Raw genomic sequence first — 57,671 nt, 5'->3', positions numbered from 1 at the left:
ATTCGGGTGCAAAAGTAATTAGTTTAAGTTTAGGAGCTCCAAATGGTGGTACTGCATTACAACAAGCAGTTCAATATGCATGGAATAAAGGCTCTGTTATAGTTGCAGCTGCTGGAAATGCTGGAAATACAAAAGCTAATTACCCTGCTTATTACAGCGAAGTAATTGCAGTTGCTTCTACAGATCAATCAGATAGAAAATCTTCATTTTCTACTTATGGTAGCTGGGTAGATGTTGCAGCACCAGGTTCAAATATATATTCCACATATAAAGGGAGCACGTATCAATCATTAAGTGGTACATCTATGGCAACACCTCATGTTGCAGGAGTCGCTGCTCTTTTAGCAAATCAAGGATATAGCAATACACAAATCCGCCAAATTATTGAGTCTACTACTGATAAAATTAGTGGTACAGGTACGTACTGGAAAAACGGTAGAGTCAATGCATATAAGGCTGTACAATACGCTAAGCAATTACAAGAAAATAAAGCTTCTTAATAAATAAAGTAAAATTTTAATTGGTCGATCTACCATTAATGCAGGGTAAAATAGAAGGAGAGACTTTTACAATTAAAGCCTCTCCTTCTTACAAACTATATTACTCTCCCTGCTTTTTAACCATATGTAAATACAGTACAAAATCCATCATTGTCGACGAATGACCAAGTTGACGGATCATCGCTGTTATATTTCCTCTATGATATGTACCATGATTTACGACATGTTGTACTAACTCTAAAATTGAAGTTTCTAATGCCCCTGCATATGGGTTCTCAATAACAAATACAGCATTCACATCTTGTATTGTAATTAAAAAGTCTTTATATTGATTTGCCATGTTTTCAAACATTTTTTCTAATTCATGTAACGATTTAGTTTCAATTTGTTTTCGTAAATCTTCTCGGTCTTGTATTGCTTCATTCATACTTTTACCATGCAATATGTGTAACCACACTTGATCTGTAATATAAATATGCACAAAAGTATCCTTAATGGATGGGAATACACTCTGTATCTGCTCATTAAAAATTGTCTCATAGTTTGGTAACTCTTTTAATCGATTGAATAATCTAGTATTAGCCCAAGCATGGTAATCAAACTGTTTTAATATATAATCTTTCAATTTATATTACCTCCCTATTGTATGAAACGAATAATTTGTTTCTTCGTTTCCGATTCTCTATCAACCTTTGCAATCCCTTTTTCTTTCATTTCATGTTTATTTATCGTTTTATATTTTACACACGTATGAAATTCCGTTTGAAATGGAAAGGGTGTAATCCGAATTGTTTCCTCGTCCACCCATTCAGCTTGAATAAGTTTATCATCCTTACTATTAAACATTTCTGTTCCTTCAAAACCATCTTTAAATAAATCAATTTCATCTTTCTTTTTTACACCAGGCTTATTCATACATACGTATAAAGAAAGTTCATCACAAAACTTTAATAATCTATAATGTTTATCAAACATCGCAAACTGTTCCTTTGTTAACGTTTTCAAAATTCTTTTTTGTCGTTCTAATTCATGTTTATAAAATGACATCATCTCTTCATCTTCCTCGTTTAGTGGAAATGATAAAAAATGTTTACTGCAAAGCAATGCCCCGTATGGATTAGAATTTTCAATTTCATTCAAACCAATCGTATAAAAAACAAAACGTAATGGGCTTGGACAATCCATAAATGTATATGGAATATTTTTAGCATCATTTAAAATTGGTACTTTATCTAGCTCTATCCATCCTCTGTCATGCTCATATATTGCATCAATTGTTTCTTTTAAATATGTTTTACCTTCAAAAAAGTCTTCTTTTATATGCTTTGCAATCTCTCCAGCTAAAAAACCATGATCATGTTGACGAATTAATATACTTTCCTTCTCATTTTTTTCACGAAAAATCATTCGTATACTCCCCCTCATCCTCATACTAAAGCTTTTTATATACATCGATTCTTAATTAATCCCTAAATAATAGAAGGGATTCAGTCTCTTGCAACGAAATTAACATAATTATATAGTATTCTTTCTAATCATAGTGATAGCTTTATCTTTACTATCTATTATACTAAAACATTCATTCCAAAAATTTTTTTATGAGGTGAAAACATGAACAAAACAGAATTAATTAAAAACGTAGCACAATCAGCTGATATTTCTCAAAAGGACGCTTCTGCAGCTGTACAATCCGTATTTGACACAATTGCTAATGCATTACAATCTGGCGATAAAGTTCAATTAATCGGATTTGGAACTTTTGAAGTGCGCGAAAGATCTGCTCGTACAGGACGTAATCCGCAAACTGGCGAAGAAATTCAAATCGCAGCTGGTAAAGTTCCTGCATTTAAAGCAGGTAAAGAATTAAAAGAAGCTGTTAAATAAACAAGAAACCAGCCATTTTATAGGCTGGTTTCTTGTTTTTATTTAAGCAATTTCTTTATATTCTCTGCATGATACACTTCACAAATATAAAATACACATTTGCAGTTACTTACAATTTGATACTTTCTAGTTGGATACACATTCGCTGTAACAGAACAGCCATCAAACAATTCGATAATATTTCCAGATGGCTGATATCCTTCATATAATACGTTTCTTCTTACTTCCATCTTTTCTATAAGCTTTTCAACAGGAATATTTCCACTCTCTAATTCACTCTTTATTGCGTCCGGTAAAAACGAAGTGTCTGCAAAAATTAGATTTTCAGATAACACCTTTCCTTTATAACTAACATTAGATACACGGTAAAGAAATGTTCCATCTTTATCAAAGAAATTCTTTGCTTCTTTCGGAATGTACTGTCTACCAAGTGCCTCTTGTTCAAGAACATCAAACTGAACTGTATCATTTAAAAGCTTTTCTAAAGCATGAATGGATGATGTATCTCCAGAAAATAAAATATTTTTAATTGCTTGTACATTATAAGTGAATTCATTCTTTCTATTTTCTGCCACTAACATGAGGAACACCTCTTCTATAATTTTTTTATTTAAGATTTAAAATTGCTACCGCGTCTAATTGCGTAATTTCAGTCACTTCCTTACTGAATACTGCAACAGAAGCCATATAATCTAAACTAGGCCTTACATCTTCCATCATTGTATTATCTGCCAACTCTTGCTTATCTTTAAAAACTAACAATTTTGGAGAATTATTTGGAGCTGATACTGTAATATGTACTGGTGGAATCAATAGTCCTTCGCCTGTCGCTTTCAGCACCGCTTCTTTTCGAGTCCAATATGTTAAAAAACCTTCTATTTTCTGTTCATTTGGTAGTTTCATAACTTGCGCTATTTCAATGTCTGTTAATACACCTTCTGCCATTTTCATAACATCTACATTTGGATTAATTTGTTCTACATCTATGCCAACAGGTGCAGATTTTGTAAATGCAACGACAACCCACTCACCTGAATGCGAAACAGATAATTGCGGCATACCTTTTGGTAATTGTGGTCTACCATGTTGCAATTTACATACTGAGCACATTCGATCAATTGGTACTTGGACTGGTGACATAGAAAGTATCTTGCCGAGAACTAATCTACTAATTACGCAACCTATTATAAAACGAGCTCGATCTGCCGAATGATGATACGAATTTGCTTTCTCTCGCTCTATATCATTTAGTAAATTGTAATGCCATGATTGTAAATCCGAAATTCTTGCCCACCATATTTGACAATCATTCTCATTCAAAGTTGGAACAGAATCTACAACTTTACTTTCTATCATGTAAACTCTCCTTTATTCAACGAATATCAATTTTCATAAAAAAGCATCCGTATATTGTTATTCATTGACGAGTGCTTTCTCTTTTTTTGATACAGATAATGTTTTTTCTTTCTTATTTGACATTACCTCTTTATCGGAAATACGTAAAGAAAATAGTAGTGCTATGAGCAAAAATATTGCTGATCCAATTAATGCTGCTTGATATGGTAAAAAATCGGATTGAACGTTATTACTTCCAAAACCAGCTAGTATACTAGCTAAAATAGCTACTCCTATCGCTGAACCTAATCGATTTTGCACATTGAATATAGTAGTCGCTCTCCCCATGGAAGGCGGCGTGATATTGTTAAAGGCAGAAAATTGAACCGCACCGACAGATTGACCTAAGAAAATACCGATACCAAACAATAATGCCCGGATTTGCCACGGATTCGTATCGTGATTTACAAAACTTAATAAAACCAAGATAACCGCGGTACAAATTAATCCAATAGAAATTACCTTTCGAGCTCCTAATTTCTTATATGACCATGGCACAATTTGTGAAGAAATCATTAATCCAATCGCCTCTGGAAATGTCGTAAGTCCTGATTCCAGCGCGGAAACTCCTATCACATTTTGATACATAAGTGGAAAAACAAATAACATTCCTAGTAAACCAGCTGATGAAAATAATGATATAAGGCTCATCTTTCTAAAGACTGGTTCTTTTAATAAGCGTAATTCTAACATCGGTTGCTTTACTTTCAGTTCTGCGATTATAAACAATGTAATGAATACAACCCCAGCTATCCCAGTACTCATAATTTCTGGAGAAATCCACCCTTTTGATGGTCCTTGGCTGAGTGCATATATGAGCATCACAAATCCTGGTGCTGATAAAATAAAGCCGAGAGAATCAAAGCGACCAGCTGATTTTTCAACATGCTCTGCTAAAAATAGAAGTCCAAAGAGCAATGCAACGATTCCAAACGGTAGATTAATATAAAATGCCCAACGCCAAGACATTTGATCTACAAAGAAACCACCGATGATAGGACCAATTACTGGTGCTACAGCAATTGGGAGTACAATGAACCGAGAAATCTTCGGTCTTTCCTCTGGTGAAAATGTTCGAAATAACATCGCCATTCCGACCGGTGTTAAAAGCCCTCCACCAGCACCTTGAATGATACGGAAAATATTCAATGAAGTAATATCGTTAGCCATTCCGCATAAAGCAGAGGCAATTGTAAATACGAAAAGAGCAATTAAAAATACTCTTTTCGTACCAAATCGATCTCCTAACCAACCAGAAATCGGAAGGAAAACAGCTAAACTAACTAAATACCCAACATTAGCCGTCCCCATTGCAGATGGAGGTACTTGTAGTTCTTTACTTATCGTTTGTAGTGCTACATTTACAATCGTTGCGTCCATCGCAGCCATAAACATCGCAGTTATATAAACGATACTTACGACTACTTTTGGATTTAGTTTTGCTTTCATTATCGTTTTCCTGCTAATGTTTTTTCACGAACTTGATTACTTTTTGGATTCAAATCTTTCCAGTTATATTCAACATATTTTAAGCAGCTCTGCCTACTAGCTTCTTCATATACGACACTCCAGCCAATAGGTACATCGAGAAAAGCAGGCCAGAGAGAATACTGGCCCTCCTCATTTATTAATACTTTATATGTGTAATTATCATTTTCAAATGGATTCGTCATACTCTACTTACCCCTTTCTTATTCTGCAAATATTTCGCTAATACTTGGCCAATTTCCGTAAGTGGACCTGGCTGACATAAATCTTTATGTCTACAGTCAATATCATGCTGCACAATTTGCCCATCTAAATAATTTAGCCACGTATTTGGAGAAATAGGATCAAACCAGGCTGGTATAACAGTAGATCTAAAGAATAAGATATCTCCGTTATAAACTTTCGGTACATATTTCCCTAACAATCCTACTGAATTTACATATGTTTCTTTCAAGTTCAATATAGTCGCTTCTTCAAGACTTGCTAATGCACTTCCATCTTTACGAAGGATTTTAACTGCACTTTCCATTGTAAGTGGTTTACCATCCATGTTATCTGGGTCATATCCGCCTAAAGCAAGTAATGCTATTAACGCTTCCTCTTCAGTAGGCGCTTCCGTATTCGGTAAGAAGTGTCCAGGATAAGAATCAAGCATAACGAGTAATTCTACTTCTTCCCCTTCATTTTGTAGTTGTGCCGCCATTGCATGCACAACATTTCCTCCAAGCGACCAACCTAATAAACGATATGGTCCATGAGGCTGTACTTCACGAACATGTTTCAAGTAATCCGCCGCCATCTCCTCTAAGCTTTTTGGAAGTTCTTCATTTTCAGCGATACCACGTGCTTGTACACCATAGATTGGATAATCTGTTCCTAAAGATTTCATAAGTCCTGCATAGCACCAACTTAATCCACCTGCTGGATGTACACAAAATAGTGGTAATTGCTCTCCGCTTGCTCGTAATGGAAGTAACACATCAAGTGCACTTTGACCATTCCCCATTTCAAGCCTTTCAGCAAGCCCCGCAACAGTAGGTGCTGCAAATAAAGTTCCAATATTCAGTTCAACGCCAAGTGCCTCTTTCATGCGACTCATAAGCTGCACTGCAAGAAGTGAATGACCACCAAGATCAAAGAATCCATCATCAATTCCAATTTGAGACACACTTAAAACTTCTGTAAACAAGTCACATAACATTTCTTCTTGCGGTGTTCTCGGTCCGCGGCTAGATGATGATGCAATAAATTCTGGAGCTGGCAATGCCTTTCTATCTAATTTACCGTTTGGAGTTAAAGGTAACTCGTTTACTACTACAAAAGCGTATGGAACCATATAATCTGGCAAACTACCTCCAGCATGCTGACGCATTTCATTCGTATCAATCGTTTCATTATTTGATGCGACGATATAAGCAACTAATCGTTTATCCCCAGGTTGATCCTCCCGGACAATAACGGCTACTTGTTCAACTTTATCGTGTTTCATTATGACCGCTTCTATTTCCCCTAATTCAATTCGGAATCCACGAATTTTAATTTGATGATCTGCACGTCCTATATAATCTAACGTCCCATCTTGACGCCAGCGCGCTAAGTCTCCTGTGCGATACATTCTTGTACCAGGTTTACCAAATGGATCTGCGATAAAACGTTCAGCCGTTAATGCTGCTCTTCCTAAATATCCACGAGCTAGTCCAGCACCTGCAACATACATTTCCCCAACTACTCCTGGTGGCACTGGTTGTAAATAGGTATCTAATACGTATACTTTAAGATCTGGTATACTGCACCCGATTAAACTATTTGCTCGTAAAGAAACGATACTCTCATCTAACTCAATATAACTAACATGTACCGTCGTCTCCGTTATACCGTACATATTAATAAGTTTCGGTGCGTTATGAGGATGACGACTATACCAATCTTCTAATCGACTTAGTTCAAGTGCTTCTCCACCAAAAACAACATATCGTAACGATAGTTTTTGACCAACCTCTTCATTTTCACGATCTGCTTGCATCAATTGATAGAACGCTGATGGAGTTTGGTTTAAAACAGTAACCTTTTCTTTAACAAGAAGCTGTAAAAATTCTTTCGGTGAGCGACTTACAGTGTGTGGCACTACAACTAAACGCCCTCCGTATAATAAAGGTCCCCAAATTTCCCAAACCGAGAAATCAAAAGCGTATGAATGGAACATCGTCCAAACATCGTTTCCGTCAAACTGGAACCAATGATCAGTTGCTCCTAAAAGTCTTACTACATTTTGATGAGGTATCATAACGCCTTTCGGTCTACCCGTTGAGCCTGACGTATAAATAACGTAAGCAATATGTGATGGAGATAATGGCTTAATTCGTTCCACTTCATCAATATTTTCTTCACTATATTTCTCAACTTCTGCTATTACTTTTACATCATCAACTAAAACTTTTAGTGCCTCATCACATTCAATTTCCACTTCTGAATTCGTTAAAACACATGATGGTTTTGCATCGTGTAGCATAAATGAAATACGATCTGACGGATAATCTGGATCTAACGGAAGGTATCCGGCACCTGCTTTAAGAACAGCAAGTAAGCTTACAACCATATTTAAAGATCTCGGCATCGCTAAAGCAACGAGTTGATCCGGCCCGATACCTTTTGCTATTAACGAACGAGCTATTTTATTCGCTTTTCTATTTAACTCTTCATACGTTAGCTTTTCATCTTCAAAGACGACAGCAATAGAATTTGGATTTATATGAGCCTGCTTTTCAAATAATTGTGGCAATGTCATTTCAGGCACAATTTGAAAACCACCATTCCACTTTTCTAAAACTGTATTTCGCTCTGCTAAAGTTAATATTTCTAATCTACCAATTGATTGATCCGGATGTTTCGCTGCATCATCTAATAATAGAATGAATCGTTCTATTAGTTTTTGAACCGTTTCACGTTTATATAAATCGGTACTAAACTCTAACAATCCGTGTAAGCCGTTTGGAGTACCATCCACTCCATTACTCTCGCTAATTTCAAATGTTAAATCAAACTTTGCAGAACCAACACTTTGAATTTCAAGACTCGCCTCTAAATCTGGTACATGAAACGTCGCTTCAGGCGTATTTTGGAAAGCTAACATAACTTGAAACAGTGGATGACTATTTCGGGTACGTACTGGGTTTAACACTTCAACGAGTCGTTCAAATGGAACATCTTGATTTTCATAAGCTGCCAGATTTATCTGCTTTACTCTATTTAATAATTCTTTAAAACTTGGATCTCCTGACGTATTTGTACGTAACACTAATGTATTTACAAATAAACCAACTATATTTGATAGCGCATCGTCATTTCTTCCGGCAATCGGGCTTCCAATTGGTATATCAGTTCCAGCACCTAATCTTGTAAATAGCGCGCTTAGTCCTGCTTGCAACACCATAAACAAACTAACCCCATTTTTACGACCAAGCTCTACTAACCTACTATGCATACCTTCATCTATATGAAAATGAATTATTTCCCCGCGATAACTCGTTTCCACCGGACGCTGGTAATCTGTAGGCAACTCCATTTGATCTGGTAAACCTTTCAGTTCCTCTTTCCAAAAATCTAATTGTGTTGAAATAAGACTTTCTGGTGTCGTTTCATCACCTAGTAGTTGCTGTTGCCAAATTGCATAATCTGCGTATTGAACTGAAAGTGTCTCCAGTTGAACTTTGTCACCTTGACATCTTGCTTTATAAGCCGCTGTAAAGTCTCTCGTTAACGGTTGTAATGACCATCCATCTCCTACAATATGATGTAAAAGAATTAGTAAAACATGTTCGCTGTCACTTACTTTAAAAAGTTGTAAACGAACTGCTGGCTCAACATCAAGATTAAAGCTATGTCTTACCGCCTCTGAAAGCACACTTTCTAATTCATCTTTACATGTATTAGTTATAACCATTTCTAGATTTAAGTTTTCCATATCTAAAATTTTCTGATAGGAACTACCCAATACGTTAGGGAAAATTGTTCTAAGTGTTTCATGTTTCTCAACTACATCATAAAAAGCACCTTGTAATGCTTCCTCATTCAATAGTCCATTCATACGAATGACTAGCGGAATATTATAAGTAGGACTTGGACCTTCTAAACAATTTAAGAACCATAACCTGCGCTGTGCAAATGAAAGTGGAACTTCATTTGGCCTACTTGCTTTCTGAATAGCTGGTCTTGCACTTTTTGCATGGTTTAATTGTTTCGCCAGTTCGGCAACAGTTGGTGATTCAAATAGTTTCCCGATTCCTAATTCCACACTTAACGTTTCACGAATTCTTGCCATTAAACGAGAAGCGAGAAGTGAATGTCCACCCATTTCAAAGAAATTATCATCAATGCTAATTCGAGAAACACCAAGTACTTCTGCAAATAAATCACATAATATTTCTTCTTTCGGATTTCTAGCAACTCTCTCATTGTTCATTCCATTAAAATCAGGAGCAGGTAATTTCTTTCTGTCAACCTTACCATTTGGCGTTAATGGTAATTCTTCTAGCACAACAAATGCCGATGGTATCATATAATTCGCTAAACTTTCTGAAACATAAGAACGAATTTCTGAAAGATTAATCGGTTCCTTTTCTTCTGCAACGATATACGCAATGATGCGTTTATCATTTGGACGATCTTCTCGTACCATCACTACCGCTTGTTGAATATTTTCATGTCGTAGTAATATCGTTTCAATTTCAGCTAATTCAATTCGGAAACCACGAATTTTAATTTGATGATCTGCGCGACTCATGTACTCTAGCACACCGTCGTTACGCCATTTCACAAGATCACCTGTGCGGTACATAAGCTTCCCTGGTTCTCCATATGGATTTGCAACAAATCGTTCAGCCGTTAACGCAGGCTTTCCTAAATATCCGCTTGCGATTCCTTCTCCTGCAATATATAATTCACCGATAACTCCAGGTGGAACAGGTTGTAATCCTGCATCCAATACATACACTTCTGTATTGCAAATTGGCTTTCCAATAGGTGGTATACCCTTTTCACTTTCATCAATGTTCATGAAAGTAGACCAAATCGTCGTTTCAGTTGGTCCATATAAATTAGTTATTGAGCAACCTAATTCTTTTAATTTATTTGCTAAATGCGCTGGAAGAGCTTCACCACCAACAAGTATGTTTAGCCCTTGTAGCTTTTCTGGATAATCAGTTACTAACGCCTGCCAAAGCGTCGGTGTAGCCTGCATAATGGTCACTCTTTTTTCTTGTAAAAGTGTCGTTAAGGCTGATGGCTCTTGTATGTCTTCTTTTTGCGCAATCGTTAAACTTGCGCCACTAATAAGAGGTAAATAAATTTCTAGAGCAGAAATATCAAACGCAAAAGTTGTAACTGCTAATAAATGATCATTTTCATTTAATGAAAACTTTTGTTGCATAGCCATTAAAAAGTTACTTAAACCTCTCATAGGAACAATTACACCTTTTGGGTTTCCTGTTGAGCCTGAAGTATATATTGTATAGGCTGGGTTTAAAAGTGATACATCATTCTTACATGCTATATTCATACGAGAATATGTATGTAACGCTAGTTTCGTTTCTTCTTCATCTAATACAATTTTTTTCATATCATTTTCTATAACTAACTTAGATGAAACAGATGAATGTGTTATGATACAAACTAGTTTTGCATCATTTACTATATAATTAACTCTTTCTGCTGGGTATTCTGGATCTATTGGTAAATATGCTGCACCAGCCTTTAAGACCGCTAGCATACTAACCACCATTTCTATTGATCTAGGGAATACTAAAGCTACAAACTGATTTGGTCGTATTCCTTCTTCTACTAAATAATGTGCTAGTTCATTCGCTCGTTCATTTAGCTCTTTATACGTAAGGTTTACACCGTCACAAGTAATCGCTAGTTTATTTGGATTTTTTTGCACTTGTTTTTCAAATGATATAGGTAGACTGATTAACTCATCATCTTCCTTCGTTTCATTCCATTCCAATAAAACTTTATGGTTTTCTTCAGGCAGAGTAATGTTTATTTTTCCAATAGACTCGTTTTTCTCATAATTATTTATTACTAATTCAAATAGATTCATAAATCTTTCTTTATGCAATGCTAGTTCCGCACCATTATATACTTCGGGATTCGCATCAAAATGAATCATTAGCTCATTTTGATCAAAACGTTTATATACATTTATCGATAAATCATCTACAGGTCCTGCTGATAAATTATGTGTAATACCTCGATTTCCAGCAAAGTTAAGTCCGTAATCAAAAGGCATAACATTCACTAACGGCCCAAACAACCTTTGATTTTCACCTAGTAGCTTTAAGTCTCTCCTTAATTCCTCATGACGGTATTTATGATGACGACGTACGTCACGAATTTCTTTAGAAACTTGCTGCAATAATTCCGCAAGAGTTATATTTGGAGTTATAGTGAGACGAAGTGGAACTAAATTCATTACCATGCTTGGTGTATGAATAGATACAGAACCAAGACGCCCCATCATTGGTAAACCTAAAACAATATCATTTGCACCTATTAATTTATGCATGTAAATACTTGTTACGGCTACAACAAATTCGGGCCAACTCGTTAACGAAATATTAATATCTTCTAGTAAAGTTTTCGTACTAGCATTTGATAAATAAGCAGTTTCCCGTAAAAATCCATTTGATGTTCTCGGTGCTCGTTCTGCCAAACTTACAACTTCTGGTTCATCCGCAAATTTTTCTAACCAAAAAGTACGACCCTCCTGAAATTGTTTAGACTCACGATACTCATTATCTTCTTGTACAATTTTTGCAAGAGAGCCAAATGGCTTTTCATTCTTATTTGTTTCTTCTATAAGTGATGTATACTCATTGGCTACCTTTTGACTAAGAAGTGAAAATCCATAGCCATCCATCACAATGTGATGGATGCGCTGATACCAAAAGAAACGATTATTTTCAACTTGAATAAGTGCTTCAGTAAATAAAGTATCTTTTTTCAAATCGACTGGCATAGATAAATCATTTTTCATCCATACTTTAGCAGCTTCTTCAGGATTTTCTTCTTTACGAACGTCAATAAAATGCATATGAAACTGTGATTCTTCAATAACTTGCCATGGGCCAATTTCATCCTCTTCGAAGCGAACATGAAGTGCTTCTGCTTCCATTACGACTTTACGTACAGCTAATTCAAAAATGTCTTGATGAATATTCCCGTTTATTTCTACATATTCCCCAGTATTATATATCGGATTAAGCGGATCTAATTGTTGCGCAAACCACATACCAGACTGCGCAGATGATAACGAATGACGAATCTTTTGACTGTTAGGCATTCTTTACTACCCCTTTATTATGTAGTCTATTTGTTACAGCACCTGTGCTGTTTGTGAAGATAGTAAGCTGTACCAACCTGCAACAGTTGGACGTTCTGCTAAATCTGCAAACGTGATTTCTTTCCCTTCACGACGCCACTTCTCTACTAAACTCATAATTCTGACCGAATCAAGCCCTCTATTTAATAAGTCCTCATCAATATCAATACTCTCTACTGGCTCACGAAGTAGTTGTGCAACTAGTTCATGTACTTCCTGTATAGTGATTCCTTCACTCTCATCACCTTTTACACTTTGTAAATCTTTTAACAGTAGGTTTGTTGATGTCGTTACTGCGCATCTATTAGATGCATACTCCAATGCTTGTTTATGATGCTCTAGTGAAAAATCAGCAACTGCATCTGCTACAAAGAACGGCTCTATACCATCCATAAATGCTTCACAAGCTGTTAAAAGGCATCCAATATGCGCATAAATACCGCAAATAATGAGTTGATCTCTTCCTTGTTCATTTAAAATTTCTAATAGATTTGTCTTTTTAAATGCACTATATCTCCATTTTGTTAGGAATATATCATCTTCATCAGGAGTAAGTTCATCAACAATTTTCTTTTTATCTGGTCCAGCAGGAATACCGTCACCCCAAAAGTCTTGTAATAAACCTCTTTGTTCTAACGTTTGCCCACCAGGTTGTGCTGTATAAACAACTGGTATACCAAGTTCCTTACATTTTTCTCTTATCATTTTAATATTTGAAATGAGTTCTACTTTTGGTGATTCTTTATCGCTATATGCATCAAGAAAATATTCTTGCATGTCATGAATTAAAAGTACTGCACGTTTCGGGTCTGGTGTCCAATTCACTTTATTTTTTGGTAGTTCTGATTCAATTGGCATTTTATATACTGAAATAGATGGGATAGCCATCTAATCACTTCCTTCCGGTTTTTATTATTGTTTTACTGTAATAAGTTTTTCAGCAATGACTTTACGTAGTTCTTTTTTGCTGACTTTTCCGACTCCTGTTTGCGGGAATGATTCAATAAATTCAATTCGATCTGGAATTTTATAAGCCGCTATACCACGTTCTCTTAAAAACATTTTTAATTCACTTACAGTTGGAACTTGTCCGCGAGCTATAACAAAAGCACAGGTGCGTTCACCTAAATAATCGTCAGGCATAGATACAATTGCTACATCATGTACTGCATCATGTGCTAATAGATGATTTTCAACCTCTTCCGCAGCAACTTTCTCACCACCACGATTAATTTGATCTTTATCTCTTCCTTCTACAATGATGTAACCTTGTTCATTTACTTTTACAAGATCACCTGTGCGATAAAATCCATCCTTTGTAAATGATCGTGCATTATGCTCTTCCGCTTTATAATAACCACGAATTGTATATGGACCTCGTGTTAATAAACTACCTACTTCACCCGGTTTTACATCGTTATCATTTTCATCAACAACCCTTACTTCATCGGATGTAGACATCGGTCTACCTTGTGTATGAATAATGATTTCTTCCGGATCATTTAATCTTGTGTAATTTACTAGCCCTTCTGCCATACCAAACACTTGCTGTAACGTACATCCAAATGTAGGGCGAATACGCTTCGCAACTTCGGCACTAAATTTCGCACCACCTACTTGAATCACTTGCAAGCTCGATAAATCGTTATTACGGGAAGATGCAGCATCAAGCCAAATCATTGCTAATGGTGGAACGAGCGCTGTAATCGTCACTTTTTCTTTTTCTATAAGAGCAAATGCCTCGTCTGGACTCCCTCCAGTTGCCAACACTACCTTTCCACCCGCATAGAAAGTTCCAAATGTTCCTGGAGAACTCATCGGGTAATTGTGTGCTACTGGAAGAACGGCCATATAGACACTTTCTGCATTTAAATTACAAATTTCAGCACTAACACGTAAACTATAAATATAGTCATCATGTGTTCTAGGAATTAATTTAGAAAGTCCTGTTGTCCCTCCTGATAATTGAAGAAACGCAACATCACTTGGCTGAACTTCTGGTAATGAGACGGGATCCATATACAGATCATTTATGTTCACAAACTCTTCTTCTTCTCCCACTACAATTACATGTTGTAAAGTTGGCACTTTCTCTTTCACTTCTCTTGCTAGTTTTCGATAATCAAAACCGAGAGCCTTATCTGAAATAACGTAAGCGCTCGCCTCGCCAAACTCACAAAAATAACTAATTTCACTGCTTCGATGTGAAGGCAGTGCAAAGACAGGAAGCGCTCCAATTCGAAATAGTGCAAAACATATTTCGAAAAACTCTATAATATTAGGTAACTGGATTACAACTCGGTCTTCTTTCTTTATTCCTAAATTCAGTAAACCTGAAGCTAAGCGATCTACCTTTTTATCAAGTTCACTATACGTTATATGCGTATTACCGCTTACAACTGCAATCTGATCTCCATATTTTTCAGCACGCTCTCTTAACACTCCACCAAATGTTTCACCAAGCCAACACCCTTCTTCTCGGTAACGATCGACGAATTCTTTTGGCCATTCCGTATAACCTGTTAACATTCTTTCTTCCCCCTATTTTTCATTCAACGAATTATCTCTTAACCCTAAAGCCTTCAGCATTGTTTGGAACTTAGCTGATGTTTCTGCTAGCTCATCTTCTGGTTTTGACTCAGCAACAACTCCAGCTCCTGCATATAAACGAAGTGTATTCTCTTGCACTTCCGCACAACGAATTGTAACAATCCATTCGCCATCTCCATTTAGATCGCTCCACCCTAACATTCCTGTAAAGAATTCACGTTCAAATGGCTCAATTTTTTGAATAGCCTCTCTTGCTGCTTCCATTGGAGTTCCACAAACTGCTGGCGTAGGATGGAGAGCAATTGCTAATTGTAAAGAAGAAGTATTTGGATCCTTAAGTTCACCTTTCACTTCTGTAGACAAATGCCACATCGCTTCACTATGAATAACTGATGGCTTTTCTGGAACATGTAATGTATGACAATACGGACGAAGTGCAGCGGCAACCGCTTCAACTACTACCGCATGTTCATGTAAATCTTTTGGCGAAGAAAGTAATTCCTCTGCTCTTCTTTTATCTTCTACTGGGTCCTCACTACGTGGCCTTGAACCAGCTAACGGGTTAGAAATAACTTGCATACCATTACGTGAAACAAGTAATTCAGGGCTTGCTCCAATTAGCGTCTTACTGTTCTCTTTTTCATCTTTCGGTAAATTCACAGCAAATGTATAACCATGCTTATTATTTTCTGCTAATTCTCGAAGAAGTTTTTGCTTATCAATCTTTTCGGAAGATTTAACATCTAACGATCTGGATAGAACGATTTTCTTTAAATCACCGTCCTGTATTTTTTCAATTCCTTTCTTCACACCATTCATATAAACTTCAGGATCTGGTACTGGCGTCATTTCAAATGTTACGTTCTCATTTGTTTCAAGCTGATTTGTTGTATCCAATTGTAAACGCTCAGAAATTCTGCTATATTCTGGTACGATGAGTTGGACTTCTTTTCTACGATCAAATGGCAAAGCACCCACAACGATAGGATTTGGATTTCCAGCTTGTTTCGCATTACTTAATGTCGCTTGCACAAGCTCTGGGAAACTTTCAATTTCACGATGCTTTACTGTAGTAAACTCTCCTTCTGTTAATATCGTTCGAGTTGGTGAAGCGAAAAAGAATGAAGATTCAGTCTTATAATCTTCTAATAATTTTTCTGACAGTTCCTTTACGGCTGTAAGTTCATTCATAGTATGAAAACCTCCTGAATTTTTTATTAAACTCCTAATGTAGCACCGCCATCGACACATAAATTGTGCATTGTAATATGACTCGCTTTATCAGAAGCTAAAAACAATACTGCTTCAGCAATTTCTGAAGGTTGTGCAATTTTTTGTAATGGTATACCGAGTCTATATGTATTTTGAGAACCAGCAATTATATTTTTAGCTCCATTCTCATCAGCCCATAGTAACCTTTGCATTTCAGTTTCAGTAGAACCAGGAGAAACTAAGTTGCAGCGAATATTGTATGATGCAAGCTCTAATCCTAAACATTTCATGAACATTGTCGTTGCAGCTTTTGATGCAGCATACGCAGCCATTTCCATTCTCGGAGTATTTGCTGCATTTGAGCCAACTGTAACAATTGCCCCTGATTTTCTTACCATCATACGTTTACTTACCGATCGAGATATATAGAAAACTCCTGTAGTATTTACAGAGAATGTTTTATGCCAATCTTCATCACTTAAAGAGTGAATCGCTCCCATTCGTAAAACTCCTGCGACATTTACTAATATATCTATAGGCGCTATGTCATTTTCAATTCGGTTTACTACCTCTTCAACAGCATTGCTATCACTTACATCTAAATGAAATGTCTTCATACGTGTTTCATATGATGCATCCTGATTTAATAACACATTTAGCCCTTCTTCATTTTGATCAACCGCAATAACTGTAGCTCCTCTTTCTAAAAACATTTTTGCTACAACACTACCTATACCTTGCGCTGCACCTGTTACGAAAACGGTTTTCCCATCAAATTCCCCTACGTTCATTTCCTCTATCCTTTCATATAAAAATTAATCTAATGAAACAAATTAAACGATAACGATTTTCATTATCATTGGTAATGTAAAAAATAATACACTTACTAAACTAATTGGTCAAGTGTACTTTTCATCGAAATGAAATTAATTGATAATATTTTTCATTTACTGTTCTTACATCGAAATGATAATGTTTCTCAATAATCTTGTCAATCTTTTTTTATTTTTCAGACATTTTTTTTATGTTTCTATGCAAGACTACATCTATAAGCATTAAAAAGTACTTTAAATAAAGTGCAACTTTATTCATTGGGGGTTTTACGGGCTGTAATAAAGGATACAAAATAGATCCATAATTCCTTATCATCTTTTTGAAATTCAAAAAGATAACTTGTAGATTTTTTCGCCTACAATGCTTTACCAAAAATTCATTTTTTTCTCAACATTTTTCTGAAAATATTTTATTTTACATCTTTCATTTCTCAATAAATATCCTATGTATAATCTAAGATTAATTTAGATTTTCCTATATTATGCATCCTTTAATGAAATTCCAATATAATCCAAATCGATATTTTACTCGCACTTTTATTCGTATCATTACGTCGATTACAAGGACTTGGCAGAGAAAAATAATTTAAAGAAGTTCATAAAGAAAAAAGCACCCTATTTCATAGAGTGCTTTTTTCTTATCGTAGTGCCATAGAAGGTTTAAATCGTTACGCTACACTGCGATATTCTTCTTCTTTTTCTTTTTTCTTATTAGGTGCTTGAATTAAAATTGCGATAATAAATGACACGACACATAATACGCCGATCACCATGAAAGTTGGTTTAAATCCACCTAGAATTGCACCGATAAAGGAACCTGCAAGCGCTCCAAACCCGAATCCTTGATACACAATTCCGTAGTTTTTACTATGATTTTTCATGCCGAAGAAATCACCAACAATAGCTGGGAAAATAGTGATATTTCCGCCAAAGCAAAACGCTACACTTGCTACACAGACGAAGTAGATACCATAATTTAAATCTACGAAACTTAGGACCAAGACTGAAGTCGCCATAGCAACAAAAGTACCAGTAACGATTTTTAGACGGCCGATTTTATCTGATAACGGTCCTAGAATAATACGACCTAATGTATTGAAGATTGCAACCATAGCCACTGCATTAGCTGCTGTTGTTGCGCTAAGCCCTACAAGTTGAACACCGATGTCTTTTACCATGCCAATTAAGTATAAGCCACTCATACATGATGTAAATAACATAATAAATAATAAGTATACTTGTTTTGTACCTAGCATTTCTTTCGTTGTATATTCCTGCGTTTTTGTTTCATGAACTGCCCCTTGATCAACAGCTTGATGGATTAAACAAGCGCCAATCACAATCATAGCTGTAACAATTAAACCCCAGTATATAAACGCTTGTGATACACCAACTGATTCAATCAGCTGTGCGTTTATGTATTTAAAGATTAGGCTACCTGAACCATATGCAGAGACAGATATACCAGCAATTAAACCTTTACGCTCTGGAAACCACTTAATTAAATTCGATAGTGAAGTGATATATGCTGTACCATCTGCATACCCTACGACAACTCCTGCTAATACATAAAGCAATATTAATGAGGAAGCTTGTGAACTAAGTATTAATCCTAGTCCTAATGCTAGTCCAGCTATCATAATGAGTTTACGAAGTCCCCATTTTTCTTGCAATTTACTCGCAAACAAAGTTGAAAACGCTAAAGAAAGGCTTGTAATCGAGAAAGTTATAGCAACAGCGTTCAGACTCCAACCAAATTTACTAACTAAAGGCTGATTGAACAAGCTCCAAGTATATATCGTTCCAAGCCCCATTTGTACTATGACTGTACCAAGGACAACAAGCCATGGATTAACAGTTGATTTTTTCATATTATCCCGCCTCCTCCTTCTATTTCAATGCTATTCGCTACATTTGCTTTTTTTATGTTCATTTTGTCCACCTCTTTGATTTGACAACTTCATTGTATAAGATGTTTCCGCTTATGTAAGCACTTACAATACGAAGCGTCAAAAATATGAAATCAGTTACAGAAAACGAAGGGTGAAATACAACAAACTGCTTATTAAATACGTAACAGCTGTTCGTATTGTGTTATATAAGTACGGCTTACAAGTGTTTTTGAAATCTTTTTCATTTAGTGAAACTTTAATCTGTAGGATTTTATTCACCTCTAATTGATTATTAGGCCACACCAATCAGATGTTTACGAGCAGCCCGACTCCCACCTAATTTCTTTGCTCCAGTCAAATTTTGATTACCTTATGCAAACAAAAGGTTTCCTACTTAATTGGATACGAATATACATAACTTCTTTTCGAAGTTTCTGGTTGTTTGCATGAAAAAAACCATTACATTAAAAATGTAATGGTCACAATCCTATAGTGTCCTCTTTAATCTCAGAATGACTTCTCATCTTTACCTATCTTATTAAAAACTTTACTTTCAAAAATTCGGCCTATATGAATATCTGTTTGACAACCATCTTTGAATTGAACTTTAAATAGTAGAACACAAATGAAATCATTGTCAGCCTTTGTTAATACACGTACTATTTGAATTGAGTTGTTGTATTTTCGTAAATTAAACTGGGCTGTAATAAAACCTTCTCTTTACTATTTAGTAAAGAGAAGGTTTTATTAGGTCAATTCATAAGGCTGATTTTCTTTATACGTTTATAATTGTTTCTTCAAATGTAACGATTGGCTCTACAAATTCCATCATAACGAAAGCGTTTTTAATACGTCTTGTTAAAACTTCTTTTAATTCTGCACACTTTTCTTCTGTAAGTGATTTTACAAATACAAAATTGTGATAATAGACCACACTCTTCTCTTTACTTAAAGGATTTAAAAACATCCCCTCTTTTGTAACGAAAGCGTTAGAATGCCCCGATAGAGTTGAAAGAAACGTCTCTAAAATTTTTATTTCTCTATTTGAAAACTGTTCCTCACAAACTACTTTAATATTCATTTCTGTTATCATTTATATATTCCCCCAACCAATTTTTTCACAAGGGGATAACTATAATACTATTAAAATTTCACGAGACTCCCCTTGCCGTTCAAAAAATTCACCAGAAAACTAGTTTGCTTAACTTTCTTTTTCCCTTTACTCATATGAATCTCTCCTTTCATATATATTACTTCTCCATTTTTAATTGAATACCTTTTTATATTTGAGTTTTTCTATATTTTTAGTCAGATTTATACAGATCATAACTCCATTTCTTTTCATTTCTTATACTATATTCACCTGAATACTATTATTTTTGAGAAACGCTTATTTATACTTATTGAAGAAATTACTTCCTGTACTCCGAAAAACAATGCTGCCTTCCCTATAAAACTTTGCTGATCTACTTTACGTTTAGAGCTACATATTATCTCTCTGTTGATTAATTTGTTTAGCTACATAATTTACATAGAAATATTGGTTCGCCAATTCTGAAAAATTTTACTTTGCATATAATAACCTTAAACAAAATATAACTTTTACCATAGGAGCACTCTATACTTTTCTATTAAATAAAAAATTTTTCATTGATAAACAAAACTAAATATTCACTAATATAACTATCCGTGGTTTAATATATGTAATAAACAAATATTTCTGTCTTTTATAAGGAGGTACTATGAAAGCAAACGTAGGGGATACTATACTTTTTCAACGAAATAATTTAAAGATTACTGGGTCTGTACTAAAACTATATACTGAATCGGTCTTAGTTGAAATTACAGATGTAAGCGGTGGTACTTTTGAATTTGATCGAACGATAGTAAATCATAAAAACTATAAAATTTTAAATGCAAATACATAAAGTAAAACTTTAATCAACCCTCACCAATCGGGCATTTACGGGTAATTTTATCTCCCATCCTAATTTCTTTGCTCAAGCTAAATTTTGAGGTGGAAGTTTCATTGCCCGTTAATGCGGGATAAAACAACACAAAATAGCCTCTGCTCACCAGCAGAGGCTATTTTATATCATAATACTTCATTAGTTTATATATCCTAAAACATTAACAATCTTACTCGCTTTTAAATTATTAATGTGATAATAAATTTCTAAACCCTTTCGCTCAGCTCGTAACACTTTACCTTTCATTTTTGATAAATGTTGCGAAACAGTCGATTGTGGAATATTCAGCAATTCTGTTAATTGTGTTACATTACAAGTTTTTCTAGTACTTAATTCATTTACAATTTGTAATCGGATTGGATGCGCCATAATTTTTAAAATATCTACATCCTCTTCTGAAACTACACTTTTTTTCATTTCACTCGTATATGTTGTCATAAGACATTCCCCTTTTATATGAATTCCTTTTTATTAAGATCCATTTCTACAAAATTCAATACTCCCGCTCAAGACCTTTATATTGAAATAATAGGATCTCAAATTTTCAAAAATAGAACTTACAATTATTCACTTTTTTTATTTATTCATTTATTTATTTGGTACATATACATAATACAATGTTAATATGTGCTCTATGTGAAGTTAGCATAAATTTATGATGAAGATTTATTTAATGACTTGCATCCTACTACGTGCTGGATAGTTTTATGCATTTTGTATCTTCCGCATAAAACTATCCAGTAATCTTAACACATTTTAGGCGTTTGTATATACTATTTACAAAACAATTTGGCAAAGGAGGATTTCATATGCCTACAATGTTACAAGAAGAAATTGAAGAAGCACGTGAGACATATGTCAGTCGTATCATTTTAGTTGGTGGATCAACTCTATTTTTAGTAGGTGGTGTTATATCGGCAATCGTAGCTTTTAAAGCTTATAATCGTTTGGAAAATACACCGCCTTCTTCTGATAATTCATAGGTGAGTTATCAAATTTTGAATAACAAACATACAAAGGCCGCCTCTAAAAAAGAGACGGCCTTTGATTTTTCATAAGTGCTACATTTAATAACGATTAGAACCAGCTTACATACTTTTATTTAAATTCAAATGTAAATAAAACATTTTAAAATATAAACCATTACTTACATAATAAAATTATGTAACAATTCGAGAAAATCGTGATTAAATCTTTTAGTATGAACTAAAATTGAACTTACTTCACCACAAACCGAGTCTGACTACAACCATCCTTCTGCTTCGTTACTTCTAATACAGCCGGCATTGCGTTTTTCAGCTCTTGAACGTGTGAAATGACACCGATAAATCGGCCTGATTTTTGTAAGTCAATTAAAGCGTCTACTGCTTTCGTTAATGATTCCTCATCTAATGAACCGAAACCTTCATCGATAAACATCGTTTCAATGGAAATACCACCTTCATACGCTTGAATGACGTCTGCCATTCCAAGCGCCAAGCAAAGCGATGCGTTAAACTTCTCACCGCCAGATAATGTTTTCACATCACGTGTTTGGCCGGTGTATGCATCGTACACATCTAAACCTAATCCACTTTGACGGTTTCTTTTTTCAACTCGCTCACTTCTTTTTAAATAAAATTGCCCATTTGATAATTTTCGTAATCGTTCGTTTGCAATTTGAACAATTTGTTCTAAATACTCAATTAAGATGTAACGCTCGAATGATATGCGACTTTCGTTATCGCCTTTCATTACTTCATATAAATCAACTAGTTCTTGGAAAGCTTTTTCTTCCTCATGAATTTGTTCATCAATACGTCTAATACTTTCATGTAAATCAGAAATATATGTTACAGCGTTTTGCGCACGTTGTCGTTTTTCTTTACTTATATCGAGATTGATTTCTAATTCTTTTATATGCTCACCTAACGATGTAATATCCATAAACTCTTTATCTTTTAATTCAGCATGTAACTCTTCAATTTGTTTTGCAAGTACTTCAAGAGATGAATAGTAACTTTGAATTTCTTTTTGTAACATCTCCATCTCAGCATCATTTAACTTAGCTTCTTTATACGTTAGCTGATCTATAAATCCCCTCTGCTCTAGTTCTTTCATAAAGCGCGCGAGAGTCTCTTCTTTCTTCAATTTTGCACTTTCAAATTGATTAGATGCACCTTCATGTTCTGCTTGAATACGTATATTTTCATTTTGCCAATGTTGATATGCTTCTTGCACTTTCTTCCATTCGTCTTCCATTAACCTAAGTTGTTGCATTGCTTGGTCAAACTGTGCTTTCCAAGCTTGTACTGTTTGTAAGTTATCTGGAATATTTTGCTTATCATGTTCATATGACGTACGAAGTTGCATGCACTCCATTTCTGTACGGTGCTGCAATGTTTCTACTTCACGCTTTTGTTTCTGAAGTTCATCTACTTTTTCTTCTACACTTTTTATATTCACAGCAATTTGCTTACGCGTTTCTTCGCTTTCTTTTAACGTATTAACTTCTGCCGCTAATTGTTTTCCTTTTTGAACGAGTGCACTATACGTTTCAACTAATTCATCTGAGTGATACCCTCGTTTCATGACTTCTTCGATCACCTGTTCATATTGTAGTCGATAGAAATTCCATTTCTCCTCTACTTGAACATGTAATTTTTCAGCAACATTTTTCTTGTCTCTTAAATCGTTTAACTCTTTTTCATCGATCGCATTACTTTGCTCTGTCGCTTTTTTCGGATGATTCGTACTACCACAAACTGGACAAGATTCACCATCATGTAAATGAAGTGCTAATATGCCTGCTTGTTCGCTTAGCCAGCGGCGTTCCATATTTTCATATGCACGAACTGCCTCTTGCATCTTAGTATATGCTGCTTCTTTTTCTTGCTCGAATTTTTGTTTCTCTTGCCAAACGTCATATGCTTGCTTTAAAACTTTTGCATCTTCTCGCATGTTCGTTAGTTCTTCTACTTTCGCTACATACTGCTCAAGTGCTTGTTCTAATTGCTGTAATTCACCAGACATTCTCTGTTTTTGATTTGTATGCTCTTCTAGTAGTTGATCGAGCTTTTGCATACTTTCTTTTAATTTTCCTAGTTGAATTTCAGCATTTTGTAAATTCAACTTTTTTTCAGCTAATGATGCAATAATTGATTGTAATTCTTCTAATCTTTGAACAAGTTTTTTAGCATCTTCTCGTTCAAGTTCTTTATTTTTTTCTACTTCGTATTTCTGCTGTGCAAGTGTAAAACTGGTTATTATATTCTCTTTTTTTACGATAATCTGCTTTAATAAACTTTCAGCCTTCTGTTCATTTTGCATTGCTTCCTCGTGCCATTGCTCAAATGGTAATAAATGCTTTGCTTGTTCCGCACGTCTAAAAGATGTTTCTTTCCTTTCAATGACTGCACGGTTTTCTTGTAAAGTGTTGTATCTTTCATTCTTTTGTTGTAAATCTGTAAATTTCTCATTTACAGATTTTGCTGCATGAAAACGTGTTTCAGCTTCTTTTAATTGCTTTGTTCGAGCATCTTGTTCTAGTTGTAATTGCGCAACCTCTGTCTTATATGCCGTTGTTTCTTGCTCTAACGCCTCTACTACTTGATGCGTATTTACATGTTCTTGTTCCACTAATGTCTCTAATAATGCTCCATCTCGAATTGGTAGTTTAAATACATTGCGGAAATGTAACTCTCGCTCTTTTTGTTTTTCTTGCAGAACGTCTTTCCATTGTTTTCGTTTTTGATCAAGTAATTCACGCATTAATTTATAACGATCTGTTTTAAAAATACGACGTAAAATCTCTTCTTTGTTTTCTGTCTCAGATGTTAATAGTTTTCGGAATTCTCCTTGTGGTAACATAACAATTTGACTAAATTGATGTTTACTTAACCCAATTAAATCTTCCACTTTTTTGTTTACATCTGTTACATGAAAACGATCAACAGCTGGAATTTTTTCTCCATCCATAACGTCATATAATTCTACTGCATGTCCTGTAATCGTCTTATTCCCTTGTTTTTTATGGCCAAGTTGCCGTTTTATTTCATAGCGCTTCCCTTTTAACTGAAAAGTTAGTTCTACACTTGTATAAACATCATCATCAGCAAACTGACTTCGAAGCATGCTCGTATCACTACGTTCTTCCCCACTAGCTTCACCATATAATACGTAACAAATCGCATCAAAAATCGTTGTTTTTCCAGCTCCCGTATTTCCAGAAATGGCGAAGATGCGATGCTCTCCAAGATCATCAAAATTGATTACTTCTGTCTGTTTATATGGCCCAAATGCTGTCATAATTAGCTGAATCGGTCTCATCCTCGTTCACCTTCCCGTTCTTGCACTGTTTGTAATACTTCTACAAATAGACGTTCTTTCTCTTCTGATAAATCTAAGCCTTTCATTTCTTTATAAAAAGCTTTTAAAAGAGATACATCATCCGTTTTATGTCTTGAAACAGTTACTTCATTTGACTCTGTGAACTCTCGCCTTTGAATAGACCTTTCAACATGCATTGCATTTGGATATACAGAGCGTATTTTTTCCATTGGCTGCAAAACAGGATTTTCATCTAATAGTTTTACAAACACGTAATCTTCACTTACCGGATGTTGTAATAATTCATCTATTATCGCTTCTACTGTTCGCATTTTACGACGTGGTGTAAGTAATCTTTTTTCAATTGTTGTTTCACCCTTTTCGTCCAGTTCCACGATATAATATCCTTTTTTATGTTTTTCTTCAGAAATAGAATATGCAAGTGGCGAACCTGAATATCGAATTGTCTCATTACGTACGAAATGCGCTTGATGTAAATGTCCAAGCGCTGTGTAATGAAATTTATCAAAATAATGACTATTTACGTATTCAGCACCACCAATTGAAAGCGGACGTTCTGCATCACTTGTATTCTCCTCCGCTTCTCCCGCAGAAGTTACAAATGCATGACCTACAAATACATGTCTTGCTTCTTTATCCATCGTTTCAGAAAGTTCATTCATAAAAATACGCATCGCATCATCATGAGATCGGACGTCTTCGTTTTTCAATACATGTCTAACTATGCTTGGATCCGCATAGGGAACTAGATGGAAGTGAACCTCGCCATATTCATCATTTAATACAATGGGTTCATATGGAAATTGAAATTGCCCCACAATAAATAATCCTTGTTTCTTCATTAAACTACTACCGAAATGTATACGATCTGGACTATCATGGTTTCCTGCAACTGCGATAACTGGTGTTTGTAAATCAATCACTATTTTTTGTAATACATCATTTAATAAGTCTACTGCTTCCGTAGGTGGAATTGCTCGGTCATATAAGTCCCCTGCAATAATTACGGCATCTGGTTTTTCTTCTTCAATAGCTTGTACAAACTGATCTAATACAATCTTTTGATCTTCAGTCATATACACGCCATGAACAAGCTTGCCTAAATGCCAATCCGCTGTATGAAATAACTTCATAATTTCCTTCTCCTTTTAATTTACTGAGTTTAGTGATACGAGTTGATAGTTTACTGTAGTTTTTCCGTTCTCCCACTCTAACTTTTGTATAATCGCACTACCAATTCTTTCTTCATTTGATTTATATAAAGGTAATATTTCTTGAACTGCAAATAAATGAAAACCATTCAAGTTTAATTGAAATATGTTTTCTTCCATATGTAATCTTACTTCTTTTTCATTTGAAACTATTTTTGTGTGCATCTCAAATTTCATAATAGATACAACCCCTTCTTATAATCTCTACATTTTAATAGTATAGTGGCTATGCAAGATTGACAAGTACATACACGGTAAAGTACACACTTTTCTGTTGCTATATGTTTTATGTTTTCATTAAAATTACGGTATGTGAAATTTAATGTTATGCAAAAATAAAAATGTCTAAATAGACATTTTTATTTTTGCATATAATCTTTCATTACATAATATAAAATCGTTATTAAAACGCTCGCTACGAAAAATGAAAAAACCACCACAATATACCCATCTTTATTTAATAGAAAACATAAGGAAATAGATACGATAAAAATCGGAAATACGAGACGAACTTTATCCTTTACTTCTTCTGTCGTATCTGTATGATGAAAAAACTGAGTAATCCCTATCATTAATGATGACAAGATAATAACCGACAATAATAAAGGTCCTGGCATTCCGATTTCTCCTTTCTCTATTTCTAATTCCATGTAAACACTCATTATCATTTAAACCATTCTGTTTTCAAGAAATTTTTTACATTTTACACATTTATAATAGCGCTTTTGCCATAATAATTTCAAATAATATCACTTACATTAATAATGTATTATTCATCTTCAACATTCAAAATCCTGCAAAGATAACTCGGCAAAATATGCGTTGAATAAAGTGAAGCATGAATTAATAGGTATGAACAAAACTCCCACTGCCTCTCGCTCGTACCTATCAAACTTTTAACAGCCATTCTCTTCTACCTAACTTTCTCGTATGCGTCGAATTTCAAGGTGTGGGCCTTCTTATCCACAAATAGCGGAATAAAATAACACTTACCGTCAACTTTAGACAGAATTTATACAGGACATTTCAATACGTATCAAGAATTAAGAATAAGAAGATATATAAGGGAGGATGAATCATGACTGAAAACGTTTTATTTTCTGTTAGTGAAAACGGCGTTGCATCAATTACTTTAAACCGCCCAAAAGCACTTAACTCTTTATCTTATGATATGTTACAACCAATTGGGCAAAAACTTAAAGAATGGGAGAACGATGAGCGCATTGCAATTATCGTATTAAAGGGAGCCGGAACGAAAGGTTTTTGCGCAGGCGGTGACATTAAAACTCTTTACGAAGCACGTTCAAACGAAGTTGCTTTACAGCATGCAGAACGTTTTTTTGAAGAAGAGTATGAAATTGATACATATATTTATCAATATAAAAAACCGATTATCGCTTGTTTAGATGGAATTGTAATGGGTGGTGGTGTCGGACTTACAAATGGTGCGAAGTATCGTATTGTGACGGAGCGCACAAAATGGGCGATGCCTGAGATGAACATCGGCTTCTTTCCAGACGTCGGCGCCGCATATTTCTTAAATAAAGCACCTGGATATACAGGATATTACGTTGCTTTAACAGCATCTATTTTAAAAGCTTCTGACGTATTATTTATTCATGCTGCTGATTACTTTATGACGTCTGATTCATTACCAGCTTTTCTAGCCGAACTTGACAACGTAAATTGGCATACTGAAGGTGTACATACTCATTTAAAAGCAGTTCTTCAAACCTTTACATCTACTCCTGACTTAGAAAGCAAACTTGCTGCTTCATTAGAGGAAATTAATACACACTTTGCCTTAGAAACGATTGAAGAAATTATCGACTCATTAGAAAAAGGAGATAGCGAATTCGCTTTACAAACGAAACAAATATTATTATCAAAATCTCCAATTTCATTAAAAGTAACTTTAAAACAACTATTAGATGGCAAAGGGAAATCTGTTGAAGAATGTTTCGCTACAGATCTTATACTTGCTAAAAATTTCATGAGACATGAAGATTTCTTCGAGGGCGTACGCTCCGTTGTCGTTGATAAAGACCAAAATCCGAATTATAAATATAAACAGGTAAGCGATGTTTCAGAAGACGACGTAAATCGTTTCTTTAACTTACTTAATGCCTAACAGTGAGGCTATATTTGTAGTGTATTCATCACTACGAATATAGCCTCTTCTTATTTAATATTTTTTAACAAAATTTAATTTTATTAAATTAAATTTTGTGCTACACTAATTTTAATCAAATATTCTAAAAATAAAGAAGGAGGACGAATATGATAGAAAATTATCTTCTTTTCATCATTATGTCTATTTGTCTAATCATTTTACCTGGACCTGATACAGCGATGGCTACGAAAAACACATTAGTTGCTGGTAAAATGGGCGGTGTTAAAACAGTATTCGGTACATGTGTTGCACTTTTGATTCATACTTTAGCTGCTGTAATTGGTCTTTCCGCACTTATTGTAAAGTCAGCTCTTTTATTTTCTATTTTCAAATATGTTGGGGCCCTTTATTTAATCTATATTGGTATTAAAGCCCTATTAGCAGTGAAAAACAAAGAAGGTGTAAATACAAATGATGTATCTATAAATAATGATAAAGAACATACTTCTTGTTTTCGCCAAGGGTTTCTTACGAATTTATTAAACCCTAAAATTGCAGTCTTCTTTTTAACTTTTTTACCACAATTTTTAAATCCAAGTCATAATACATTTATTCAGCTTCTCGTAATGGGTCTTACTTATCTCGTTTTAACAATCATTTGGTTTGCCTTTTATATATTTTTAATTGATAAAATTAGTGCTTTTATGAAGAAACCGAAGACGCAACGTTATATTCAAGGCTTAACAGGAATCGTCTTAATTGGTTTTGGTATTAAACTAGCTTTTGAAAAAAATAATTAACAAGACGAAAACCACCACTATTAATAGTGGTGGTTTTCATTTAACAACTGATTTGGCTGTTCACTCTATATTAAAACCAGCGCTCCGTTACAACCTTTTTACGTGTATAGAATTGAACACCATCTGTACCATTTGTACCTAAATCACCAAAGAAGGAAGCTTTATTTCCTGCAAATGCGAAGAATGCCATTGGTGCTGGAACGTTTACGTTTACACCGATCATACCAGCATCGATATTATCACGGAACGTTTGTGCATGTTTACCATTTGAAGTGTAAATAACCGCGCCATTTGCAAATTTAGATTGATTTGTTAATTTAATACCTTCTTCTAAATCTTTCACTCTCACAATACTTAATACTGGAGCGAAAATTTCATCTTGCCAAATTTTCATTTCTTGGTTTACGCCATCAAAGATTGTTGCTCCAACGAAGTAACCTTCTCCAACTTCTTCATTAATTTTACGACCATCTACTAATAAAGTTGCTCCATCTCCTACACCGCTATTAATATAGCCTAAAACACGCTCTTTATGCGATTCACGGATTAATGGTCCAACGTAATTATCTTCGTTGAAACCGTCACCTACTTTTAGTTTTTTCGTCTCTGCTACTAGTACGTCGATAAATTCATCAGCAATTTCATCTACTACTGCTACTACTGAACATGCCATGCAGCGCTCTCCACTACTTGCGAAGGCAGATCCAATTACACCTTGTACCGTTTTTTCAAGATTGCAATCTGGCATTACAATCGCATGGTTTTTCGCACCTGCTAACGCTTGTACACGTTTTCCATGTTTCGTACCTGTTTCATATACGTAACGAGCTACCGGCTCAGAACCAACGAACGAAACAGCTTGAATATCTTTATTTTCTAAAATGCTATTTACAACATCTTTTCCGCCTTGTACTAAATTTAATACCCCTTTTGGAAAACCAGCTTCATAGAATAACTCTACAAGTCGCTCTGCTAAAAGTGGCGTTCTCTCAGATGTTTTTAATACGAACGTATTACCGCAAGCAATTGCAAGTGGGAACATCCATAATGGAATCATCATTGGGAAGTTAAACGGTGTAATACCCGCAACAACTCCAATTGGATAGCGCCAGATCGATCCATCAATTCCGCTTGCGATATTAGGAAGAGCTTGTCCCATCATTAAATTTGGAGCTGATGTTGCAAGTTCTACCGCTTCAATACCACGTTGTACTTCACCTGTTGCATCTGTTAGCGTTTTACCATTTTCTAACGTAATGATTTTTGCAAGCTCATCTTTATTTTCTTGTAATAGCTGTAAATATTTATATAGATTTCTTGAACGATTCGGAACAGGTACTTTAGACCATGTTTCAAATGCCGCTTTTGCCGCTTCAACAGCCTTTTCAACGTCTTCTTTTGGAGAAAGTGGAACGTAAGCAATGATTTTTCCAGTCGCTGGATTCGGAACCGCTTCTACTTCTGTACCAGTAGATTCTACCCACTCGCCATTAATATGATTTTTTACTCGTTTAATTTCAGTTGTAATCATTGTATTCTCTCCTTTTTATGATTTATTTTTGATTAGAAATTAATTGTTCGCTAACTTTCTTATATAAAGCAGCCATATCGTTTTCACCATATCCTGCCTCACTCGCTTCTTCATATACATTTAATAACATTTCACTTACAGGTAAGTGAAGTTCACTTTCCTTAGCTAAATCAACTGCAAAGCCTAAATCTTTTTTTAATAGATTTACAGTAAATCCTGGCTCATAGTTTTCTGCTGCAATGAAACTTTTATAATTGCGCTCATAAATTCTACTTTGACCGTAACTTACATTTAAAATATCAAACATTTTATCTAAATCCATATTACTCTTTTTCGCTAATGTTAAAGCTTCACTCACACCAGCTGTATAGAAACCAATTAATAGATTGTTAATTAATTTAACAGTCGTACCACTATCAATTTGCTCGCTTACGTGGAAAATATTTGCTCCTAACACTTCCATGATAGATTCAGTTTTATCATATACGTCTTTTGATCCACCTACCATAAACGTTAATGTACGATTTTCTGCACCAATTACCCCACCGCTAACTGGTGCGGCTAAAAAGTCTACTTTCTTTTCTTTCGCCGACTCCTCTAACTGTTTGTTTAATTGTGGAGATACAGTACTTGTATCAATTAATACGACATTCGAGTGGCTATTTTCAAATAATCCTTCTTCCCCAAAATATACTGCTTCAACAGCACGAGGTGAAGGTAAACTTGTAAAAATCACATCGCATGTCTCTGCTAATTTTGAGATTGATAAGCCGATAATTCCTCCTTCTTTTTCAAAGGAAGCTTCAGCCTCTTTATTTAAGTCCACACCATATACTGTGTAACTTGATTTAACTAAATTTTTAGACATCGGAAGGCCCATGTTACCTAAACCGATAAAACCAATCTTTTTCATATCGCTTTCCTCCTATTTACACAATATATTTCCCACGATTTATAATAGCTTTCGCAATTTCTCTCTTTTTCGTAAATACGTTCGTGTATAAAGGCACTAATAATTGACGGATTTCAGCTAACATTACGTGTCTATCTTGTTCTTCTGTGACAGCCGCTGAAAGTATAGAAATCGCCGCTTCTTCTACTTTACGATAGCCTTCCTCACAAATAACATCCGTTATCATTTGTTTTGTACGCTCTTTTTCTTCACCATTTTTATTAATTGCTTTACTCGTACGTAAAAATGCTGATTCCATGACGTACACGTCCGCCAACATATTTGATACTACACGTGAATATTCTTGCTCTTGATCAATTTTTAATCCTGGAGTTTTAGAGAGCGTTTTCAAAGATTGTTTCAACAATTTTTTCGCTAATAAAATGTAACGATGGTTTCTTTCTACAGTTGCTATATCAATTTCTACTTCAGTAGCTTCTATTTGTTCGATTTGCTTCATTAACATTTTGGCAACTGTTAATCTATTAATTTCATTTGTTCCTTCAAAAATACGACTAATTCTAGCATCACGATATAATCGTTCTACTTCGTATTCTTGCATATAACCGTAACCGCCATGAATTTGTACAGCTTCATCTACGATATAAGCAAGTATTTCAGAAGCGTTCACTTTATTCAGTGCACATTCAATTGCAAATTGGGACATTTTTTTCATAAGGTCCTCATCACTCTCATGAATTGCGTCATCAATTACACCTGCTGTACGATAAGCTGCACTTTCTGCTCCATATGTTGTAATGATCATATTTGCAATTTTCTCTTGTATCATCGTAAAGTCTACTAATTCCGTTTGGAACTGTTTTCGCTCTTTTCCATATTGAACTGACAAACCAATTGCTTGTTTTGCTGTTCCAATATTTCCAAAAGCAAGTTTTAGTCTAGCAAAGTTAAGAATATTAAGGGCTACGTGATGCCCTTTCCCAACTTCCCCTAACACATTTTCAGCAGGGATAACTACATCTTCTAAAATAAGCGTCGCTGTTGAAGAACCTTTAATCCCCATTTTCTTTTCTTCTAATCCAATAGATACACCTTCACATGTTCTTTCGACAATAAACGCTGTCATTCCTTTATTTGTCTTCGCAAAAACAACGTATACATCTGCCATATGAGCATTTGTAATCCACTGCTTCTCACCATTCAACTTCCAAGCTGTACCCTCTTCATTCAAAATTGCGCTTGTTTTTGCACTTAATGCATCAGAACCAGCATTTGGCTCAGTTAGAGCATAAGCCCCAATCCATTCTCCCGATGCGATTTTTGGTAAATATTTTTCTTTCTGTTCTTTCGTTCCGTAATATATGTAAGGCAATGTACCGACACCAGCGTGTATATTAAAAGAAACGCTAAATGCACCAGCGTAACCCATCTTCTCTGCTACAAGACCTGAGACAGCCTTTCCTAACTCGAACCCGCCATAATCTTCTGGTACCTCAATGCCTAATAATCCAAGTTCCCCAGCTTTCTCAAATAATTGACGAGAAACTTTATAGTTATGTTTTTCAATGTTTTCAATTTGTGGAACAATTTCCTGTTTAACGAATTGTTCTGTCGTTTTTGCGATTAAGTCTTCATCCCCTGAAAAATCTTCTGGTGTAAAGAAAGTATTGTTCACATCTTTATTGATTGAAAAAAATTCATCCCAAGGTAACTTCGTTTTCTCCATCTGAATCCCCCTATCATTTCGACCTTCATTGCTTTTTGCGTATGCTCGTCTACGATGAGTGGAATATCTTATTATTGAAAACAAAAGGCGATGAATTTTCACATCAAGCAGTTCATTTTGCCAAAGATGTATTCTCATCGCCCTAGTTGTTTTATCTATTGATCTTCTGATAATACTGTTTTTGCAATCCCAGTATCTAATTCTTCAAAGTCATGATATGAAATTGTCTCATATAGCTCGCTTCTCGTTTGCATATTTGAAAGTGCATCTTTTTGAGAACCAGTCTCTTTAATTAGCGTGAATACATTCTCATATGCTTTTGCAGCAACTCGAAGCGACGTTACTGGATAAATCACCATTTGGAAGCCCATATTCGCAAATTCCTCAGCACTATAATATGGTGTTTTCCCAAACTCAGTCATATTTGCTAGTAAAGGTGCATTCACTTTGCTAGTAAATAAACGGAATTCTTCTTCCGATTGAAGCGCTTCTGGGAAAATTGCGTCTGCACCTGCTTTAACATATGCATTCGCTCTTTCAATCGCAGCATCTAGTCCTTCTACACCGCGAGCATCTGTGCGTGCAACAATATATAAGCTTGGCGCAACTTCTTTAATCGCTTTAATTTTTTGAACTAATTCTTCTGTCGTAACAAGTTTCTTACCATTTAAATGTCCACATTTCTTCGGTAATTGTTGATCTTCAATTTGAACAGCCGCTACTTTTGCCTCTACCATTTCTACAGCTGTTCTCGCTACGTTTAGTACTCCACCAAATCCTGTATCAATATCAACAAGAACTGGTAAATCTGTAGCTCTAACTAGATCTCTTGCTCTTTCAGCTACTTCAGTAGATGTCACGATACCTAAATCTGGCAGACCTTTACTTGCAGTGTAAGCAGCTCCCGATAAATAAAGAGCTGAAAAACCTGTATTTTTTGCAACAAGAGCGGCCATTGCATCATGAGCACCTGGAATTTGCAAAATTTCATTTGCTTCTACTAAAGCTCGGAAGCCATTCGCAAGCTCCTCTTGTGTTGACTGTTTATTCACAACCCAAGCCATTCTAAATTCCCCCTATTATTAAATTAAGAATAGATCTACAAATTCGTTTACATTCATATTTTCTAGTTTTTCTTCATTTAAACAAACTTCATGAATTTGTTCTTGTTGCTTACTAGAATAATGACCTGCCATATTTGCAGTGAATTTTTGAACAACTTTTGGAATCGCTTCGTCTCTACGGAAACGGTGACCAAGTGGGTATTCACATTCCACGTTTTCTGTTACAGTACCATCTTTAAAATGAACTTGAACAGCGTTGGCGATTGAGCGCTTGTTCGGGTCAAGATAATCTAAACTGTACTGTTTGTTTTCAACAACAACCATCTTATTACGTAATTCATCTACACGTGGATCATTTGCTACTACATCCTCATAATCGTCCGCTACGATATCTCCTTTTAATAAACCAATTGCCGTAATGTATTGTAAACAATGATCACGATCAGCTGGGTTATTTAATGGACCTTCTTTATCGATAATACGAATTGCTGATTCATGAGTTGTAATTGTAATACGATCAATTTCATCTAATCTTTCTTTAATTTCCGGATGTAATTTCACTGCACATTCTGCAGCTGTTTGTGCATGGAATTCTGCTGGATATGATACTTTAAATAATACATTTTCCATTACATAAGACTCTAGTGGTCTAGCTAATTTTAATTCTTGTTTGTTAAATAATACATCTTGGAATCCCCATCCTGGCGCAGATAATGCTGTTGGATAACCCATTTCACCTTTTAGAGCAGTCATTGCAAGATGAACACCGCGACTCGTCGCATCACCTGCTGCCCATGATTTACGTGATCCAGTATTTGGAGCATGTCGATATGTACGAAGACTAGAGTTATCAATCCACGCATGTGATAATGCATTAAAGATTTCTTCACGTGTTCCACCAAGCATTTTCGCAACTACTGCAGTTGTTGCTACTTTTACATATAATACGTGGTCAAGACCAACGCGGTTTAAGCTGTTTTCTAAAGCAAGTACACCTTGAATTTCATGTGCTTTAATCATCATTTCTAGCACTTCATGTACTTTTAATGGTTCTTTTCCTTCTGAAATACGAACACGGCTAATATAATCTGCAACTGCTAAAATTCCGCCTAAGTTATCAGATGGATGTCCCCATTCTGCTGCAAGCCAAGTATCGTTATAGTCTAACCAACGGATCATACATCCAATATTGAATGCACCTTTTACTGGATCTAGTACATAAGACGTTCCTGGTACACGTGTACCGTTTGGCACAACCGTTCCTGGTACAACTGGACCTAATAATTTCGTACACTCTGGATATTGCAGTGCTAAAATTCCGCATCCAAGTGTATCTAATAATACGTAGCGAGCAGTACTAAATGCTTCTGCACTAGTAACCTCTTTATTTAATACATAATCCGTAATTTCTTCTAATAATGCATCTTTTTGTTTAATTTCATTTGTTTTAATCATGCTATTCTTCCCTTTCTGTCGAAAATTCGTTATTATTAATGATGGGTGTCTGTCAAACACCCATCTGGCGGGCGGCGCTAACAACTCCCCAGTTGTTCTTATTTACTAAGTACATGTCGCTCGCCAACATAATTTACACGTGGACGGAACAAGCGATTATTTGCATGTTGCTCAATAACGTGCGCACATAGTCCTACTGTTCTAGAGCTAAAGAAGATTGGTGTGTACAGTTGAATTGGGATACCAAGCATCCAATATACAGGTGCTGCATAATAATCAAGATTCGGATAAATGCCTTTTTCCTTCTCCATGATTTTCTCTCCAGCTTCACACATTTCATATAGTGTATAATCACCTTTTACATCACATAGCTGTTTTAAAGCTTCCTTCATCATAAGTGCTCTTGGATCCATTTTCTTCATATAAACACGGTGTCCAAAGCCCATAATTTTTTCTTTGTTATATAGTTTTTTCTGTAATAACTCTTCAAACTTCTCAACATTGCCAGCCTCTAAAAGCATGTACATAACAGCTTCATTCGCACCGCCGTGTAAGCTTCCCTTTAAAGATGCAACCGCACCAGTTAGAGCACCGTATAAATCTGATTGTGTTGACGCAATTACACGCGCTGTAAATGTAGAGTTTGGCATTTCATGTTCACTATATAAAACAAGGGAACGATCAAAGATCTTCTCCTCAAGTTCAGTCGGTTTCTTACCAGTTAACATATAGAAGAAATTCGCACTATATGACAATTCCTGAAGAGGCTCAATTGGCTCCTCATTATTTAAAATATGATAGCTATTTGCTACAATATTTGGTACTTTACTTAAAAGCTTATAACCTCGATCTTTGTTTACTTCTAACGAGCGATTTTCAATATCATTATCATAACCAGCTAATGCAGACACACCTGTACGCAAGCCATCCATAGGATGCGTTTCTTTAGGCAACGCCTTTAGAACGTTGAATACCCCTTCTGGCACTGCATATTCTTCTTTTAATTTCTTTTCAAGTGTTTCTTTTTCATCCTCATTCGGTAGATGTTCTTCTAATAAAAGGTGCACAATGTCTAAATACTCTTTTGTTTTTGAGAGTTCGATTAAATCATACCCTTGAATTACAATTTCACCTTTTACTGTGTCAAGAAACGAGATTTTCGTCTCCGCTGCTACTACACCATCTAATCCCGGGGAAAATTTTTCTTCAGCTTTCATTATTATTTCCTCCAATCCTAATAGATCTTCGTGCACATAACTGTAAGCCTTTACAATACTTTAGAACTACATTTCTATTTCAATGTATCAGAGTTTTTAGAAGATTTCAATTTATTTTATAATGATAAGTTTCCTATACTTTTATTGATGTAACAATACAATTTTTTGAAAATAATTTTCATATTTTTCAAAGAAAGGACAGACTTCTTTACATTTCTTTTTAAAACAAAATATAGAGATAAACCATATAATCCCATCAAACATATCTTTTTTCCGAATTTTATTACAAAATAGAAAAAACGAGTTGCACACATGTACAGCTCGTTTCTATATGATATTTATTTCACTATCCTCTAAATATAATTCTTATATAAAACTTATTCATTTTTAATAAAGTTATTATTTTACATAATTAAATTAAATTTCTTCTGTTTCTTTATGATAACTTACAACTAAATCATAGTTTTGAAAGTACCAAAGATCATCAAAATCTACAAAAATAGAATACCATCTTTCTTCACTGACACTATTTCCCCATCTGGTTTCTCAGAAACAATCCCTAAAGAATATCCGGGCTGAATTGAACTGTTTCCACCATATCTTATGACAAATCGAATACATTCATTGCGATTGATTCATAATTCTTCTTTAAACCATTTTACAGCTTCGTTTTCAACGATAATATTCAATTTTATCCCTCTCGGCTTAATTCTTTTTCACTTAACTTTTGTCTTACAAACATACCAAAAACAAGTAAAGCTATTACAGCTGAAACAGAGCTTGCTGTAAATAAAATACGATAGCCAAAAATTTGTGACACAAATCCAAGTAAAATTGCACCTAATCCGATACCTAAATCAAATGCTGTAAAAAACGAAGCGTTAGCAACTCCTCTTTTACTAGGATCAACAATTGTAAGCATCGCCGCTTGTAAAGCTGGCTGTGCTGAGCCAAATCCCACACCGTATAATGTCGCTGCAATAATGATGCCCGTCAAACCATTTGCCATCGTTAATACAACTATAGCTAAAATAGTAATACATAGTGCTGGAAGTATGATGAATACTTCTCCATATTTATCTAATAATTTACCTGAAATCGGTCTTACAATTGTTAATGCAATTGCATATACAAGAAAGAACATCCCAGGATTCACATTAATTGAAGAAGCGAATAACGGTAAAAACGTTGTAATGCCACCATATGCAAATGATAAAAAGAAAACAACAACCGTAATTGATAAAACGGATTTTTCAAATAGTTGAATTTTCCCTTTTTCCTTTTGTGGCGTGAATGACATTTTCGTTATTAACGATAATATAACTGCCATGAAAGATAAAAGAGTTGCTAAAAGGAATAGACCATGAAATGAATAATATTGTACTACCCATAATCCAATCATCGGTCCGATTGCCATTGCAATTGTCATAGCCATCCCGTACCAGCCCATACCTTCTCCACGGCGTGAATCTGGAATAATATCAGTTATCGCAGTTCCAACAGCTGTTGTAGAAACGGCCCATGTCACTCCGTGAATAACGCGTAAAACTGCTAAAAGGACTATAGTCGATGCTAAATTATAGGAATACATCGTTAGCCCAAAAAGGATGAGTCCGAAAATAATAAAAGACCTTCTACCATATTGATCTAACATACCTCCAATAATCGGTCGTATTACAACAGCAGCTATTGTAAACATTCCCATCATCAATCCAACTTGTGATTCATTTCCACCAATCTCTTTAATGAATAGAGGAAGCGTTGGAACAAGTAAATAAAACCCTGTAAATAAAAATAACATCGCGAAAGACATTTGAATAAATGACTTCGTCCATAATCGTTCCATAAAAACACCCCATAAACACGTGAAATTTACGATTAACACTCCCATTGTACATTTTCTCTGTCTCTTTTCCCTCAGCAAAAAGACGTATCTTTTCATATTAAATAGTCCACTCTCAGCATTGATTGGTCGTACGACTTTGTACGTATGCTTTAACCGAAAGTCCTATGTATTTGTACCTTTATACGTGTTAAGAGAATATACTATTTTATTATCTCAACTTAGGAGTGATTATTTTTATGTGGGTATTATCAAGAGTAACTGCCGTGGTTCCTTCAACTCCCGGAATACATGTGCCCGCCGTCCATACAGCTAGCTCTGATGTTGGCATTGAACTTCCCGCAACTTGGCAACAATATCAAGTTCCCGGTCAAGTTACTCCCTCATTTTGGCATCACGGTACACACCCAAGTAGCACTACCTTTTATAACCCCAGTTATGTTCCATTACCCCCGACTCAAGTCTTTTATCATTTTCCATCCATTTATTTTCAAAATTTCTATGGTACGTTTAACATTTAAATAGCATCATTGCATAGCTCCTATATTTACTTCCAATCCCTTTTCAACATAAAAAAGTCGAATTCCTTATGTAAGAAATTCGACCTTTTTAATTGCTTTTTATTAACTTTTCTTATTGGCCAGTATTAGCAGGGACTTCTCCTGCATTCCCCCCATTATTCGGTGGAGTTGTCACTGGTGGGGTTGGATTCCCTTGACCTCCCCCGTTATTCGGCGGTGTTGTGTTCCCGCCTCCCCCGTTATTCGGCGGCGTTGTGTTCCCGCCCCCTCCGTTATTCGGCGGCGTTGTGTTCCCGCCTCCTCCGTTGTTCGGCGGCGTTGTGTTCCCGCCTCCTCCGTTGTTTGGAGGCGTTGTATTTCCTTGACCATTTCCATTATTTTGTTCATTTTCTTTCTTTTGTTCTTCTTGCTTCTTAAGGTCATCTTGTTTCTTTTGTTCTTCTTGTTGCTTCTTAAGGTCATCTTGTTTCTTTTGTTCTTCTTGTTTCTTTAATTCTTCCTGTTTCTTAAGTTCTTCTTGCTTTTTCTCTTCTTCAGTTTTTTGCTGCTGATCTTGTTTCGGCTGTTCAGTTGTATTCGGTACGCTCGTATTTGGTGAAGAATCACGTTTCTCACCTTTTATACGTAATTCATTACCTTCTTTCACAACACTACTTGGCATCTTAAATTGTGATTTATCAGTAGCCATCTCGCTCATCATTTCTTTAAAGATCAACTGTGCAATTTTCGTATTTTTACTACTAATATAATCGTCTTTACTATCTTTCATATAACCAGTCCATACTGCCATCGTATACTGCGGTGTATATCCTGCAAACCAGCTATCACGAGTCGCACTGTCTGGTAATTTATATTGCGCTGCTTTTTCCGAAGAATAGTTCGTTGTTCCTGTTTTACCAGCTACATCTAAAGAACTTATATTAGCAGCTGTACCAGTACCAGATGTTACGACGGAACGAAGCATATCTGTAATCATATAAGCTGTATAATCTTCCATCACTCGTTTTGACTTTTGCTCAAAACTTTTCGATTTACCATCTGGATAAACCACTTTTTTAACAAAATGCGGCTTCGTATATTTACCGTCATTACCAAATGCAGCATACGCACCTGCCATCTCAGTTGGCGATACTTCATTTGTACCAATCGCTGTTGATTCTGTCGGTGGTGCATTAAATGTAATACCTAACTTTTCAGAGAAAGCTTTTGATTTAGTTATTCCTACTTCTTTTGCAGTTTTAATAGCTGGAACATTACGTGATAATTTTAATGCTTCACGCATTGTAATTTGTCCTAAATACCCTCTATCTGAGTTTCTGACATCTTGACCACCAGTATACTTAAATGGCGAGTCATCGACTTGATGATAAGTAGCCCATTTTAAATATTCAATTGCAGGAGCATAATCAAAGATCGGTTTCATTGTTGAACCTGCTGAGCGATCTAATTCAGTTGCCATATTATGACCTTTAAATACAGCCTTATTTTCACCACGCCCACTACCTATAGCACGTACTTCACCTGTTTTCGTATCCATAAATGTGAAAGCCCCTTGGAATTTCTCATTTGGATAATCAATAATATTTGTATTTAAAATATTATCAGCCAATGTTTGTGCCTTTTTGTCTAATGTTGTATAAATTTCTAAACCATCAGAACCAATATTAGCATCAGGTAATTCTTTTTCAACTTCTTTCACAACTGCATCCATAAATGCAGGATGTGGCATCGCTTGTAATTCAGCTGCCTTTTGAACACCTTTGTCCACTGGTACTTTCGACGCTTCTTCCATTTCTGCTTTTGTAATATAACCATGTCGATTCATTAACTTTAGTACAACATTTCTTCTTTCTGTTGCCTTTTGAATATTTTGTGGTTTCGACGGGTCGTAATTATTTGGTGCTTTCGGTAAACCTGCAAGCATCGCAACTTCTGGTAATGTTAAGTCTTTTAATTCTTTATTATAGTAGTTTTGTGCTGCTGTTGCGATTCCGTATGAGCGGTTTCCTAAATTAATTTTGTTTAAGTACATCTCTAATATTTCATGTTTTGAATACTGTTGTTCTAGCTTATAAGCTAAATACACTTCTTGCGCCTTACGCTTTGGTGTTTTATCCATTGATAAGAAGTAGTTTTTAATAACTTGCTGCGTTATTGTACTTCCGCCTTGCGAACCGTAATCTCCTTTTAAACTAACTAAAACTGCACGAGCAGTACCTTTGAAATCCACACCACTATGCTCATAAAAACGTGCATCTTCCGCAGCTAAAAAAGCATTTTCTACTAATTTAGGAATTTGATCATACGTAACGTTGGTTCGCTTTTCTTTTCCGTATTCATATACCAAATTTCCATCTTTATCATAAATTTTTGAGGATAACGGATTAACAAGTTTTGCTTTTTCAAGTTTAGGTGCATCCTTTATCATTACAAAAAAGGTAGCAACCCCCGCCACTAAACCTACAATACCAAGTAATAAACAACTAATTAAAAACTTACGGAAAAATGATGTTTTACCCTTTGGTTTTTGTTTTTTAGAAGCTGGCTGATTTTTCTTTTTAACTTGTCGTCGCTCCTCTCGAGAACGATAATTTTCTGACATGTTACTTTCTCCTGCCTTTCAATTCTCCCGTTGATTTACTAAAAATATTGAGGCCACCTTTCCAAATATCTTTACATTTAGAAAGTGTGTTCATCGGAAGCATTCAATATTTTCCTAATTCACAGATTATAAATTTTAGATACTCTTAAACAAATTATTTTTTACCTCTATTCCTTCAAATAAAGCTGCCCCATTACGCATAAAATGGAAGAGATAAAATTTTAATACCTCGTATAAATAATATACCTTTTTTTCAAATGGTCAATATTTTCTTATTAATTTCATCAAAGGTGAGATAAAAATAGCATATCGATATGAACTTCGTGTGAACTTCTTTATAAATAGGTATAACAAAGATTTAATATATTGGCTATCCGTATTACTGCTTCTTTACATATTCATATTTCAACAACCTAATCCTCATTTCTAAAGTAATTTACAAATAAAATTAAGGAGTTGTATGCTTATGAAATTATCTCCTGTTATATCAAAAAATTTGATTGCTGTTGGTTATAATCCCTTTTCTATGATTTTACGAATCCAATTCAAAAATGGCATGTATGATTTCTTTAATGTACCTGAAAGCATTTACAATGGTTTATTAAATGCACAATCTAAAAGTTATTACCATAAAACTTACATTAAAAATTCTTTCCGCTACACTAAAATTTAAACTTAAGCACCAAATAAAAAGAAAGGAGGTTAATCCCCCTTTCTTTTTATACTATTTTCACAGACGAATTATCTTCTATTCCTCTTATTAATTTCATCATATGCTTGAATTTGTTTTCTCACTCGCCGATCCGCCTTTTTATCATGTACGACTAAAATCGCGTGTATGACGCCTGGAACCCAAAATATTAAAGTTAATATGAAATTAATTATTGCTTGAAATGGCTTTCCGCAAAATAATACAGCTACAGGTGGAAGTAGAATTGCCAATAAGTACATCATCTCTTGAAAACTCCTTATTTTGGATTTTTTATAACACTTCTTTTCATATGCAAGCACACTCTTTGATTTTGAAGTTACACAAATTTCAATTAAGCAATTATAACATTTCTTCTATAATATATATTCTATCCATATGCAAAAAAACCTACTAGACCAAACTCTTCCTACCTATTTAATTACATTTTACATCCGCTCTTTCAATGAGCATTTTAAAATCCTTATTATTTTCAAAACTTTTCCCTTTCTCTACTGCAGTTAATCCAATCGCAGAAATTACCGTTCCTATTGCCTGTATCCAAATACCAATCAGTGCTATTATCCTCTCATCCTTCTTATCAAGAATACGATCTTCGTTTTCTACTTCATCCTTCGATAAATTAATTATGCCTTGATACGCTTGTAGTCCGGCCCCTAAGCTTTGCATAGAATTGCCTAGTACAATGATTCGCTGTATTACTTTCATCTCAATCAAAGCTGCTTCTACTCCTAAAAAAGCACCAATCGATTGTAAACTGTTCCCGACAATGATAAGATAATCATTCTCTGTTAATTGTTCATTTTTATTAAAATATGTTCCTATTACATTTGATATATTCCCTAATGCCAATAACTCAATTCCCATTTTATCCAGTGTTTCACTTTCATTCTGCAAACATATATTTCGATTTTCTACTTCTTCATCTTCATCTTTGGTATAATTACTCGCTATAATTTGTAAAATATACCCGAAGGCTTGTAATGAGCTTCCTATAATAACAAGGTCCGATTCAATTTTCTCTTCCCCAATAAATCCTCTTGTCGTTCCAATAGCAGCTGTAAGATTTCCTCCTACTTGATACCATGCTCCTGTCACTTTTAAACTGCTTGGATTCATTTTCATCACCTATTTTGATATTTTCTCGTGCTTTCGAAATAACCAAAAGTCACTCTTAATCAAATATTTTATTTTCCATATGTAATTTTGTGCATTCTATAATGTGTTACTAATACAAAAAGTACCTTAAAGGTACTTTTTTAGCCAAAACGTATATCACTGAAATTACATTGAGTAATAGATACTTATTTTTAAACACATGCTGGGCATGTCAATGAATCTCCATTTTTATCTATTGTTATATTCAATATATATCGAATCGCATTATGTGACCACATTTCAGGTGTGGGTGATTCATTAACATACTGTGGTGCACATGAATGCAGCATTGGAGTGCTAATACCACCGCCAGGATCTAAAGCAACTACAGCCACACCATCAGGCAATTCCAGTGCCATAGATTTCGTGATACCTTCAATTGCAAACTTCGAGGCACAGTATGGTGCAAGATCTGCCTCAGCTTCTCTTCCCCAACTAGAACTCATATTAATAATAATTCCTTCTTTTCTATCTACCATTGCTGGGACAAATGCTCTTATTACATTTACTACACCATTCACGTTTACATTCATTACATTTTCAAATTCCCCAGCGGTAACTTTCCAAATTGGTGCATTTTGATTCACAATTGATGCATTATTTATTAACAAGTCGGGAGCCCGATATTTAGTAAGGGTATCATTTGCCCAACTACTAACTTGCTGCGAATCTGAAACATCAATTATTTGAAAATCATGTGTATTACCGTATTGTTTTTTTAGTTCTTCAATTTTATCTTTTGAACGTCCACATCCACATATGTTCCATCCCAATTCATGAAATCGATCAACCATCGCGCGTCCTAATCCTTGCGTCACTCCTGTAATAATTACGAGTTTCCTAATGTCATTTCGCTTCAATCCCTCGCCTCCCTTTACCATATTTTACTCCTTTAACCTTCATTTATCTATTTACTAAAGTATTAAAAACACTTCATACTTTAGAAGTATTTTTAATATTGCACACATAAACAAAAGAGTAACCATAATGGTTACTCCCGTTTACATATTTAAAAATTCGTTGTTTATTTCATTATTAATTTTTAAATTGCAACTTTTCTTTCCCGCATTTTTACATTGATACATATAAACTGTACCTAATTTACCAGCTTGAAAATCCTCATTACCCTGCATTTTCATAAAACTATATTTATGTTTATAGTGCGATTCATCCAAATAATTTCCAATCCACTTTTCAACATAACACAGTCCACTTTTGTGAAAAAATCTTCAACTAGCCTGATTACATACTTTTATTTAAAAGCTCAATTTCATATTGTAATTTTTTGAATTGCTCAAAATGCATTGTTATAGATTGACTGCTACCAACTTCAGCACTTTGTTTCACCAGTAATACTCCTGTATCATGAAAAAGCGCTTCAAGTTCTTTTCTGATGGACACTTTTGCAATATGAGCTGTTTTAATTGCAGATAAAATTGCAATCTCATTAAACTTTAATTTTATTTCATTTGGACAAAATGCGTTTTCAATCAATATAACTTCATTGCTATAAATAAGCGCAACAAGATTACTTGATTTTGCATCTGATAAATCTACTTTTTTTATAACGTTATTCATAACATTTTGCCTCCTTTGTTTTCGTATATATTAATTATACAAATTATTTCTTTTTTATTATCCAACTCATATTAAGTTTAACACACTTTTATTGAAAGCCACGCTTGAAACGTTTTACTATTCCACAATTTTTGTTACATGAACCATTTGGACTTTACTCCCATATAGTAATGTTAACAATTCATTATAAAGCAGGTGAAAATTATGCCCTCAGTTGTAGGGAATTTAGTTGTACAAAATAGTAACGGATCATTTAACTTAGGTGATTTCTACAACGTTTCTCCGAAAGAAAATACGAAAGCTTACAATGGATCTGGCGCATCAAACGTTGGTTTTGTTGTTAATACTTTTAACGGTGTTAGTGCGACTAATACGTTTGATTCGGACCTTGCAGATCAAAATCAAGTGGGTACAGCCTAACCCTATTTTTCATCTTTCTGTATAGGAATTTTAAATTTGTCTATACTATAATCAGGCTGTTTCACAGCTATTATTGAATGTTGGAGTACCCTATCTTTTTCTCCCTTTCCCTGGGGCTTAGCAGTTAGCATGAAGCTAGCTGCTATTTCGCATTATTTCTTCCATCTATCAGAAATAATAGAAGCTGGATATTAAAGTTCAGCTTCTATTACATTATTTCAATTACATCTATAAAACTCATTACGTGAGTTTTATAAAATGCGTCTGTGCACATTATAATCTGCCTTACCGGGTCTATATGAACGACTGTCATATAACTTGTAAGTATGTAGCCATCTTCAAAATATGTCACCAATATTTCTTGCTCAGACAATAATGCCGTTAGCAATTTATCAGAAATTCTTTCTTTTTCTTCATTTGTTACTATCGGCCTTTGCACTTTTAATTTCTCACCAATAACCTTTCTCATACTTAACAATTGTTCCGACATTACTGTAAATGGAACCCACTCTCTTTCTTCTTTCTGCCTCTTTACATGATTCATTTCTTTATCTCCTTGATCATTTATCCACTCTATTTCACACATACTGTTACTCCATCATTTTTAGTAATTACTAAGCTCGTATTTATTTCTAAATTGTATAATGTCTACACTCCAAGGAACATTTGTTCTATTTATACACGAACCTACGTTCTTTTGAGAAGAGGCATATGTATATTTTTTTTACAAAATGTAATTTGAAACATTGAACTTTATCTATAGTTTATTTTCCCTTAAAACAAACTTTTTACTCTCTACACATTGAAATACATATAGCGAATAAAAAAACGATTTCACATAAAGTGAAATCGTTTTTTCTAATACGTTATTCAAGTTTATTTTTTATCTTGACTAGCTTTTTTTTGAAATGAAAGTTTCATTTATTATTCGTCAACAAACTACAATATTATATTTTTTTAATTGAATATAATATCCCTGCCTACACTACAAAGCTTTATTTTTTTGCATGAACCATTATTAAACGCAAACATACATTATAATGAACGAACTCACAAAATTTAAGAAATTTATAATGTAACTCAATTTATTCCTTATAGGTTTTCTGTGAAAAGAGGGCGATTTCCACACTCTCTTTTCGTACATATCATATTACAATATCAAATACTCCTTTGCTTTCATAATAGTTTGATATCGCTACCATTCATTACATATATTTAGGATGTATGGTTATATGTAACTCTCTCTCCGTTTCTCCTCTTTTCGGATGACGAAAATACTCTATTTCATATTTTAACACTTCATACTCAACCATCCCAATTTTAATCCCTTTCGTTTCTTTTAATATAGCTAATAAATCACTTATATTTTCATCATTCGATTCAAAAACTTTCCCTCCGTCTTCTCTTTGAAAAATCACTTTCATATATTCTCCCCCACTTTCATTTATTCATCTAATAAATAATACATTTAGAAATATTCATAACAAAAAGAACATCCTTTTTAATAGAATGCTCAACTTTTCACTTCCTATAATATTGCAAATGTTTATTCAAAAATATTATATGTACTATTCTTCAAATTATGTTGATCCACTATAAAAATTTATATACTTAATTTATATGTAATAAAATAATCAAAACATTACTATATCAACATTTTTTAAAACGATTATTATTTCCTATTTCATTTTCCTACAATTTTCCATTGTAATTCTTAATATTTAAATGTAATATTATATTGTCTTACTATCTTTTTTATAACACACACACTAATTAGAAAAGGGAACTCAATATGAGTTCCCTTTTCTAATTAAAGTTACATAATACTTCTAGAGTCTTACCTTTAAAAATTTCATATGAAGATGCGAAATTTTATTTTATTTAGTTTTTTGTTTTTTACTTATCCGAATCATTCTAGTATGATTGTGTTTACCGAAGAAGTCTGTATTCTTTTTTCAAAAAAACAAAAAACAGAAGTCTAGCAAAATGCTACATTTCTGTTTTTTCTATCCGTATTATTTCTTTTCTAGAAATTTAAATGTCTCTTTATATTCTTTATCATTCACCTTAATATCAGCATCTTTTAATAAATCATTGACTACTTGCTGTTTCCATTTACCTGTCGTATCTTGTAATCTTTGTTGTTCTAAATCTTTACGGATCTTATCCTTCACTTCTTCAAATGGTTTCAACTCTTTTTTATCGGTCACTTTAATAATATGGTAACCGTAAGATGTTTTAACTGGTTCACTTACTTGTCCTGCATTTAATTTATACGCAGCTTCCTCAAATTCTTTAACAGTTTGCCCAGGGCCAAAACCAGCTACTTCCCCGCCCTGTTCCTTTGAACCAGTATCTTCTGAGTACTGCTTTGCTAAAGCGGCAAAATCTTCACCATTATTCACTTTCTCTTTTACTTCTTTAGCGGTTTTTTCATCTTTTACTAAAATATGACTTACCTTCATTTCTGGTTTATAGTTATCTGTTACATCTTTTTCTGTGACAGTCGCTTTAATCGCTTTTTCAAATGCAATTTCTGGTTTCATTTTTTCTTTTAATTCATCTTCGTTTTTTAACCCAAGTTTTTCTAAAGTCTCTTTAAAATTGTCACCCATTTTATCTTTTGCTTCTTTTACTTGTTTTGTTGCTTCCTCATCTGAAACTTTATATTTATCTAGCAGCGCCTTACTTAATACCATTTGGTATAATGTACTTTCTCCATATTTTTGTTTTAATTCTTTACTTAGCTCTTTCTCTGTAACATTTCCTACTTTTGATGTTACTACGTTGTCTGAGGAACCACATGCAGATAATGCGAGTACCACGCATGAAATAATTGTTCCTAAAAATAGCTTTTTCTTTTTCAATTCAAATACCTCACTTTTATTATTATGCAACGTAACTATACACCGCTATTGTGAAAACAGTGTGTTTTCCATATGTAATTCATTTCATTTGAATCAAATATGTATCATATTTTTTATACACAAATATGAAAAATCTTCTCACTATTTATTAATGAGAAGACTCTTTACGAATGCCTCAAAAACATTTAACGACTAAGGTTACTTAATGATTAAATGTTTTTCCGGTATCCAACTACTTTGTCCGATATCTACCGCATTTTTTACTCTTCCCCACACACGGTAAGATGTTGATCCATCTATATTTCCTTTATAATTAATACATTCAGGCTCTCCATAATAATTCACTCCGTACCCAACAGGATATTTTGAAGAAGCATAATACCATCTCACATCAAAATGTTTTAAATATACCCACTGCTTATCATTCCCTAAGCAAATCATATCTTTATCGCCGCCTCCCCAATAACTGTTTAAAATTAAATACGGGATTTTCTTAGTGATTGCACCTGTATACTGGGGGTTCACAGGATTTTCATATAAATTTATGCTGTATCCATCAGGATATTTTGAAACTGCAATACCAATACCACTTGATTGCTGCAAATCCACTACATTAGATTGATTTTCTTGATTCGAATCTATAAACCAGGAAAGTGACTTATTTCCTATTAATTGATTCAAATCACATTTCCCGATCCCAGGAACATTCCCCGAATCCGTATATTGCCAAATATCACACGGATACGCCGGCTTATTCCCTCCATAACGAGGAATCCATACAAAATCAGCATCAATATTACGCGCTCCAAACGATACATACGTGTGATGCCCAACATATAAACCTACTTTTTTCGCACCTAAACGACGTAATTCATCTATAAATACTTGTGTCCCGCCTTGCATATCTACCATCGTTTGTACTTCAACATCCGCCACCCAAAACGCAGCAGACTTATCGCCACGATTCCAAAAATCTTGTGCCTCTTTCTTTGCATCTGCAATAGAAATAAAACGACAAAATGCATAATTACCAAACGGAACACTATGCTTCTTCATTGCATTCACATAGTTTTGATACATAAAATCCACCGTATTTGAACCATCTTGCACTCTAGCAATAACTAAATCTAGTTGAGGCGCTGCAATTTCCCAATTAATAGTTCCATTCCACTTTGAAATATCAACAATATAACCCATTACAATTCAACTCCTTTTTATTATCATATTCAAAGCTTGTTTTAGCGTAATCCACATATACCTATTACTATCTATCTATAATATAAATAAGAAGAAATCTTTATTTTTCGAAATATATAATCTTTAAAACTACTTCTTTCAATCTCTCCTCTAACTCATATAATTAGGCGTGAAAATATCAATTTATTTAAAATGATTTTTCTGTTGATAATAAAAAATCTTCTATATGTCCTATGTTTATTTGCTTGTACGTAGAAAACCCCTATATGTGAACTATCTTTTTATAATAGTCTAGCCTAACACTCATTGTTTATTTCATTTCTATCTGTAATCAACAATTCCATACGCTATCCAGCCTATTTAAAATTGAGTAAAACTATAATTACTTTACATTTTACCACTGATTTCCAGCCGATAAATTTTGGTACAAAATAATATTAATACATAAAAAAAGACATTTCCGATTTTTGAAAATGTCTTTTTGCATCTTAATAAAATAACTTTGGTTCTAAATCTGTATTTTGTAATTGTGGATTTTCACTGCTCATAACGCAACTTGTGGAAAATAAAATTGGGATATCACAAACATCATCCTGCATTACATCACGAAACACATTTGCAGCAACACCTGTAAACGTTTGACATAGATTTGAAATATCATCATTAAAAAATTGGATCACTTCCGCTTTAAAAACTGGAAATACAACATTCACTCCACCAGGGAACTGAGGTTGTACCACAACTTGTTCAAAATAAGGATTATTCTCTAACGCTACTTGAAATAAACGCGCAATTTCAAATGCATCTAGTGGACAAGGAAATGGATTTACAATTTCATTTTCATTATTCGTTACAATAACCATTACACTTACATTTCCAAATTGTACAGAAGATTTTAGAAGCGTTGCTAATGCTCTCGCTTTTTCATTACTTAACGCATGCACTAAAATAATATAATTCCCGCCAACCGGAATAAGTGGCCCCACTGTAACTGTTGGATCAGCACCAATTGAATTTCTTAGTTCATTAAAATATGTGATCCACGGTGGTGAAAGCTGTGGCTGAGCTTGTACATTTTCTTGCATTCTTTTATTACCTCCTCATACTATTCTTACTACCGTAATATGTATCAGGACATAAAATGCACTAGATAATTAAATCATTTTTCATATTATATTAATTATACATTTCATAGAGTATTCTCCGCTTTTCCCCACATGTTTATGTACTTATACGACAATGAGGTTCTATATTATAATCAACTTAACAAAGATTCCATATTATATAAATACACCTTAATAATCATTTAAATCAAAAGGTGAAGCACATATAATGTGGAATATTAGGAGCTGATTTCATGAAAAAAGAACCTATCGTGTTCAAAGTTCCACCGAATTCAAAACTAAAAGTTACATTTTTCGGTCCTTGTAACGAAGTAATTACAAATGTTTCTATAATTAATCAACTACTCACCCCTAAATGCCAAACTATCACGCAATATCCAAATTTTAAGAAATATGTAACTGAAGTACGATCATTATCCCATTGTTAGTCCCCATCATGCACGATTTTCACAACTTTGTTACCTAGATTATTTCGAAAGAAAACAACTACATCCCTAAACTAAAATTACTCATTTCATGATATTCCATTGATAATTTATTGATTTTTTACACGTTTTCATTAAACACGCATATATTATCGTATGGAGATTATCCACTCATAAAACCTATCTTTCTTTTGAGCATACTTTTTATGTATGCTCTTTTTTTATATCCATCGTGTGGATTCGACAATAACCTTCTATATATTATACTCTCACTATTACCATTCATTTCTCTTCTATTATATCTAATTCATAAAACACTCATATAATAAACGAAATTAAATCTGATTGCTTATATATTTTAGAAAAATAATAAAAAGCCCACACTATTTAGTGAGGGTCTTAACAAACTTTCTATAAAACATCTACTTATCAGCTTCATTCAATTGGAGAAGGAAACCTTGCCGCTTCAAAATGAACAGTATTTAAACCATTAACGTTTTGTACAATAACGCCATCAATACTACTCTCTGCGAAAATTCCAACTACATCCCCTGCTTCTAATTGAAGAATAGAAGTGACTGAAACATCATTATTAAAAAATACCCCTGTCCCAAAGTAATCATTATCTATAGCTATTGCTGTATTTCCATTTACACGAATTTCTACTCTAGCTCTGTAATTCACATTAATATCATTTGGTGAGAATGTTATATTCCCTAATACACTATACACCCCTCTAGTCTTAGGCATAAAAGTGGATGTTACTGGATTATATTCATTTGCTAAATCAAATTGTTCATTTTGAAATAACACTTTAACAGACGTATTTGCCAGAATAGGTTGATTAACTGTATTCACAGCTCTAAATGCCGACGCTCTTACAAGCTCCTCTTTCTTATTACCACAACAATTTACTTTTACATACTTCCCATCACATTGACTACTTTTCCTATAACAATCATGACTCTTCTTTTTGTACTCGTTACAATACTTACAGTAATAATAAGACGTAGTAAATCCCCCTTTAAATTTATTATTACATACTATGCAAAGTTGATTAGGAAAGCTTAGACGAGCTATTACTATTTTTAATAAAAAATGAATCCCCACCTGTTTAGTGAGGATCTATTATTAAACTTCTATTCATTTTTTAATTATCTACTTTATTTAGTAGGAGACGGAAATCTTGCCGCTTCAAAGTGCGAACCATCTTCTAAGGGGCTTAAAACACCATCTATACTACTTTGTGCATAAATCTCAACTATATCTCCTGCATTCAATTGAATGATTGTTGAAACACTTACAACATTTCCAAAACCTATTGGACCAAAAAAGTCATTATCTATAGCTATTGCTGCATTTCCATTCACACGAATTTCTACACGAGCTCTATAATTTAAATTTGTATCGTTTGGAAAGAAACCAATCGTTCCAATAATAGAATATACGCCTTTCGTCTTCGGCATAAAAATAGACGTTGCTGGATTATACTCATTTGCTAAATCAAATTGTTCATTTTGGAATAACACTTTCACAAAAGTATTAGCAGGAACATTTTGATTTATAGTATTTCTAGCTCTAAATGCTGATGCCCTAACAAGGTTATCCTTGTTGGCATGACACTTACTAGTGTTATTACGACAATCATGTTGCTTCTTTTTATAATCCTTACAATACTTACAGTAGTAATAACAAGACATACTCGTCCCCCTTTCAAGCTTATTACTACATATTATGCAAGATTGATTAGAGAGGTTTGGACTAGCTATTCTTATTTTTAAAAGGGTGCTTTTTACTTGCACCCTTTTGTATTCATTTTATTCCTCTATATTTATAAATTGAATACTGTTCCATATGGAATTGAAGTAAAAGCAATTCCATATGGTGTAAAATGTTGCGTTGGGTAAAAATACTCCATTGAGGAATAATACGGTTGTATACCTTGCTGCATTTGCATTTGTTGTTGCATTTGCAATGCTTGTTGAACAGCTTGAACTGTACTTTGTGCCCCGCTATACGTTATAGCCGTACCATACGCTGGTCGTATGCCAACTTGAGAATCCACATATGAATAAAACATTAATTTCAACTCACTTCCGAATAAGTCATTACAAAGTATGTTATGTATAATTATTTCAGTGAGTGCTAAGAGCTAGTCTACTAGCCTTTAGCACGTTATTCATTTCAAAATTTTATATTATCATAATATTCAATTAATTATTGCGTTTTAAATGGACAGCCCATAAGAACATCTCTATTTTGTTGACATATACTTAAAAGAAAAAATATTCTTGAATATTTCACATTAAACATATACTCAAAATCACTTTAAATTTAGAAGCGAATAGTAGTTATCAAGACGTACTTAATATTTTTTTAAAAGGAGGTATTTATGAAATATAATCAAAATTCAAACTCAACAAATCCGTGCGAAAAGTTCCAGGTCCCCTGCTTTATTTCTATATCCCCTTGTGATCAAACTAATTGTTGTACACCTGTCTTTTTCTCAAATTCTCAGCAACAAGAATTATTACAATTAATTAACCAATTAAACGAAGCTATCCTTTCTTTCTTTACAACACCAAATCCAATAACTATTCAAATACTCCAATCAGCATTACAAGCATTAAATGATTTATTAATTGCAGTACAACCCAATACTCCAAATAGAAATTTAGTCATTCGAACTATAAATCAATTAATTAATTCTCTACCTACTGCATCCCTCACTCAAATCTCAGCACTGTTCCAATTCCTATTCCAAAACTTATCTTCACTTATTAGTTGTTCGAATATTTCAGACCCATTGTTACAACAAACATTCAACTTAATTTTACAAGGAATCTTGAATAGTTCATTATTAAGTAGTACTGGACCGACTGGGCCTACTGGACCAAAAGGGATTCAAGGACCTAAAGGAGCACAGGGGCCTCAAGGTGTGCAAGGGATTCAAGGACCAGAAGGGCCAGAAGGGCCTCAGGGATCTCAAGGTGTGCAAGGAATTCAAGGACCAGAAGGACCCGAAGGATCTCAAGGACCTCAAGGCGTGGAAGGAATTCAAGGGCCCGAAGGACCAGAAGGACCAGAAGGACCTCAAGGTGTGCAAGGGATCCAAGGACCTCAGGGACCACCGGGACCGACTGGTTCTGGGACTGGAATGGGAGTTCCTGGGCCACCGGGACCGACTGGACCTCAGGGGGTGCAAGGGATTCAGGGACCAGAAGGACCGGAAGGGCCTACTGGATCTCAAGGTGTGCAAGGAATTCAAGGACTGGAAGGACCGGAAGGGCCTACTGGACCTCAAGGTGTGCAAGGGATTCAAGGACCAGAAGGGGCGGAAGGGCCTACTGGACCTCAAGGTGTGCAAGGGATTCAGGGACCAGAAGGACCACCGGGACCGACTGGAGATTGTGAATGTCCAACAGGTCCAACAGGTCCGACTGGACCAACTGGACCAACCGGACCTGCATGTAATTTCCTTGTTTATGTTACAAACGCAGGAACCATAGATGATCCTGCAGATGATACAGTATCAGTAATCAACACCGGAACTAATACAGTCGTTGCTACAATTACTGTAGATAATGCACCTCTTGAAGTAACGGTTTCACCAAATGGAACTCGCGCTTATGTTACTAATATTTTTTCTAATACCGTTTCCGTTATTGATACTGCCACTAATACAGTTGTTGCTACCATCCCAGTTGGATCTAATCCGATTGGCGTAGCTGTTTCTCCAAATAACACAACTGTTTATGTTGGAAATCATGGTAATAATACTGTTTCTGTTATTAATGCTGCTACTAACACAGTTATTGATACCATTCCCGTTGGCAACGCTCCGCAAGGAATCACTGTTTCTCCAAATGGAGCCTTTGCATATGTTGCAAACGAATTAAGTAACACAATTTCCGTTATAAATACTGCGACAAATACAGTTAGCGCTACCATCCCTGTTGGTATTCGCCCTAGGATAATCGTCTTCACACTAGATGGCACTCGTGCGTATGTCACAAATCAAAATAGCAATACCGTTTCTGTTATTAACACCGCTACCAATTCCGTTATTAATACAATTAACGTAGGTACCGAACCTGTTGGTATTGCTATTACACCAGATGGCACCCGTATTTATGTTGTAAATAAAGTTAGCGATAATGTATCAGTAATAAACGTGGCGACAAATACTGTAATTGATACAATTCCTGTTGCTCTATCCCCTGATCAAGTAACTATCATACCAGATGGCACTCGTGCCTATGTTACAAATCAAGCTAGTAATACTGTCTCTGTCATAAATACTGCGACAAATACGGTTATTGATACGGTCCCAGTAGGTGTTGCTCCAACTGGTATAGCAACCGGAACTATTTGCGAATAATATAAAGAAAGAACAGCGAGACATTAAACATGTCTCGCTGTTCTTTCTTTATTGAGCTTCTTATACACGTTCACAGTCTATGCTTATTTTCCTTAACTATCCCAATTTACCCATCTCCTGATAATTAATTCCTTTACAAAATAAAAAGTAGCTTTTAGGCTACTTTTTATTGCTTTTATCCCCAAGAGAAACGATATATATATTCTCCCGTTACACTTTCATTAATCCCAGTAATCCTTACAAATCGCATTAAGTCTGCTCCTTGAAGAAAATACATCGTAAGTGTAACTGGTACCTGTGACCACATAAATTGATAAAGCTCGTTCACTCTCTGCTTTGTTGAAACAGTTACATCATATACAGGACCATTATTCCACGCAGAGGTTTGAACTGAAGTGAACGGAAGGTCTTTCCCATTTACCACTATTCTTGCCACACTTTGAGTTATGTCCACAACAATCTCCTCCGCTATTCCAAAATTAGACCTGTTTCCATACTCATATTCTTATAAATATTCGTAGCTTTAATAAATGCTTGAGGAAAACCTCTATTCAAATTAATTTATTTTATAAAATAAAAAAGCAGCCTACTCATCATACGAGTAGGCCTCTTTTTTCGCTTTACATAGGCTTATTTGCATTTACATAGTATGTTTACTTAACAGTATATGCCCAGCCTTTACGATCAAGATAATCAGTGAATGCTTTTAATTGAGTATCGCTAGTTGGATCAGTTACAGGATAAACATAGCCATCACTTCTAAGAATTAAGTTACCTGTCATCTTAACTGAGTTTAAAGCACTTACTAATTCAGCCAAGTTTTCTTTACCTATTCCACCAACTTCGACAATATTACGTTTTTGAGGTGGTTGGCTACCTCCACCAGATTGTCCAGTTAAAGCAAAAACGATTGAATTAGCGATTTTATCAACATCCCATTTTGCCATGTCGGAATCATTATCAATGAATCCTAATTCGATAAGAATAGCTGGTGCTTTAGTCCCATTCAATACTGCTAAATCTTTACGTTGTTTCGCACCACGATCACGCCATCCAATATCTTTTGCTAGTTGAGCTGAAATTTTAGACGCTAGTTCATTCTGATCATAATACAGCACTTCAACACCCTGCCCAGTTCCATCACTTGCATTAAGGTGAAAAGCAATAGCCAAATCTACAACATGTGAATTACTATTACGAATAATATTATTTAAATTTTGAGCTTGAGTGCTTCCTACTTCGTCCGTATCATCATAGACTGTGTGTCCTAAAGCTTTTAACTTGGCTGCAACCGCATCTTTAACTTGACGATCCAAAACATGCTCTTTCCGATTTCCCCAGTTAGCCCCTTGTACAATACTATTGTGTCCTCCATGTAAACTATA

Annotated in this window: 51 protein-coding genes and 1 pseudogene (2 of these 52 running past the window's edge); 11 read left to right on the top strand and 41 right to left on the bottom strand. The window is 34.6% G+C overall.

What is annotated here, in order from left to right; translation table 11 throughout:
* On the top strand, positions 1-500 hold the end of the coding sequence (locus tag JDS81_RS13150; RefSeq protein WP_097953430.1) for a S8 family peptidase. The gene continues 694 nt to the left of window position 1, outside the view; the window shows 500 of its 1,194 coding nt (coding positions 695-1,194); the start codon falls outside the window, past its left edge; its stop codon occupies positions 498-500.
* Between the two features lie 100 nt (positions 501-600).
* Here JDS81_RS13150 and JDS81_RS13145 read toward each other — a convergent pair whose 3' ends face one another.
* The gene (locus JDS81_RS13145) at positions 601-1,125 is read right to left on the bottom strand and encodes a DinB family protein (RefSeq protein ID WP_097953431.1); all 525 of its coding nucleotides are present in this window, start codon (positions 1,123-1,125) and stop codon (positions 601-603) included.
* A gap of 14 nt (positions 1,126-1,139) precedes the next feature.
* Positions 1,140-1,907, bottom strand: a complete 768-nt coding sequence (locus tag JDS81_RS13140) for a DUF3891 family protein (RefSeq protein WP_097953432.1) — start codon at positions 1,905-1,907, stop codon at positions 1,140-1,142.
* Between the two features lie 204 nt (positions 1,908-2,111).
* On the opposite strand from JDS81_RS13140, the gene JDS81_RS13135 reads away from it, so the two are divergent.
* Entirely contained in the window at positions 2,112-2,384 is a 273-nt protein-coding gene (locus JDS81_RS13135; RefSeq protein ID WP_001043905.1) for an HU family DNA-binding protein, read from the top strand.
* Between the two features lie 38 nt (positions 2,385-2,422).
* Here the strand turns inward: JDS81_RS13135 and JDS81_RS13130 are convergent, their stop codons facing one another.
* The 11 genes from JDS81_RS13130 to JDS81_RS13080 all read right to left on the bottom strand — a co-directional run bounded on the left by JDS81_RS13130 (position 2,423) and on the right by JDS81_RS13080 (position 20,225).
* Positions 2,423-2,965 carry a cold-shock protein gene (locus JDS81_RS13130; protein ID WP_097953433.1) on the bottom strand — a complete coding sequence of 181 codons (543 nt, stop codon included), beginning with the start codon at positions 2,963-2,965 and terminating at the stop codon, positions 2,423-2,425.
* Positions 2,966-2,990: 25 nt separating this feature from the next.
* Positions 2,991-3,740, bottom strand: a complete 750-nt coding sequence (sfp, locus tag JDS81_RS13125; RefSeq protein WP_098158350.1) for a 4'-phosphopantetheinyl transferase Sfp — start codon at positions 3,738-3,740, stop codon at positions 2,991-2,993.
* Between the two features lie 57 nt (positions 3,741-3,797).
* Positions 3,798-5,228 carry an MDR family MFS transporter gene (locus JDS81_RS13120; RefSeq protein WP_097953435.1) on the bottom strand — a complete coding sequence of 477 codons (1,431 nt, stop codon included), beginning with the start codon at positions 5,226-5,228 and terminating at the stop codon, positions 3,798-3,800.
* Complete coding sequence (locus tag JDS81_RS13115) at positions 5,228-5,452, bottom strand: MbtH family protein (protein ID WP_097953436.1); 225 nt, start codon at positions 5,450-5,452, stop codon at positions 5,228-5,230. Before JDS81_RS13115 ends, JDS81_RS13120 begins: the two co-directional genes overlap by 1 nt.
* Positions 5,449-12,606, bottom strand: coding sequence for an amino acid adenylation domain-containing protein (locus JDS81_RS13110; RefSeq protein ID WP_097953437.1), 7,158 nt, complete (start codon positions 12,604-12,606; stop codon positions 5,449-5,451). The genes JDS81_RS13115 and JDS81_RS13110 overlap by 4 nt, the downstream gene beginning before the upstream one ends.
* A gap of 33 nt (positions 12,607-12,639) precedes the next feature.
* The gene (locus JDS81_RS13105; protein WP_097953438.1) at positions 12,640-13,533 is read right to left on the bottom strand and encodes an isochorismatase family protein; all 894 of its coding nucleotides are present in this window, start codon (positions 13,531-13,533) and stop codon (positions 12,640-12,642) included.
* Positions 13,534-13,557: 24 nt separating this feature from the next.
* The gene (locus JDS81_RS13100; RefSeq protein ID WP_097953439.1) at positions 13,558-15,174 is read right to left on the bottom strand and encodes a (2,3-dihydroxybenzoyl)adenylate synthase; all 1,617 of its coding nucleotides are present in this window, start codon (positions 15,172-15,174) and stop codon (positions 13,558-13,560) included.
* A gap of 12 nt (positions 15,175-15,186) precedes the next feature.
* Positions 15,187-16,386 carry an isochorismate synthase DhbC gene (gene dhbC / locus JDS81_RS13095; RefSeq protein WP_097953440.1) on the bottom strand — a complete coding sequence of 400 codons (1,200 nt, stop codon included), beginning with the start codon at positions 16,384-16,386 and terminating at the stop codon, positions 15,187-15,189.
* A 26-nt stretch (positions 16,387-16,412) separates the two neighbouring features.
* Entirely contained in the window at positions 16,413-17,198 is a 786-nt protein-coding gene (gene dhbA / locus JDS81_RS13090) for a 2,3-dihydro-2,3-dihydroxybenzoate dehydrogenase (protein ID WP_097953441.1), read from the bottom strand.
* A gap of 710 nt (positions 17,199-17,908) precedes the next feature.
* Positions 17,909-19,111, bottom strand: coding sequence for an L-lactate MFS transporter (locus JDS81_RS13085; protein WP_097953442.1), 1,203 nt, complete (start codon positions 19,109-19,111; stop codon positions 17,909-17,911).
* A gap of 796 nt (positions 19,112-19,907) precedes the next feature.
* Entirely contained in the window at positions 19,908-20,225 is a 318-nt protein-coding gene (locus tag JDS81_RS13080) for a hypothetical protein (RefSeq protein WP_000627296.1), read from the bottom strand.
* A gap of 649 nt (positions 20,226-20,874) precedes the next feature.
* On the opposite strand from JDS81_RS13080, the gene JDS81_RS13075 reads away from it, so the two are divergent.
* Complete coding sequence (locus JDS81_RS13075; protein WP_000646787.1) at positions 20,875-21,060, top strand: YkvS family protein; 186 nt, start codon at positions 20,875-20,877, stop codon at positions 21,058-21,060.
* 180 nt (positions 21,061-21,240) lie between these two features.
* On the opposite strand, the gene JDS81_RS13070 is transcribed toward JDS81_RS13075, so the two are convergent.
* Complete coding sequence (locus JDS81_RS13070; protein WP_000214792.1) at positions 21,241-21,540, bottom strand: ArsR/SmtB family transcription factor; 300 nt, start codon at positions 21,538-21,540, stop codon at positions 21,241-21,243.
* A gap of 371 nt (positions 21,541-21,911) precedes the next feature.
* On the opposite strand from JDS81_RS13070, the gene JDS81_RS13065 reads away from it, so the two are divergent.
* Entirely contained in the window at positions 21,912-22,085 is a 174-nt protein-coding gene (locus tag JDS81_RS13065; protein WP_001142745.1) for a hypothetical protein, read from the top strand.
* A 235-nt stretch (positions 22,086-22,320) separates the two neighbouring features.
* Here the strand turns inward: JDS81_RS13065 and JDS81_RS13060 are convergent, their stop codons facing one another.
* The 4 genes from JDS81_RS13060 to JDS81_RS13045 all read right to left on the bottom strand — a co-directional run bounded on the left by JDS81_RS13060 (position 22,321) and on the right by JDS81_RS13045 (position 27,259).
* The gene (locus JDS81_RS13060; RefSeq protein ID WP_097953443.1) at positions 22,321-25,410 is read right to left on the bottom strand and encodes an AAA family ATPase; all 3,090 of its coding nucleotides are present in this window, start codon (positions 25,408-25,410) and stop codon (positions 22,321-22,323) included.
* Complete coding sequence (locus JDS81_RS13055; protein WP_097953444.1) at positions 25,407-26,564, bottom strand: exonuclease SbcCD subunit D; 1,158 nt, start codon at positions 26,562-26,564, stop codon at positions 25,407-25,409. The genes JDS81_RS13060 and JDS81_RS13055 overlap by 4 nt, the downstream gene beginning before the upstream one ends.
* Before the next feature lie 15 nt (positions 26,565-26,579).
* Positions 26,580-26,819 carry a DUF2584 family protein gene (locus JDS81_RS13050; RefSeq protein ID WP_097881199.1) on the bottom strand — a complete coding sequence of 80 codons (240 nt, stop codon included), beginning with the start codon at positions 26,817-26,819 and terminating at the stop codon, positions 26,580-26,582.
* A 182-nt stretch (positions 26,820-27,001) separates the two neighbouring features.
* Positions 27,002-27,259: a hypothetical protein gene (locus tag JDS81_RS13045; protein ID WP_002093761.1), complete on the bottom strand. Its 258-nt coding sequence runs from the start codon at positions 27,257-27,259 to the stop codon at positions 27,002-27,004.
* A gap of 461 nt (positions 27,260-27,720) precedes the next feature.
* Between JDS81_RS13045 and JDS81_RS13040 the strand changes: the two genes are divergently transcribed.
* Together JDS81_RS13040 and JDS81_RS13035 are read left to right on the top strand one after the other, a co-directional pair.
* Positions 27,721-28,773: an enoyl-CoA hydratase/isomerase family protein gene (locus tag JDS81_RS13040; protein ID WP_097881196.1), complete on the top strand. Its 1,053-nt coding sequence runs from the start codon at positions 27,721-27,723 to the stop codon at positions 28,771-28,773.
* Between the two features lie 149 nt (positions 28,774-28,922).
* Positions 28,923-29,555: a LysE family translocator gene (locus JDS81_RS13035; protein ID WP_000572350.1), complete on the top strand. Its 633-nt coding sequence runs from the start codon at positions 28,923-28,925 to the stop codon at positions 29,553-29,555.
* Between the two features lie 70 nt (positions 29,556-29,625).
* Here JDS81_RS13035 and JDS81_RS13030 read toward each other — a convergent pair whose 3' ends face one another.
* The 8 genes and pseudogenes from JDS81_RS13030 to JDS81_RS12995 form a co-directional block, all read right to left on the bottom strand.
* Entirely contained in the window at positions 29,626-31,086 is a 1,461-nt protein-coding gene (locus JDS81_RS13030; protein WP_097953445.1) for a CoA-acylating methylmalonate-semialdehyde dehydrogenase, read from the bottom strand.
* 22 nt (positions 31,087-31,108) lie between these two features.
* Entirely contained in the window at positions 31,109-31,999 is an 891-nt protein-coding gene (locus JDS81_RS13025; RefSeq protein WP_000719423.1) for an NAD(P)-dependent oxidoreductase, read from the bottom strand.
* A gap of 16 nt (positions 32,000-32,015) precedes the next feature.
* Complete coding sequence (locus tag JDS81_RS13020) at positions 32,016-33,725, bottom strand: acyl-CoA dehydrogenase family protein (RefSeq protein WP_097953446.1); 1,710 nt, start codon at positions 33,723-33,725, stop codon at positions 32,016-32,018.
* A gap of 155 nt (positions 33,726-33,880) precedes the next feature.
* Positions 33,881-34,789 carry a methylisocitrate lyase gene (gene prpB / locus JDS81_RS13015; RefSeq protein ID WP_000312644.1) on the bottom strand — a complete coding sequence of 303 codons (909 nt, stop codon included), beginning with the start codon at positions 34,787-34,789 and terminating at the stop codon, positions 33,881-33,883.
* Between the two features lie 18 nt (positions 34,790-34,807).
* Entirely contained in the window at positions 34,808-36,244 is a 1,437-nt protein-coding gene (gene prpD / locus JDS81_RS13010) for a 2-methylcitrate dehydratase (protein WP_097953447.1), read from the bottom strand.
* Positions 36,245-36,342: 98 nt separating this feature from the next.
* On the bottom strand, positions 36,343-37,461 hold the full coding sequence (mmgD, locus tag JDS81_RS13005) for a citrate synthase (protein ID WP_000642649.1): 1,119 nt from the start codon (positions 37,459-37,461) through the stop codon (positions 36,343-36,345).
* Between the two features lie 417 nt (positions 37,462-37,878).
* A pseudogene (locus JDS81_RS13000) lies at positions 37,879-38,096 on the bottom strand (HesB/YadR/YfhF family protein).
* 56 nt (positions 38,097-38,152) lie between these two features.
* A complete protein-coding gene (locus JDS81_RS12995) occupies positions 38,153-39,307 on the bottom strand; it encodes an MFS transporter (protein ID WP_000440643.1) in 1,155 nt (384 codons plus the stop codon).
* Between the two features lie 236 nt (positions 39,308-39,543).
* Between JDS81_RS12995 and JDS81_RS12990 the strand changes: the two genes are divergently transcribed.
* On the top strand, positions 39,544-39,825 hold the full coding sequence (locus JDS81_RS12990) for a hypothetical protein (protein WP_000270098.1): 282 nt from the start codon (positions 39,544-39,546) through the stop codon (positions 39,823-39,825).
* 112 nt (positions 39,826-39,937) lie between these two features.
* On the opposite strand, the gene JDS81_RS12985 is transcribed toward JDS81_RS12990, so the two are convergent.
* Entirely contained in the window at positions 39,938-42,427 is a 2,490-nt protein-coding gene (locus tag JDS81_RS12985; RefSeq protein WP_097953448.1) for a transglycosylase domain-containing protein, read from the bottom strand.
* 466 nt (positions 42,428-42,893) lie between these two features.
* Between JDS81_RS12985 and JDS81_RS12980 the strand changes: the two genes are divergently transcribed.
* On the top strand, positions 42,894-43,100 hold the full coding sequence (locus JDS81_RS12980) for a KTSC domain-containing protein (RefSeq protein WP_000777816.1): 207 nt from the start codon (positions 42,894-42,896) through the stop codon (positions 43,098-43,100).
* Positions 43,101-43,168: 68 nt separating this feature from the next.
* On the opposite strand, the gene JDS81_RS12975 is transcribed toward JDS81_RS12980, so the two are convergent.
* From JDS81_RS12975 to JDS81_RS12960, 4 genes are all read right to left on the bottom strand, one after another.
* Entirely contained in the window at positions 43,169-43,381 is a 213-nt protein-coding gene (locus JDS81_RS12975) for a YqaE/Pmp3 family membrane protein (protein WP_000990226.1), read from the bottom strand.
* Positions 43,382-43,553: 172 nt separating this feature from the next.
* Positions 43,554-44,255 (bottom strand): DUF6944 family repetitive protein, encoded by a 702-nt coding sequence (locus JDS81_RS12970; RefSeq protein ID WP_097953449.1) that lies wholly within the window; start codon positions 44,253-44,255, stop codon positions 43,554-43,556.
* 191 nt (positions 44,256-44,446) lie between these two features.
* Positions 44,447-45,175, bottom strand: coding sequence for an SDR family oxidoreductase (locus tag JDS81_RS12965; protein WP_016108331.1), 729 nt, complete (start codon positions 45,173-45,175; stop codon positions 44,447-44,449).
* A 361-nt stretch (positions 45,176-45,536) separates the two neighbouring features.
* On the bottom strand, positions 45,537-45,872 hold the full coding sequence (locus tag JDS81_RS12960) for a hypothetical protein (RefSeq protein WP_001066863.1): 336 nt from the start codon (positions 45,870-45,872) through the stop codon (positions 45,537-45,539).
* Positions 45,873-46,076: 204 nt separating this feature from the next.
* On the opposite strand from JDS81_RS12960, the gene gerPF reads away from it, so the two are divergent.
* Positions 46,077-46,292 (top strand): spore germination protein GerPF, encoded by a 216-nt coding sequence (gene gerPF / locus JDS81_RS12955; protein ID WP_001141565.1) that lies wholly within the window; start codon positions 46,077-46,079, stop codon positions 46,290-46,292.
* Positions 46,293-46,500: 208 nt separating this feature from the next.
* On the opposite strand, the gene JDS81_RS12950 is transcribed toward gerPF, so the two are convergent.
* The 5 genes from JDS81_RS12950 to JDS81_RS12930 all read right to left on the bottom strand — a co-directional run bounded on the left by JDS81_RS12950 (position 46,501) and on the right by JDS81_RS12930 (position 51,441).
* Positions 46,501-46,836, bottom strand: coding sequence for a YolD-like family protein (locus tag JDS81_RS12950; protein WP_097953506.1), 336 nt, complete (start codon positions 46,834-46,836; stop codon positions 46,501-46,503).
* Positions 46,837-47,497: 661 nt separating this feature from the next.
* The gene (locus JDS81_RS12945) at positions 47,498-47,716 is read right to left on the bottom strand and encodes a hypothetical protein (protein WP_000864289.1); all 219 of its coding nucleotides are present in this window, start codon (positions 47,714-47,716) and stop codon (positions 47,498-47,500) included.
* 591 nt (positions 47,717-48,307) lie between these two features.
* A complete protein-coding gene (locus tag JDS81_RS12940) occupies positions 48,308-49,159 on the bottom strand; it encodes a peptidylprolyl isomerase PrsA (RefSeq protein WP_097953450.1) in 852 nt (283 codons plus the stop codon).
* Between the two features lie 198 nt (positions 49,160-49,357).
* A complete protein-coding gene (locus JDS81_RS12935; protein ID WP_097953451.1) occupies positions 49,358-50,356 on the bottom strand; it encodes a glycoside hydrolase family 25 protein in 999 nt (332 codons plus the stop codon).
* A 488-nt stretch (positions 50,357-50,844) separates the two neighbouring features.
* The gene (locus tag JDS81_RS12930) at positions 50,845-51,441 is read right to left on the bottom strand and encodes a hypothetical protein (RefSeq protein ID WP_097953452.1); all 597 of its coding nucleotides are present in this window, start codon (positions 51,439-51,441) and stop codon (positions 50,845-50,847) included.
* A gap of 272 nt (positions 51,442-51,713) precedes the next feature.
* Between JDS81_RS12930 and JDS81_RS12925 the strand changes: the two genes are divergently transcribed.
* A complete protein-coding gene (locus tag JDS81_RS12925; protein ID WP_000712072.1) occupies positions 51,714-51,908 on the top strand; it encodes a hypothetical protein in 195 nt (64 codons plus the stop codon).
* Between the two features lie 432 nt (positions 51,909-52,340).
* Here the strand turns inward: JDS81_RS12925 and JDS81_RS12920 are convergent, their stop codons facing one another.
* The 3 genes from JDS81_RS12920 to JDS81_RS12910 all read right to left on the bottom strand — a co-directional run bounded on the left by JDS81_RS12920 (position 52,341) and on the right by JDS81_RS12910 (position 53,985).
* The gene (locus JDS81_RS12920) at positions 52,341-52,952 is read right to left on the bottom strand and encodes a hypothetical protein (protein ID WP_097953507.1); all 612 of its coding nucleotides are present in this window, start codon (positions 52,950-52,952) and stop codon (positions 52,341-52,343) included.
* A 116-nt stretch (positions 52,953-53,068) separates the two neighbouring features.
* A complete protein-coding gene (locus JDS81_RS12915) occupies positions 53,069-53,605 on the bottom strand; it encodes an ABC transporter permease (protein ID WP_097953453.1) in 537 nt (178 codons plus the stop codon).
* A gap of 131 nt (positions 53,606-53,736) precedes the next feature.
* Complete coding sequence (locus tag JDS81_RS12910) at positions 53,737-53,985, bottom strand: DUF3947 family protein (RefSeq protein WP_000500114.1); 249 nt, start codon at positions 53,983-53,985, stop codon at positions 53,737-53,739.
* Between the two features lie 312 nt (positions 53,986-54,297).
* Here JDS81_RS12910 and JDS81_RS12905 point away from each other — a divergent pair, with 312 nt between their 5' ends.
* Positions 54,298-56,286 (top strand): YVTN family beta-propeller repeat protein, encoded by a 1,989-nt coding sequence (locus JDS81_RS12905; protein WP_097953454.1) that lies wholly within the window; start codon positions 54,298-54,300, stop codon positions 56,284-56,286.
* A 175-nt stretch (positions 56,287-56,461) separates the two neighbouring features.
* Here the strand turns inward: JDS81_RS12905 and JDS81_RS12900 are convergent, their stop codons facing one another.
* Positions 56,462-56,740, bottom strand: a complete 279-nt coding sequence (locus JDS81_RS12900) for a hypothetical protein (protein WP_142316321.1) — start codon at positions 56,738-56,740, stop codon at positions 56,462-56,464.
* A 199-nt stretch (positions 56,741-56,939) separates the two neighbouring features.
* Positions 56,940-57,671, bottom strand: partial view of an N-acetylmuramoyl-L-alanine amidase gene (locus JDS81_RS12895; protein WP_000135303.1) — the 3' portion only. Its footprint extends 9 nt past the window's final position; the window shows 732 of its 741 coding nt (coding positions 10-741); its start codon lies beyond the right edge, outside the window; the stop codon is at positions 56,940-56,942.

Origin of the sequence: Bacillus cereus group sp. N31, assembly GCF_016483245.1 — a bacterium.
Taxonomy (GTDB): Bacteria; Bacillota; Bacilli; order Bacillales; family Bacillaceae_G; genus Bacillus_A; species Bacillus_A toyonensis.
The sequence above is the reverse complement of the archived record's forward strand: the minus strand, read 5'-3'. Positions and strand labels throughout refer to the sequence as shown.

Excerpts from the sequence above, each read along its gene's own strand:
- JDS81_RS13140 (WP_097953432.1), bottom strand. The coding sequence starts at position 1,907 with ATGATTTTTCGTGAAAAAAATGAGAAGGAAAGTATATTAATTCGTCAA.
- JDS81_RS13135 (WP_001043905.1), top strand. The coding sequence starts at position 2,112 with ATGAACAAAACAGAATTAATTAAAAACGTAGCACAATCAGCTGATATT.
- JDS81_RS13130 (WP_097953433.1), bottom strand. The coding sequence starts at position 2,965 with ATGTTAGTGGCAGAAAATAGAAAGAATGAATTCACTTATAATGTACAA.
- sfp (WP_098158350.1), bottom strand. The coding sequence starts at position 3,740 with ATGATAGAAAGTAAAGTTGTAGATTCTGTTCCAACTTTGAATGAGAAT.
- JDS81_RS13120 (WP_097953435.1), bottom strand. The coding sequence starts at position 5,228 with ATGAAAGCAAAACTAAATCCAAAAGTAGTCGTAAGTATCGTTTATATA.
- JDS81_RS13115 (WP_097953436.1), bottom strand. The coding sequence starts at position 5,452 with ATGACGAATCCATTTGAAAATGATAATTACACATATAAAGTATTAATA.
- JDS81_RS13110 (WP_097953437.1), bottom strand. The coding sequence starts at position 12,606 with ATGCCTAACAGTCAAAAGATTCGTCATTCGTTATCATCTGCGCAGTCT.
- JDS81_RS13105 (WP_097953438.1), bottom strand. The coding sequence starts at position 13,533 with ATGGCTATCCCATCTATTTCAGTATATAAAATGCCAATTGAATCAGAA.
- JDS81_RS13100 (WP_097953439.1), bottom strand. The coding sequence starts at position 15,174 with ATGTTAACAGGTTATACGGAATGGCCAAAAGAATTCGTCGATCGTTAC.
- dhbC (WP_097953440.1), bottom strand. The coding sequence starts at position 16,386 with ATGAATGAACTTACAGCCGTAAAGGAACTGTCAGAAAAATTATTAGAA.
- dhbA (WP_097953441.1), bottom strand. The coding sequence starts at position 17,198 with ATGAACGTAGGGGAATTTGATGGGAAAACCGTTTTCGTAACAGGTGCA.
- JDS81_RS13085 (WP_097953442.1), bottom strand. The coding sequence starts at position 19,111 with ATGAAAAAATCAACTGTTAATCCATGGCTTGTTGTCCTTGGTACAGTC.
- JDS81_RS13080 (WP_000627296.1), bottom strand. The coding sequence starts at position 20,225 with ATGATAACAGAAATGAATATTAAAGTAGTTTGTGAGGAACAGTTTTCA.
- JDS81_RS13075 (WP_000646787.1), top strand. The coding sequence starts at position 20,875 with ATGAAAGCAAACGTAGGGGATACTATACTTTTTCAACGAAATAATTTA.
- JDS81_RS13070 (WP_000214792.1), bottom strand. The coding sequence starts at position 21,540 with ATGACAACATATACGAGTGAAATGAAAAAAAGTGTAGTTTCAGAAGAG.
- JDS81_RS13065 (WP_001142745.1), top strand. The coding sequence starts at position 21,912 with ATGCCTACAATGTTACAAGAAGAAATTGAAGAAGCACGTGAGACATAT.
- JDS81_RS13060 (WP_097953443.1), bottom strand. The coding sequence starts at position 25,410 with ATGAGACCGATTCAGCTAATTATGACAGCATTTGGGCCATATAAACAG.
- JDS81_RS13055 (WP_097953444.1), bottom strand. The coding sequence starts at position 26,564 with ATGAAGTTATTTCATACAGCGGATTGGCATTTAGGCAAGCTTGTTCAT.
- JDS81_RS13050 (WP_097881199.1), bottom strand. The coding sequence starts at position 26,819 with ATGAAATTTGAGATGCACACAAAAATAGTTTCAAATGAAAAAGAAGTA.
- JDS81_RS13045 (WP_002093761.1), bottom strand. The coding sequence starts at position 27,259 with ATGCCAGGACCTTTATTATTGTCGGTTATTATCTTGTCATCATTAATG.
- JDS81_RS13040 (WP_097881196.1), top strand. The coding sequence starts at position 27,721 with ATGACTGAAAACGTTTTATTTTCTGTTAGTGAAAACGGCGTTGCATCA.
- JDS81_RS13035 (WP_000572350.1), top strand. The coding sequence starts at position 28,923 with ATGATAGAAAATTATCTTCTTTTCATCATTATGTCTATTTGTCTAATC.
- JDS81_RS13030 (WP_097953445.1), bottom strand. The coding sequence starts at position 31,086 with ATGATTACAACTGAAATTAAACGAGTAAAAAATCATATTAATGGCGAG.
- JDS81_RS13025 (WP_000719423.1), bottom strand. The coding sequence starts at position 31,999 with ATGAAAAAGATTGGTTTTATCGGTTTAGGTAACATGGGCCTTCCGATG.
- JDS81_RS13020 (WP_097953446.1), bottom strand. The coding sequence starts at position 33,725 with ATGGAGAAAACGAAGTTACCTTGGGATGAATTTTTTTCAATCAATAAA.
- prpB (WP_000312644.1), bottom strand. The coding sequence starts at position 34,789 with ATGGCTTGGGTTGTGAATAAACAGTCAACACAAGAGGAGCTTGCGAAT.
- prpD (WP_097953447.1), bottom strand. The coding sequence starts at position 36,244 with ATGATTAAAACAAATGAAATTAAACAAAAAGATGCATTATTAGAAGAA.
- mmgD (WP_000642649.1), bottom strand. The coding sequence starts at position 37,461 with ATGAAAGCTGAAGAAAAATTTTCCCCGGGATTAGATGGTGTAGTAGCA.
- JDS81_RS12995 (WP_000440643.1), bottom strand. The coding sequence starts at position 39,307 with ATGGAACGATTATGGACGAAGTCATTTATTCAAATGTCTTTCGCGATG.
- JDS81_RS12990 (WP_000270098.1), top strand. The coding sequence starts at position 39,544 with ATGTGGGTATTATCAAGAGTAACTGCCGTGGTTCCTTCAACTCCCGGA.
- JDS81_RS12985 (WP_097953448.1), bottom strand. The coding sequence starts at position 42,427 with ATGTCAGAAAATTATCGTTCTCGAGAGGAGCGACGACAAGTTAAAAAG.
- JDS81_RS12980 (WP_000777816.1), top strand. The coding sequence starts at position 42,894 with ATGAAATTATCTCCTGTTATATCAAAAAATTTGATTGCTGTTGGTTAT.
- JDS81_RS12975 (WP_000990226.1), bottom strand. The coding sequence starts at position 43,381 with ATGATGTACTTATTGGCAATTCTACTTCCACCTGTAGCTGTATTATTT.
- JDS81_RS12970 (WP_097953449.1), bottom strand. The coding sequence starts at position 44,255 with ATGAATCCAAGCAGTTTAAAAGTGACAGGAGCATGGTATCAAGTAGGA.
- JDS81_RS12965 (WP_016108331.1), bottom strand. The coding sequence starts at position 45,175 with ATGGTAAAGGGAGGCGAGGGATTGAAGCGAAATGACATTAGGAAACTC.
- JDS81_RS12960 (WP_001066863.1), bottom strand. The coding sequence starts at position 45,872 with ATGAATAACGTTATAAAAAAAGTAGATTTATCAGATGCAAAATCAAGT.
- gerPF (WP_001141565.1), top strand. The coding sequence starts at position 46,077 with ATGCCCTCAGTTGTAGGGAATTTAGTTGTACAAAATAGTAACGGATCA.
- JDS81_RS12950 (WP_097953506.1), bottom strand. The coding sequence starts at position 46,836 with ATGAATCATGTAAAGAGGCAGAAAGAAGAAAGAGAGTGGGTTCCATTT.
- JDS81_RS12945 (WP_000864289.1), bottom strand. The coding sequence starts at position 47,716 with ATGAAAGTGATTTTTCAAAGAGAAGACGGAGGGAAAGTTTTTGAATCG.
- JDS81_RS12935 (WP_097953451.1), bottom strand. The coding sequence starts at position 50,356 with ATGGGTTATATTGTTGATATTTCAAAGTGGAATGGAACTATTAATTGG.
- JDS81_RS12930 (WP_097953452.1), bottom strand. The coding sequence starts at position 51,441 with ATGCAAGAAAATGTACAAGCTCAGCCACAGCTTTCACCACCGTGGATC.
- JDS81_RS12925 (WP_000712072.1), top strand. The coding sequence starts at position 51,714 with ATGAAAAAAGAACCTATCGTGTTCAAAGTTCCACCGAATTCAAAACTA.
- JDS81_RS12915 (WP_097953453.1), bottom strand. The coding sequence starts at position 53,605 with ATGTCTTGTTATTACTACTGTAAGTATTGTAAGGATTATAAAAAGAAG.
- JDS81_RS12910 (WP_000500114.1), bottom strand. The coding sequence starts at position 53,985 with ATGTTTTATTCATATGTGGATTCTCAAGTTGGCATACGACCAGCGTAT.
- JDS81_RS12905 (WP_097953454.1), top strand. The coding sequence starts at position 54,298 with ATGAAATATAATCAAAATTCAAACTCAACAAATCCGTGCGAAAAGTTC.